The sequence below is a fragment of the Streptomyces sp. NEAU-W12 genome, from assembly GCF_026242095.1.
GTDB lineage: Bacteria > Actinomycetota > Actinomycetes > Streptomycetales > Streptomycetaceae > Streptomyces.
In genome coordinates, this window is sequence record NZ_JAPJDM010000010.1 from 1 (window position 1) to 40,680 (window position 40,680).

At 73.6% G+C, this 40,680-nt stretch carries 32 protein-coding genes; 11 read left to right on the top strand and 21 right to left on the bottom strand.

All coding sequences use genetic code 11. From position 1 onward, the window contains the following. Positions 1-393: 393 nt before the first annotated feature. The 8 genes from ORI94_RS14015 to ORI94_RS14050 form a co-directional block, all read right to left on the bottom strand. Positions 394-1,602, bottom strand: a complete 1,209-nt coding sequence (locus ORI94_RS14015; protein ID WP_266075072.1) for an MFS transporter — start codon at positions 1,600-1,602, stop codon at positions 394-396. Between the two features lie 327 nt (positions 1,603-1,929). Further along, positions 1,930-3,126, bottom strand: coding sequence for a Vms1/Ankzf1 family peptidyl-tRNA hydrolase (locus tag ORI94_RS14020; protein WP_266075074.1), 1,197 nt, complete (start codon positions 3,124-3,126; stop codon positions 1,930-1,932). Positions 3,127-3,324: 198 nt separating this feature from the next. Continuing rightward, positions 3,325-5,661, bottom strand: coding sequence for an FdhF/YdeP family oxidoreductase (locus tag ORI94_RS14025; protein WP_266075076.1), 2,337 nt, complete (start codon positions 5,659-5,661; stop codon positions 3,325-3,327). 120 nt (positions 5,662-5,781) lie between these two features. After that, on the bottom strand, positions 5,782-6,309 hold the full coding sequence (locus tag ORI94_RS14030) for an SRPBCC family protein (RefSeq protein WP_266075078.1): 528 nt from the start codon (positions 6,307-6,309) through the stop codon (positions 5,782-5,784). Positions 6,310-6,810: 501 nt separating this feature from the next. Further along, positions 6,811-7,290, bottom strand: a complete 480-nt coding sequence (locus ORI94_RS14035) for an NUDIX hydrolase (RefSeq protein WP_266075080.1) — start codon at positions 7,288-7,290, stop codon at positions 6,811-6,813. A gap of 75 nt (positions 7,291-7,365) precedes the next feature. Next, a complete protein-coding gene (gene lnt, locus ORI94_RS14040) occupies positions 7,366-8,970 on the bottom strand; it encodes an apolipoprotein N-acyltransferase (protein WP_266075082.1) in 1,605 nt (534 codons plus the stop codon). Positions 8,971-9,546: 576 nt separating this feature from the next. Further along, entirely contained in the window at positions 9,547-10,092 is a 546-nt protein-coding gene (locus ORI94_RS14045) for a hypothetical protein (RefSeq protein WP_266075084.1), read from the bottom strand. Between the two features lie 100 nt (positions 10,093-10,192). After that, the gene (locus ORI94_RS14050) at positions 10,193-10,978 is read right to left on the bottom strand and encodes a glutamate racemase (protein ID WP_266075086.1); all 786 of its coding nucleotides are present in this window, start codon (positions 10,976-10,978) and stop codon (positions 10,193-10,195) included. 57 nt (positions 10,979-11,035) lie between these two features. On the opposite strand from ORI94_RS14050, the gene ORI94_RS14055 reads away from it, so the two are divergent. After that, positions 11,036-12,211, top strand: a complete 1,176-nt coding sequence (locus tag ORI94_RS14055; protein WP_266075088.1) for a glycosyltransferase — start codon at positions 11,036-11,038, stop codon at positions 12,209-12,211. An 89-nt stretch (positions 12,212-12,300) separates the two neighbouring features. Here the strand turns inward: ORI94_RS14055 and ORI94_RS14060 are convergent, their stop codons facing one another. Further along, positions 12,301-13,593 carry a TerD family protein gene (locus ORI94_RS14060; protein WP_266075535.1) on the bottom strand — a complete coding sequence of 431 codons (1,293 nt, stop codon included), beginning with the start codon at positions 13,591-13,593 and terminating at the stop codon, positions 12,301-12,303. A gap of 291 nt (positions 13,594-13,884) precedes the next feature. Here ORI94_RS14060 and ORI94_RS14065 point away from each other — a divergent pair, with 291 nt between their 5' ends. The 3 genes from ORI94_RS14065 to ORI94_RS14075 all read left to right on the top strand — a co-directional run bounded on the left by ORI94_RS14065 (position 13,885) and on the right by ORI94_RS14075 (position 18,521). Then, complete coding sequence (locus ORI94_RS14065; RefSeq protein WP_266075090.1) at positions 13,885-14,316, top strand: DUF6643 family protein; 432 nt, start codon at positions 13,885-13,887, stop codon at positions 14,314-14,316. A 123-nt stretch (positions 14,317-14,439) separates the two neighbouring features. Further along, on the top strand, positions 14,440-15,264 hold the full coding sequence (locus tag ORI94_RS14070) for an MOSC domain-containing protein (protein ID WP_266075092.1): 825 nt from the start codon (positions 14,440-14,442) through the stop codon (positions 15,262-15,264). Positions 15,265-16,085: 821 nt separating this feature from the next. Continuing rightward, the gene (locus ORI94_RS14075; RefSeq protein ID WP_266075094.1) at positions 16,086-18,521 is read left to right on the top strand and encodes a right-handed parallel beta-helix repeat-containing protein; all 2,436 of its coding nucleotides are present in this window, start codon (positions 16,086-16,088) and stop codon (positions 18,519-18,521) included. A gap of 83 nt (positions 18,522-18,604) precedes the next feature. Here the strand turns inward: ORI94_RS14075 and ORI94_RS14080 are convergent, their stop codons facing one another. Continuing rightward, entirely contained in the window at positions 18,605-20,983 is a 2,379-nt protein-coding gene (locus ORI94_RS14080) for a hypothetical protein (RefSeq protein WP_416237822.1), read from the bottom strand. 292 nt (positions 20,984-21,275) lie between these two features. Between ORI94_RS14080 and ORI94_RS14085 the strand changes: the two genes are divergently transcribed. Continuing rightward, positions 21,276-22,115 (top strand): DeoR/GlpR family DNA-binding transcription regulator, encoded by an 840-nt coding sequence (locus ORI94_RS14085; protein WP_266075096.1) that lies wholly within the window; start codon positions 21,276-21,278, stop codon positions 22,113-22,115. Between the two features lie 79 nt (positions 22,116-22,194). On the opposite strand, the gene ORI94_RS14090 is transcribed toward ORI94_RS14085, so the two are convergent. Beyond that, positions 22,195-23,346, bottom strand: a complete 1,152-nt coding sequence (locus tag ORI94_RS14090) for a PLP-dependent cysteine synthase family protein (protein ID WP_323056054.1) — start codon at positions 23,344-23,346, stop codon at positions 22,195-22,197. A gap of 350 nt (positions 23,347-23,696) precedes the next feature. Here ORI94_RS14090 and ORI94_RS14095 point away from each other — a divergent pair, with 350 nt between their 5' ends. Together ORI94_RS14095 and ORI94_RS14100 are read left to right on the top strand one after the other, a co-directional pair. Continuing rightward, a complete protein-coding gene (locus ORI94_RS14095) occupies positions 23,697-24,020 on the top strand; it encodes a hypothetical protein (protein WP_266075098.1) in 324 nt (107 codons plus the stop codon). Positions 24,021-24,215: 195 nt separating this feature from the next. Beyond that, positions 24,216-24,761, top strand: a complete 546-nt coding sequence (locus tag ORI94_RS14100; protein ID WP_266075100.1) for an ATP-binding protein — start codon at positions 24,216-24,218, stop codon at positions 24,759-24,761. 422 nt (positions 24,762-25,183) lie between these two features. On the opposite strand, the gene ORI94_RS14110 is transcribed toward ORI94_RS14100, so the two are convergent. The 4 genes from ORI94_RS14110 to ORI94_RS14125 form a co-directional block, all read right to left on the bottom strand. Beyond that, positions 25,184-25,606 carry a PPOX class F420-dependent oxidoreductase gene (locus ORI94_RS14110; RefSeq protein WP_266075102.1) on the bottom strand — a complete coding sequence of 141 codons (423 nt, stop codon included), beginning with the start codon at positions 25,604-25,606 and terminating at the stop codon, positions 25,184-25,186. A 133-nt stretch (positions 25,607-25,739) separates the two neighbouring features. Then, complete coding sequence (locus ORI94_RS14115) at positions 25,740-26,627, bottom strand: NAD(P)-dependent oxidoreductase (protein ID WP_266075104.1); 888 nt, start codon at positions 26,625-26,627, stop codon at positions 25,740-25,742. A 177-nt stretch (positions 26,628-26,804) separates the two neighbouring features. After that, entirely contained in the window at positions 26,805-28,043 is a 1,239-nt protein-coding gene (locus ORI94_RS14120) for an ROK family protein (protein ID WP_266075106.1), read from the bottom strand. A 35-nt stretch (positions 28,044-28,078) separates the two neighbouring features. Then, positions 28,079-28,729: an alpha-ketoglutarate-dependent dioxygenase AlkB family protein gene (locus tag ORI94_RS14125; protein WP_266075108.1), complete on the bottom strand. Its 651-nt coding sequence runs from the start codon at positions 28,727-28,729 to the stop codon at positions 28,079-28,081. Between the two features lie 102 nt (positions 28,730-28,831). Between ORI94_RS14125 and ORI94_RS14130 the strand changes: the two genes are divergently transcribed. Further along, positions 28,832-29,974 carry a methyltransferase gene (locus tag ORI94_RS14130; protein WP_266075110.1) on the top strand — a complete coding sequence of 381 codons (1,143 nt, stop codon included), beginning with the start codon at positions 28,832-28,834 and terminating at the stop codon, positions 29,972-29,974. An 88-nt stretch (positions 29,975-30,062) separates the two neighbouring features. Here ORI94_RS14130 and ORI94_RS14135 read toward each other — a convergent pair whose 3' ends face one another. Together ORI94_RS14135 and ORI94_RS14140 are read right to left on the bottom strand one after the other, a co-directional pair. Further along, on the bottom strand, positions 30,063-30,917 hold the full coding sequence (locus tag ORI94_RS14135) for a class II fructose-bisphosphate aldolase (RefSeq protein ID WP_266075112.1): 855 nt from the start codon (positions 30,915-30,917) through the stop codon (positions 30,063-30,065). A gap of 23 nt (positions 30,918-30,940) precedes the next feature. Continuing rightward, positions 30,941-31,822 (bottom strand): SIS domain-containing protein, encoded by an 882-nt coding sequence (locus ORI94_RS14140; RefSeq protein WP_266075114.1) that lies wholly within the window; start codon positions 31,820-31,822, stop codon positions 30,941-30,943. A gap of 155 nt (positions 31,823-31,977) precedes the next feature. Here ORI94_RS14140 and ORI94_RS14145 point away from each other — a divergent pair, with 155 nt between their 5' ends. After that, positions 31,978-32,757 carry a DeoR/GlpR family DNA-binding transcription regulator gene (locus tag ORI94_RS14145; protein ID WP_266075116.1) on the top strand — a complete coding sequence of 260 codons (780 nt, stop codon included), beginning with the start codon at positions 31,978-31,980 and terminating at the stop codon, positions 32,755-32,757. 55 nt (positions 32,758-32,812) lie between these two features. On the opposite strand, the gene ORI94_RS14150 is transcribed toward ORI94_RS14145, so the two are convergent. Further along, a complete protein-coding gene (locus ORI94_RS14150) occupies positions 32,813-33,808 on the bottom strand; it encodes a hypothetical protein (protein WP_266075118.1) in 996 nt (331 codons plus the stop codon). Positions 33,809-34,024: 216 nt separating this feature from the next. On the opposite strand from ORI94_RS14150, the gene ORI94_RS14155 reads away from it, so the two are divergent. After that, on the top strand, positions 34,025-36,340 hold the full coding sequence (locus ORI94_RS14155) for a heavy metal translocating P-type ATPase (protein ID WP_266075120.1): 2,316 nt from the start codon (positions 34,025-34,027) through the stop codon (positions 36,338-36,340). Between the two features lie 226 nt (positions 36,341-36,566). Further along, positions 36,567-37,238, top strand: coding sequence for a phosphatase PAP2 family protein (locus tag ORI94_RS14160; RefSeq protein WP_266075122.1), 672 nt, complete (start codon positions 36,567-36,569; stop codon positions 37,236-37,238). A 60-nt stretch (positions 37,239-37,298) separates the two neighbouring features. On the opposite strand, the gene ORI94_RS14165 is transcribed toward ORI94_RS14160, so the two are convergent. From ORI94_RS14165 to ORI94_RS14175, 3 genes are read right to left on the bottom strand one after another with little or no spacing between them, the layout of a single operon-like run. Further along, on the bottom strand, positions 37,299-38,102 hold the full coding sequence (locus ORI94_RS14165) for a cupin domain-containing protein (protein WP_266075124.1): 804 nt from the start codon (positions 38,100-38,102) through the stop codon (positions 37,299-37,301). Beyond that, on the bottom strand, positions 38,096-39,094 hold the full coding sequence (locus ORI94_RS14170) for a PmoA family protein (protein ID WP_266075126.1): 999 nt from the start codon (positions 39,092-39,094) through the stop codon (positions 38,096-38,098). The genes ORI94_RS14165 and ORI94_RS14170 overlap by 7 nt, the downstream gene beginning before the upstream one ends. Beyond that, positions 39,091-40,206 (bottom strand): Gfo/Idh/MocA family protein, encoded by a 1,116-nt coding sequence (locus ORI94_RS14175; RefSeq protein ID WP_266075128.1) that lies wholly within the window; start codon positions 40,204-40,206, stop codon positions 39,091-39,093. Before ORI94_RS14175 ends, ORI94_RS14170 begins: the two co-directional genes overlap by 4 nt. Between the last annotated feature and the right edge of the window lie 474 nt (positions 40,207-40,680).

Consider the following 40,680-nt stretch of genomic DNA (forward strand, 5'->3'; position numbering starts at 1 on the left):
CGATCGGGTGCGTCCCGACGCGCCCGGTGAGGAGAACTCCGACGCCGCGACGGAACGGATGGCGCAGTAACGCAGGCGCCTCTCCGGCCACGTCCACGACCTCGTCCACCCGCGCGTCACGCTCGGGACGGCCATGCCGCAGGCGCCGGCAGACCGGCCGGCCATGACCGAACGACCGGCCGGGAGACCCTGGACGGCGCGGCGCGAAGGGCCGGCACGGATCCACCGCCCCACGCGTTCCCGCACCGGACGCCCGAGCCGCACCTGAGCCTCGCGACGCTGCGCGGGCAACTCGTCCGGAGACGTCCGGCACCCTCCAGCCGACGCCTGGACACCGCGCCGGGCCCGCCCGCACTTCTGACGGGCCCGGCGGTTCGTCCTCTTCTCAGGTCGTCACGTGGCCGTACGCGCCTCCTGGTCGGCCACGGCCGGGCCTTCCATGATCACCTCGGAGGGCCGGCTGCCCCGGTCCATCAGGCCACCCGTGACGGCCAGACCGAGACCGGCCAGGGCAAGAGCCGCACCGGCCAGGCTGGGCGCGGCCCAGCCCCAGCCTGCCGAGATGACCAGGCCGCCGATCCAGGCCCCACCCGCGTTGGCCAGGTTGAACGCGGAGTGGTTGGAGGCCGCCGCCATCGTCGGAGCGTTCTTGGCCTTGGCCATGAGCAGCATCTGGACGGGCGTGGTGATGAGAGAGCCCATCGCGCCGATGAAGGTGATCGTCACCAGGGCGGGCACGACGCTGTGCACGGTGAAGTAGAACGCCACCAGTGCCGCGGCGAGCAGTGTCAGGCCCGCGTACAGCGTCGGCCGCAGGGCGCGGTCCGTGAGCGGACCCGCGATCAGCGTGCCGAGCGTCATGCCGACGCCGTAGAGCGCAAGGACCAGAGTGGTCGAGGAGTCCGACATTCGCGTCAGATTGGTCAGCATGGGCACCAGGTAGCTGTAGACGGCGAAGAATCCGCCGAACCCGACCACGGCGACGGCCATACCGATCACGACCTGCCTGTTTCCCATGGCCCGCAGCTCGGACCGGATGCCGGACTGCCGGCCACGCGGCTGGTGGGGGACGAAGCAGGCCAGCATGACGAGGGCGACGAGTCCGATGACGGTGACCGCCCAGTAGGCGGACCGCCAGCCCAGCTGCTGCCCGAGGGCCGTGCTCGCGGGTACGCCGACGATGTTGGCGACGGTGAGACCGAGGAACACCCTCGAGACGGCACGTGCCGCGCGCCCCGGGGCGACCAGTCGTGAGGCGACGACGGCACCCACGCCGAACAGCGCTCCGTGCGGCAGGCCCGCCAGGAACCGTGCGGCGAAGAGCAGGCCGAAGTCGGGAGCGAGCGCGGACGCCGCGTTGCCGACCACGAACAGTCCCGACAGGAGAAGCAGCAGTCGCTTGTGGGGCATGCGCGCACCGATGCCCGTCAGCAGGGGCGCGCCGACGACGACACCGAGCGCGTAGGCGGAGACGAGGTTGCCGGCGTGCGGCACGGACACGCCGATCCCGTCGGCGATCTGGGGCAGCAGCCCCATCGTGGCGAACTCGGTCGTGCCGATGGCGAACGCGACGACGGCCAGGGCCAGCAGAGCCAGCGGCATGGTACAGAACAACCTTTCGAAGGCAGCGGTGCGGAAGCGGAGCGGTACAGAAGCGGGGGGAGGCGGGGACGTCGTCGGCCCCTGGAACCAGAGCTGGTAAGGCTCTCGGCCCGTGGCAGTCGTTGCGAGTTCGAGCCGTGCGCCCGAATAACGGCTCCGTGAGGACTCCCTCGGACCGGTGGTCGTCCAAATAATTGATTGGTCATATATTGACACGCGGCAACGGCGACAACGTTGTCCACGGTCACACACCGCCCCACCCACGTTGCCGCCGCCCCGACGGGCGGCGGCAACGGTACGGAGGTCAGGGCCGGGCGCTGCTCCCGGTCACCGCGCGGTGGGCTCGTAGGTCCAGCGCAGCAGGGCACCGAGACCGCCCACCGGGATGTCGGCGTCCTCCCCCGTGCCTTCGACCGCCTCCGAAACGTCGGGAGCATCGGAAACGTTCCGAGGATCCAGTGGCGGAACAACCAGCACGTCGGCGGTCGTGACGGCGGCCGACCGCAGCAGCGCGTCGTCCGCGCGGGCGGAGACGGGATCGCTCTCGCCGAGGGTCTGCGCGTCGGTCCGGCGCACCGCCACCTGGTCGGGCTCCGCGCCCACCCACGTCTCACGGCCCAGATCCGGTCCGTCGGGCCTGATCAGCAGGGTGCCGATACGGTGCTCGCGTGCCGCCTCCACCACGGCCGGGACGCCCTCGACGGCGTCCGTGGGCCGGTCGGTGCCCACCCGCCCGGCGCGGAAGCGTTCCAGCGCCTCGTCCACGCGACGGCGGGTGTGCCGGCTCCGGGCCTGCTCGATGGCCTGCTCGAGTGCGGGTGAGGACGAGCCGGCGGCACGGCCTCCGTGCTCGGTCTCCACCGTCACCTCGCGGACGGCGTCGGAGAGCCTGTCGTACACCGCCGGCCGTTCGCGCGCGTCACCGACCAGCACGATCAGATCGGCGCCGGACTCCTCGTACACTCCGGTCAGCGCCTGTGCGATCTCACCGGCGTTGTGCTCCCAGGTGTTCTCGACCTTGAGCTGGAAGTGCCGCTCGGACCAGTCCGCCGTGGCCGTGCGGTGCATCGGCCACTGCCGGCCCTCCACCTGCCCGGCGTCCCGGGTGCGCCCGGCCGCCCCGCGCACCTCGAAGTCCGCGCCGGTCCGGTCGACGTACGCCACGAGGCATACGGGGTCCTGACCGGCCAGTTCCAGCAGCGGGGTCAGGCGGGGCAGAGGGGCCCAGGCCGCGATGTCCCGCTGCGGGGGCCGGGTGAGGCGGTGCCCGAGCACCACCTCGCCACCCGTGGCGAAGACGACCCGGCCCGCCGGGTCCTCCGCGGGGCTCATGCCCATCAGGTCGTCGTGGACCGCCTGTGCGGTCTCCTCGTCGGCACCGCTCTCCTCCAGCGTCCGGCAGGCTTCCCGTACGGACAGCTCGCGCCGCTTGGCACCCGACTCGTCGTTCTCCCCGGGGCCGAGGTAGACCGTCGCCCAGGGACCGGGACGGTCGAAAAGCGGCTCAAGGAATGACAGCTGCATGGTTCCTCCCCATACGTCCCAGTGGTTTCGGGGCCGAGTGCCCGAAGGCCGGCCGAGAACACCCGCGGTTGTGCACATTCCCCCGACCACGCTCGACGGCTTCGCACGGCGGAGCACTCCCGCCGCGCCGGTCGCGCCGTCGTCGTTGCGCCCTCCCCCTGACGGGGCCCCACCCGGAGGCCCGGCCGAGGGCCGGGGTCAGGACGAGCCTCCCTCTTCTCCCGCCGCCGTCGCACGCGCCGCCTCCCGGGGTTCCAGCCGCACCACGATCCCCTTCGAGGTCGGCGTGTTGCTCAGGTACGCCACGCTGTCCAGCGGCACCAGTACGTTGGCCTCCGGGTAGTAGGCAGCCGCACAGCCCCGTGAGGTCGGGTAGCCGACCACCCGGAAGTTCTCCGCCCGGCGTTCGGCACCGTCCTTCCAGACGCCGACCAGGTCGACCGACACGCCCTCTTCCAGGCCGAGTTCGCGCATGTCGTACCAGTTGACGAAGACGACGCGGCGGGAGCCGTGGATGCCTCGGTAACGGTCGTCGTCCGTGTACGGAACGGTGTTCCACTGGTCGTGGGAGCGCAGGCTCTGCAGGATCAGATGGCCGGGCGGGGCGGTCAGGGCCTCGAAGTCGTTGCGGCTGAAGAGGGCCTTGCCGACGGGTGTGGGGAAGACGCCCTCGTTGACCGGGTTGGACAGGCCGAAGCCGCCGGGGCGGCGGACGCGTGTGTTGAAGTCCTCGAAGCCGGGGACGACGCGGGAGATGTGGTCGCGGACGCAGTCGTAGTCGGTCTCGAAGCGTTCCCAGCGGACGGAGGCCTTGTCACCGAGGGTGCGGCGGGCCAGGCGGCTGAGGACGGCGACCTCACTGAGGAGGTGTGGGGAGGCCGGTTCGAGGACACCGCGGGAGGCGTGGATCTGGCTCATGGAGTCCTCGACGGTGACGAACTGCTCGCCGGTGGCCTGCACGTCCCGCTCGGTGCGGCCGAGGGTGGGCAGGATCAGGGCGGTCTCGCCGCACACGACGTGGGAGCGGTTGAGCTTGGTGGAGATGTGCGCGGTCAACCGGCAGTTGCGCATGGCGGCCTCACTGACCTCGCTGTCCGAGATGGCGCGGACGAAGTTCCCGGCCAGGCCGAGGAAGACCGTGGCACGGCCGTCGCGCATGGCCCGGACGGAGTCGACGGAGTCCCAGCCGTGCTCGCGGGGCGGCTCGAAGCGGAACTCGCGGGCGAGGGCGTCGAGGAAGTGGTCCGGCATCCGCTCCCAGATGCCCATGGTCCGGTCGCCCTGCACGTTGCTGTGACCTCGCACGGGACAGGCACCGGCGCCGGGCCGGCCGATGTTGCCGCGCAGCAGCAGGAAGTTGACCACCTCGCGGATGGTGGGCACGCCGTGCTTGTGCTGGGTCAGGCCCATCGCCCAGCAGACGATCACGCGCTTGCTCTCGAGGACCATGTCGCGCACTTCCTCGATCCGGGCGCGGGTCAGACCGGTGGCCTTCTCGACCTCGGGCCAGGAGACGGTGGCGCGCAGGTGCCGGGCGAACTCCTCGAAGCCCTCGGTCTGGGCGTTGACGAAGTCCCGGTCGAGGACGGTGCCGGGCGCGGCCTCCTCCGCCTCCAGGAGCAGGAGGTTGAGCGCCTGGAACAGGGCCAGGTCTCCGCCGATCCTGATGTGGAGGAAGCGGTCGGCGATCCGTGTGCCGCGACCGACGACGCCGCGGGGCCGCTGGGGCTGCTTGAAGCGGGCCAGGCCCGCCTCGGGCAGCGGGTTGACGGCGACGATCCTGCCTCCACGGCGCTTGCAGTTCTCCAGCGCGGACAGCATCCGGGGGTGGTTGGTGCCCGGGTTCTGGCCGACGACCAGAATGAGGTCGGCGTGGTGGATGTCACGCAGCGACACGTCGCCCTTGCCGGTGCCGAGGGTCTCGTTGAGCGCGGTGCCACTGGATTCGTGGCACATGTTGGAGCAGTCCGGCAGGTTGTTGGTGCCGAACGCGCGGGCGAAGAGCTGCAGGACGAACGCGGCCTCGTTACTGGCGCGGCCGGAGGTGTAGAAGATCGCCTCGTTCGGGGAGTCCAGCGCCTCCAGTTCGTCGGCGAGCAGGTCGAGGGCTGCACCCCAGCTGATCGGCTCGTAGTGGTCGGAGCCGGGCCGCTTGACCACGGGCCGGGTGAGGCGGCCCTGTTGGTTGAGCCACCGGTCGGACTTCCCGGCCAGCTCGCTGATCGGGTACCGGCGGAAGAAGTCAGCCGTGATACGGCGCGAGGTGGCTTCATCGTTGGTGTGCTTGGCGCCGTTCTCGCAGTACTCGTTCATGGGGCGGTGCCCCGGCTCGGGCTCGGGCCACGCACAGCCGGGGCAGTCGAAGCCGCGGACCTGGTTGAGGTTCAGCAGCGTGAGCCCCGTACGCCGGACCGACGTCTGGCCCAGGGAGTACTTCATCGCGTGGTACACCGCTGGTACGCCCGCGGCCCAGGTGTGGGGCGGGGTGACCTCAGGACGGTCGTCGGCCGGTTCCTCGCTCGGCGGCTTCTGCAACGTGATCCCTCCTCGCTCCGTGTCCTGCATCCCCTGACGCCGGTGCGGCCCCGTGGCCGTTCTGCCGGGTACGGGCCGGCCGGCCCGTTGATCCGGCCTGCCCGCCTGCCGGTCAGCCGGTCAGCCGGTGGGCCAGGTCGGCACATGGGGGCGGCTCCGGCCCTCGGTGGGCTGGACGTGGCCCTTGCTGATCTCGCCGCGCCAGGCGCCGGTCTCGCGGCCCTGCCCCTCGGTGAACTCCTTGAAGGCCGTCAGAGCGGTGTGGACCACACGGCGGGGAAGGCCGAGAGCGGTCGCCGCCCGCTTCAGGACTCCCCGGGACCGCAGGTCGACGCGCAGGGTCATCCGGCAGTGGCCGGCGTCGAGTGCCTCGAAGACCGCCGCGCCGGTGTGCCGGGGTTCGTCGAGGACCTTCCAGCGGACCAGCCGGTCCGGGACCTGTTCCACGATCTCCGCGTCGTACTCGTACGTCCTCGGGCCGAACCGGGTCACCCAGTGGGTCATCACCGCCTGGATCTGGTCGACACGTTTGACGCCGTCCAGGAAGCGGGGGAACGTCTTGAACTGCGTCCACTGGTTGTACGCCACATGGACCGGGACGTCGATGTCGACCGACTCTTCGATGGTGCTCATGGATTTCAGGACCATGCCCGTCTCCTCGCCGTCACCGGTGGTCGCGCAGCACGACACCGGGCGCGCTCACCCACGCTCGCACCATCGAGTCTCCGGTAAGAACCGTTTTATGCCGATCGATGGTCGGGCATACGGGTGGCCGGCGTGCACGGGTGGGACGGGGCGGAGGTCGCTGCCGGGCCCTTCACGGGACCGGGACGACCTCGGCGCTCCTGGGACGCCGAGAACCCCACGCCCGGTCCGCCCTCTCGAGGAAAGCCGCCCCGGCGTCGCGACTACGGAACCTTCCGCGGCCTGGTCAGCGAGCCGGCCGGGGCCTTCCGGGCGGACAAGGACGTCCATCGCCGGCCCGCCCTTCGAGAGGCTGCGCCCGGCCATCCGGCCAGCGCGCCGACCGCGTACCGGAACAGGTCCGGTACGTTGAAGGAGCCCGCCGGCGACCAGGGCGCGGGGCGCGGTCATGTCCTGGCCCCGGGCAGCGCCCCTGCTCCGCCCCGTGCGGTGGTGCCCCGCAGTTCAGCCGGAAGCAGTGGGGTCGAACCATGCGGGCGCGTCAGCCATGGCCTGCTTGATCCGGAAGCGCCCGAACTCGTTCAGCTCCGGCAGCGCGTCCACGTCGAACCAGGCGACGTCCAGCGATTCGTCGTCGTTGACGCGGGCCTCACCGCCGACGGCACGGCAGCGGAAGGTGATGTCCATGTACTGGCAGATGTCGCCGTTGTCGTACGTCACCGGCTCCAGTGCCTGGACCATCACGACCCGCTCGACGACGCAGCGCACCGCGGTCTCCTCCTCGACCTCGCGCACCGCGCAGGCCGCGGGCTGCTCCCCCGGGTCGGGGATGCCGCCGATCACCGACCACTTACCGGTGTCGGACCGGCGGTTCAGCAGCACTCTGCCCTCGTCGTCGAAGACGAGGGCGGTGACCCCGGGAAGCCAGAGCAGCTGGTGACCGGCCAAGAGGCGCAGGGTGCTGATGAAGTCAGGAGTAGCCATGCCCCAGACCCTAACGGGCAGGGCGGGCCGCTCCACGACGCTTCAGGTGGCGTCCGCCGGACGTACGACTGCGCGTCACCGGCGCGCCCGCCCGCGCACACCGGTGGCGACGGCCCACCCCAGACCGCCCGCGGCGACCAGGACGAGGGCGGTCTCGGGGAGGACGCCGAGGCGGGTGGCGGGCGTCAGCGAGGAGCGCAGCGGCACCTCCTGTACCAGGGAGTCGGCGACGAACATGCCGGTCCTTTGGCTGACCTCCCCGTCCGGCATGATGATCGCGCTGACGCCGCTGGTCACCGGAACGGTGACGGTGCGGCTGTGCTCGACGGCGCGGACCCTGGACATGGCGAGCTGCTGGTAGGTCATCTCGCTGCGGCCGAAGGTCGCGTTGTTGCTGGGTACGGAGATCAGCTGGGCGCCGTCGGTGACCGTGTCGCGCACCGCCCAGTCGAAGGCCGCCTCGTAGCAGGTGACGAGTCCGACGCCGGTGCCGGCCATGGTGAACACGCCCGGTTCGGTGCCCCGGCTGAAGTCCTGGCGGACCATCGACGTCCATTCGTCGTTGATCGCCCCGACCAGGGAACGCAGCGGGAGGTACTCGCCGAAGGGCTGGATCTGCCGCTTGTCGTAGCTGTCCACGGGGCCCTTGTCCGGGTCCCAGAGAACCTGCTCGTTGAGCAGCCTGCCGTCCTTGCCCACCACGGCGCCGACCGAGACCGGGGCGCCGATCGCCTGCGCCGCGCGGTCGATGACGGCACGCGCGTCGGCGTTGGCGAAGGGGTCGATGTCGGAGGAGTTCTCCGGCCACAGCACGATGTCGGGCGGCTCGGCCTCGCCCGCGTCGACGGCGGCGGCCAGACGCTCCGTCTCGCGCGCGTGGTGGTCGAGGACGGCACGCCGCTGGGCGTTGAAGTCGAGCCCCAGACGCGGCACGTTGCCCTGGACGACCGCGACGGTCGCCGTGCCGTCCTCGGCCGTGTCGCTCACCAGGGGCCGGGCGGCGACCGCGGCCACGAGGGGCGCCGCCACGCTCAGCACGCCGACGGCCGCCGCGACACGGCGCACGGTTGTGGTACGGCGGGCGTCCAGGACCACGCGCACGATCTCGTACAGGCCGAAGCCGCACAGGGCGACCGCGAAGCCGAGCACAGGGGTGCCCCCCAGCGCGGCGAGCGGCAGGAACACGCCGTCCGCCTGCCCGAACGCGATCTTGCCCCAGGGAAACCCGCTGAACGGCACACGCGCGCGTGCCGCCTCCCCGGCGGTCCAGAGCGCGGCGGCCCACACCGGCGCCCCGGGCAGCTTCGAGACCGCGGCGGCACCCGCACCGACCAGTGCGACGAAGACCGCCTCGATCACGGCGAGGGCGATCCACGGACCCGGCCCGACCTCCACACCGGTCCACACCAGCAGCGGCAGCAGGAAGCCCAGGCCGAAGAGGTATCCGAGGCCGAGCCCCGCCTTCCAGCTCCGTCCGCGCAGCAGCCGGCCGAGGACCGCGAAGGCGGGCAGCGCCAGCCACCACAGGGTGCGCGGCGGGAAGCTGACGTAGAGGAGCAGCCCGGAGAGTGCTGCCGCTGCGAACGGAACGAGGCGCACGAGCCGCCGGCGCCACGCGCCGGGTGCGGTCTGCGGGGGCATCGGGTCCGACTCGCCGACGGAGGTTGCGGTGACGGTCACTCCGCGAGTCTACGGCGACCGGCCCGGGCCCCGGCCGTGCCGCCGCCAGGGGGGCCGGGCCGGCCCGGACGGTCGCCGGGAACGCCGGGCCGGCCGAAGCACTGGGGGCAGGCCGGCCCCGCGCCGGGTGGAACTGTGGCGGACCGCGCTCGGGGTGGTGCGTCACGACGCGGGCCGGGGAGGGGGTCCGGGGTGCTTCGGGGAGTCGAGCACCCCGGCCGGCCGGACCGTGCTGTCCGACGGCCGGCCGCACTGGACCCCGTTCCGGCCGGCGGCCGGACAGGGCGTCGTCGGGGCGGCGCTGCCGGCGTCGGTCTTCGGCCGGGTGCCGGGTGCGCTGTGGCGCGGTGTGCGTGCCACGCCCGTGGCGCGTCGGAGGGTGCGGCGCTGACGGCCGTCGCGGCGGTCGCCGCCATGAGCGACGCGCTGGGCTTCACCGCGGCCCGGTGGGGGCGGGAGCACTCGCGGGACTCGCGACGGCCCGCCCGTCCGCTCGCCTCCGGTGCACCGGGGCGGCCGACGGACACTTCCGTGGGCGGGGTCCGGCTCGCACCGCGGCCGCCCCGGCGCGGTGGCTCAGCCCGCCGGGTCCGGCCGGTGCGGGTGGAGACGGTCACGGATGACGCTCACCGCCGCCTCCGCGTCGTCCACGGTGATCGTGAAGGTGTGTCCGTCCCACAGGCTCAGCGCGATGCCCTCGCCACGGCGCACGACGACCGCGGTGCCCTTCTCGGGCCGCCAGCGGTAGCCCCAGCCGCCCCAGTGCCGCGGTGTGACGTGCGGGACGAACTCGGCTCCGGCGACGTGCGACAGCGGGATGCGGCGGCGCGGCACTCCGATGTGGCCGCAGCGCACTTCCACGTTCTCCTCGTCGACCCGCAGCGCGACGTGCACGAAGGCGAGGGTGCCGAACAGGACCAGCAGTCCGGCCGCGATGCACCCGACGACGGCCATGGCCAGCGGCGCGGTGCCGTTCGACCAGGCCGAGTCGACGGCGAGCACGATGCCGAGCGCCATGCAGGCGGCACCGATCAGCGCCGGCAGCCACTGCATCCGGTTGGTCGCGCGACCGGTCCAGACGTGGGGGTACGGGGTGTGGGCGCCACGGGGCTGGTCCCTCATGCCCTCGAGGTTACTCACGTTTCGCCCCCCGGGTACCGCGTCGCCCGGCGTCACTGCGCCGACCGGGCGGGGGTGGGGCCGAGGTGTCGGGTGGCCGGGGTCACACCGCGGGGGTGACCTGCTGGAGCAGCCTGCCTTCCGCGTAGGTGAGGGCGGGCCGGGGCAGCGTGCCCTCGCGTCCGCTCAGCAGCACGGTGAGGGTGCCGGTCGCCGGGGTCCCGGGGGCGGGCCGCTCGCCGAGGCGGCGCATGGCCTGGGCGGCGACCGCTCCGGCGGAGCCGTGCAGGACGAGCGGCGGCAGGCCGGGGCGCTGCACCGCGGCCCGGATGCGTTCGGCGACCAGTTCGTAATGGGTGCAGCCCAGGACGACGGTCGTCACCTCGTCCGGGGTGAGCTCGGCGGCGGCGGCGACGGCGGCGGTGATCGCGCTCTCGTCCGCGCGTTCCACGGCCTCCGCGAGCCCCCAGCACGGCACCTCGGTGACGTCGACGCCGCCGGCGAATTCCCGGATCAGGTTTCGCTGGTACGGGCTGCCGGTCGTGGCGGGGGTCGCCCAGATCGCCAGCGGCCCGCCGCCGGCCGCAGCCGGCTTGATCGCCGGGACGGTGCCGACGACGGGCAGGACCGGTTCGAGGCGGGCGCGCAGGGCGGTGAGCGCGTGCACGGTCGCGGTGTTGCAGCCGACGATCAGGGCGTCGGGCCGGCGCGCGGCGGCCGCCTCGGCGACGGCGAGGGCGCGGGCGGTGAGGTCCTGAGGGGTCCTGGGCCCCCAGGGCATGCCGTCGGGGTCGAGGGAGAGGACGAGATCGGCGTCGGGGCGGAGGCGCCGTACCGCTGCGGTGGCCGCCAGCAGGCCGATTCCGGAGTCCATGAGCGCGATCTTCACCCGGTCACGATAGACGATGGGCCGTGTCCGGCCGCTCGTCCGGGGCAGACTGCGCACGTGAGCGCCCTTGCCTGGACCGCCGTCGTGTCCCTCGCCGCCTGGTTGTGGCTGCTGCTCGGACAGGGTTTCTTCTGGCGTACGGACGTCCGGCTCCCGTCCCGGCGGGAGCCGGAGTCGTGGCCGTCGGTGTGCGTGGTCGTTCCCGCGCGGGACGAGGCGGCGGTACTGCCCTTGAGCCTGCCGTCGCTGCTCGCCCAGGACTATCCCGGGCGTGCGGAGGTCTTCCTCGTCGACGACGGCAGTACGGACGGCACCGGGCGGCTCGCGCGTGAGCTGGCGGACCGGCACGGCGGGCTGGAGCTGACCGTGGGTTCGCCCGGTGAGCCGCCGGCCGGCTGGACCGGCAAGCTCTGGGCGGTGCGGCACGGGATCGGCCTGGCACGCGCGCGTGCGCCCGAGTACCTGCTGCTCACGGACGCCGACATCGCGCACGCGCCCTACAGCCTGCGCCGGTTGGTCGCGGCGGCCGGTACCGGCGGGTTCGACGTCGTCTCGCAGATGGCGCGGCTGCGCGTGGAAAGCGCCTGGGAGCGGATGATCGTGCCGGCGTTCGTGTACTTCTTCGCGCAGCTGTATCCGTTCCGCCGGATCGGGCGGGACGGGTCGCGGACGGCCGCGGCGGCCGGGGGCTGCGTGCTGCTGCGTGCGGAGGCGGCCGGGCGGGCGCGGATCCCGGACGCCGTCCGGCAGGCCGTCATCGACGACGTGGCGCTCGCGCGGGCGGTCAAGGCCTGCGGCGGACGGGTCTGGCTGGGGCTGGCGGACGGGGTGCACAGTGTGCGCCCCTACCCGCGGCTGGACGACCTGTGGCGCATGGTGTCGCGGAGCGCGTACGCGCAGCTGCGGCACAGCGCGGTGCTGCTGGCGGGTACGGTCGCGGGTCTCGCACTGGTGTACCTGGTGCCGCCGGTGACGGTGGTCGCGGGGCTGGCGACGGGGAGCACGCCGGCCGTGGCCGCCGGCGCGGCCGCCTGGCTGGTGATGGCGGGGACGTACGTTCCGATGCTGCGCTACTACCGGCAGCCGCTGTGGCTCGCTCCCCTGCTGCCGTTCACCGCGTTCCTGTACCTGCTGATGACGGTCGACTCGGCGGTGCGGCACCACCGCGGGCGGGGTGCGGCCTGGAAGGGCCGCACCTACCCGCGTCCGGGCGCCGTGCCCGACGAGGGCTGAACCGGCGGCCCGTCAGGTGTCACGAGGCGTCAGGACGTCTCATGCCCGGCCGGGGATCCCGTGCCGCCGGAGCCGCTGCCGGCCGGGGATCACTTGCGGCCGGGGGTCCAGTTCATGCCCCAGCCGTAGACGCGGTCGACGGTGCGCTGCGGACTGACGCCCCGCTCGGGCACCAGGTAGCGGGCCTCGCGCTGGACGACGAGGTCGCCGCCGGTGTTGGTGATGAGGGCGAGGGCGCACACCGTCGAGGGAACGGTGCACTCGTCGAGCGAGAAGTCGACCGCGGCGCCGTGCTGCGGCTGGAGGGTGACCGTGGCGTGCAGGTCGGCGAAGGAGCGGGCGCCCTCGTAGATGGTGACGAAGACGAGGATGCGGCGGAAGTACTGCTTGTGGTCGAGGCTGACGGTGAGGTTCTCGCCGGAGTCCACGGCGCCGGTGCGGTCGTCGCCGTCGAGGTGGATGAAGGGGGGCCGCCGCAGTGCCCCGTACGCGTTGCCGAGGGCCTGGACGGCTCCCTTGCTGCCGTCGCTGAGTTCGAACAGGGCGCACAGGTCGAGGTCGAGGTCGGCGTGCGTGGCGACCGGACGGCCCAGCTTGCCCGCCCAGCCGGAGAACTGTTTGCGCACCTGCCAGTTGAGGTTCACCCGCAGGGCGCCCGAGGTTCCGCCCTGTTTGGTCAGCGAGACGGAGGGGGCGGCCTTGGTGAGTGTCACCTTGGTGAGCCGCGCCGGCGACGCGGCCGGGGGCGCGGCCGAGGGGGGCGGGCCGGCCGGCCGGGGCGGCGGGGCGGTGACCGGGGGCTCCGGGGCCGGGGGCGTCGGGGCGACCGCCGGGGAGGCAGGGGCGGCGGGAACGGCACGCTGCGGCTCGTCGACGGTGATGCCGTAGTCGGTGGCCAGGCCCTCGAGTCCGCTGCTGTAGCCCTGTCCGACGGCGCGGAACTTCCAGGCGCCCTGGCGGCGGTAGAACTCGCCGAGCACGAAGGCGCTCTCGCTGGTGGCACCCGTGCTGTCGAAGCGGGCGGCGACGGCGCCCTGCGCGACGTCCTTGACCTCGATGTACAGGCCCGGGATCCGGTCGAAGGTGCCGCCGTCGCAGGAGGCCGCGAGGATCACCGTCTCGATGCCGGGCTCCACCCGCGCGAGGTCGACGAGGACGGTGTCGGTGACCTGCCCTCCGGCGTTCCGCTTGCCCTCGTGCCGGACGGCTCCGGAGGAGTGGGCGGGCTGGTTGTAGAAGACGAAGTCGCCGTCGGAGCGGACCTTGCCGCCGGCCAGCAGGAGCGCGGAGGCGTCCGCGTCGGGTACTCCGGGACCGGCGCGCCACCCCAGTTCCACGCGGAGTGCCGTGGTCGGCACCGGCGTGTTCGACCCCTTCGACATTGACATGTCCGCCCCCATCACGTGTCACCTCGCCGGGCGGTGCCCGGCATGCGTCGTGTTCCGTCCGCACAACCTAGTACCCGCGCACGGGAACTCCCACGGGGCGTGCGCGCAGAGGTCGATCACCGCAGGCAACCCCGCCGGAACTCGGCTTTTACCAGACAGTCACCCGAACGTACAGCCGTTTCATCCAAGTTCGCCCGGATTAGCTATCCCAGGGCACGACGGGCACGGAAAACAACCCTCTTATCGGTCTCCCCAACCAGCACATCGTGGGCTTAACTTATGGCCATGACCTCCCCCCGCTCCACTTATGGCGGCGGCTACTACTCCGCCTCCTTCCCGGACACTCCGATCTACGACTCGCTCGTGGCCGAGCGGGGCACCCCGCAGATCGCCCCGATCCGGGTCCCCTCCGCCTACGACGCGCCGGGCAGCCACCTGCCCGCGCTTCCCTCGGCGCTGCCCGCGCTCCCGGCGGCCCCTTCCCAGCCCGCCTACGGGTACCCGCAGGCGCAGCAGCCGGCGCCGCTCCAGCAGGCGTACTCGCCGTACATCCCGCAGCAGGCCACCGCACCGCGCGGTTACCCCGGCCCCCAGCCGCAGCAGCCGCGTCCCGCCACTCCCGGCGCGGGCTACGAGGCGATGCGCCCCGCGGCCCCGCGCCCGGTGCCGGCGCCGTACCAGGACCCGTACAACAACCAGCAGTACCGCGGGTACTGAGCGGTGTCCGGTGCTCGCCGAGTACCGGACACCGAGCCGTTCCGGACGATGAGCCCCGGGCCCTGAGCCGTCCCGCGGGCCGCAGCCCCCCAAGTCGTCGTCACCGGCTGGCACGATGACCCCATGGGGAACATGCTGCTGCACTCGCTTCACATCCATCCGGTCAAGGCCTTCCGGAGCCTGTCTCTCCCGGAGGTCGTCGTGGAGCCCTGGGGACCGGCCGGAGACCGGCGCTGGATGCTGATCGACGACGGGGGAAGGGTCGTCACACAACGCAGGCACCCGCGCCTCGCGCTGGCCGCTGCCGAGCCGCTGCCCGGCGGCGGTCTGCGGCTGTCCGCGCCCGGCAGGGCCCCGGTGGCAGTGGCCGTGCCGGCAGGCCCCGCCGAGCGGGCGGAGATCTTCCGCGACAAGATCCACGTGGTGCCGGCCGAGGACGACGCCGTGCACGCCTGGTGCAGCGCCTTCCTCGGCTCCGAGGTGCGTCTGGTGCACCTGGACGACCCCGCCACGCGCCGGCCGGTGGACCCGAGGTTCGCGCTGCCGGGCGAAACGGTCAGCCTCGCCGACGGCTATCCCCTGCTGCTCACCACGACCGCGTCCCTCGACGCCCTCAACGCCCTGGTCGCCGAGGGCGATCACGCGGGCGAAGGGCCCCTGCCCATGAACCGCTTCCGGCCGAACCTGGTGGTCGAGGGCACCACCGCCTGGGCCGAGGACACCTGGTCGCGCATCACGGTCGGCGAGGTCGCCTTCCGCGTCGCCAAACCCAGTGGCCGGTGTGTGGTGACGACCACCGACCAGCGCACCGCCGGGCGCGGCCGGGAACCCCTGCATTCGCTCGGCAGACACCGCCGGTTCGGCGGCAAGCTGGTGTTCGGGCAGAACCTGGTGCCCCTCGCGCCCGGCACGGTCCGGGTCGGCGATCCGGTCACGGTCCTCGCCTGACACACGTCCGGACGCCGCGGTGCCGTGCGGGCCCTGCGCGTGCGCGGGAACCGCGTCCCGGGTCCACCCGTCGGCCTTTCCGGGAGGTCGGCGGGGGCCCGGGGTGACGCCGGGGTGACCTCTCTCCACCGGCGCAACCCCGGGTGAACGGCCCCGTCGGGGGTACCACGGGACGGCCACGGAGGGGGAAGGGGGTGCGCCGGTGCGGTCGGCGAGCTCCGGCTCCGGCTCCGGCTCCGGCGGCACGATCCGCTGTGCCGTCCGGCCGACCTGGGACCTGTCCGAGCGCCGGCCGGCGCTCGTGGCGCCGGCGCCCGTTCTCGTCGCCGCTCCGCTCGTCGGTGCCCTCACCGGGGATGCCGCCGAACACGCCCTCCCCCGTGCCGCGTGCGAACAGCACACGGCGAGCCACCAGGTGCGGGCCACGGTGCCACGGGTTCTCGAGCACGCCCGTGCGGACACCGACCCGCGGCCGGGCAGGCACTCCCCCTGCGGACCGACGCCGCGTACCGGCGACGGCCCGCCCGCCGGACACCGCGCCGGCGACGACGCGTACCGTGCTCACCGGCTTCGGCGCACCCCCGCCCGGGGCGGCCCCGGTCGAGGGCGCGGGACGGCTGCTCCTTGGCGCCCGCTTCGTCCCCTGCGCGGTCCTGGACCGGGCAGGGGACGAAGCGGGCCCCGACCGGGGCAGGAGCGGCGCCGGAAGCCGACGGTCTTCCGCCTCTGGTCAATCCGGCGGCCGTGCGCACGCTACGGTGGTCCGGCCGAAGGAATCGACGACAAACCCGCGTACAACAAGGTGGGGGCACAGCTACGCCATGGCACAGGGCACGGTCCAGGTGACGCACACCGGCACATCGCGGTGGCGGCGCCGCACGGGTGAGTACGCGTCGCTCGCCGCCGCCCTGGAGGCCGCGGCCGAAGGCGACGTCCTCACCGTCGCTCCCGGCACCTACCGGGAGAATCTCGTCGTGGAGCGGGCGGTGACCCTTCGCGGTCCCGAGGGCTCGTCCGGATCGGTGCGCATCGCGCCCCTGGACGGGGTTCCGCTGACCGTACGCGCTTCGGCGGTGGTCCAGGACCTGCACGTGGAGGGGCAGGACGCGGCGGCGCCCGCCCTGCTGGTCGAGGACGGCACCCCGGAGCTGCGGGACATACGGGTGGTCACCCGGTCCGCGGCCGGCATCGAGGTGCGCGGCAGCGCCCGGCCGACGGTCCGCCGCTGCACGGTCGACAATCCGGCGGGGATCGGCATAGCCGTGCTCGACGGCGGGGGCGGAGTGTTCGAGGAGTGCGAGGTGGTCGCGGCGGGGCAGGCGGGCATCGCGGTGCGCGGGGGCGCCCGGCCCCGCCTTGAACGCTGCCGTGTGCACCATGCCGCGGGCTCGGGCCTGACCGCGACCGGGGACGAATCGGCGCTCGAGGCGGTGGGCTGCGAGGTCTACGAGGTGCGGGGCAGCGGGGTCCAGGTCACCGGCCGGGCGACCGCGCACCTCACCGACTGCGATGTGCACCGCACCACCGGCGACGGGGTCACCCTCGACACCGACGCGGTGCTGACGCTGGCCGACTGCCGCATTCACGACATCCCGGAGAACGCGGTCGACCTGCGGTCCCGCTCCGTGCTCACCATGACCCGCACCACCGTGCGGCAGTTCGGCCGCAACGGCCTGTCGGTGTGGGACCCGGGCACCCGCGCGGACGCCAACCAGTGCGAGATCTTCGACAGCACCGGCGACTATCCGGCGGTGTGGGTGAGCGACGGCGCCACCGTCGTCCTGGACTCGTGCCGGGTGCACGACGTGCCGGACGCCCTGTTCGTCCTCGACCGCGGTTCGCGCGCGGACGTGGTCGACAGCGACCTGTCGCAGGTGCGCAACACCGCCGTGTCGGTGAGCGACGGCGCCACCGCCCAGCTCGACGACTGCCGGATCCGGGAGGCGGCCACGGGAGCCTGGTTCCGGGACCACGGCAGCGGCGGCACCCTCAGCAGCTGCACCCTGGACGGGATGCAGACCGGCGTGATCGTCACCAAGGGCGCCGACCCGACCGTCGAGCGCTGCACCATCGCCTCCCCGGCGGAGGCCGGTGTCTACGTCTCGGCCGGCGGCCGGGGCAGCTTCCTCGACTGCCGGGTCACGGGCAGCGGCGGCTACGGCTTCCACGTGATAGACGGCAGCCGGACGACGCTGCGCAAGTGCCGCACGGAACGCTGCGCGCGCGGCGGGTACGAGTTCGCCGAGAGCGGCGCGGCCGCCGGCGCGGGAGGTCCGCTGGTGGAGGACTGCACCAGCGACGAGAGCGGCAGCCTCACGTCGCCGGCGGCACCGGAGCCGGTCGTGCAGACCACCGGCCACTCCCCCGGCCTGCTCGGCGCCCTGCCCGGGCAGCCGGCCGAGCGGACGCCGCCCGAGCCGGCCACCGGGCCGGAGGAGAAGGAGACGCGTCCGTCGAGGACCGTGCTCGGCGAACTCGACGCGCTGGTGGGCCTGGAGAGCGTCAAGCGGGAGGTGCGGGCCCTCACCGACATGATCGAAGTGGGCCGGCGTCGGCAGCAGGCGGGGCTGAAGGCCGCGTCCGTCAAGCGTCACCTGGTCTTCACGGGCTCCCCGGGCACCGGCAAGACCACGGTCGCGCGGCTGTACGGCGAGATCCTCGCCTCCCTCGACGTGCTGGAGAAGGGGCACCTGGTCGAGGTCTCGCGCGTGGATCTGGTCGGCGAGCACATCGGATCCACGGCGATCCGTACCCAGGAGGCGTTCGAGAAGGCGCGCGGCGGCGTGCTGTTCATCGACGAGGCCTACGCGCTCTCCCCCGAGGACTCCGGGCGTGACTTCGGCAAGGAGGCCATCGACACGCTCGTGAAGCTGATGGAGGATCACCGGGACGCGGTCGTGGTGATCGTCGCGGGGTACACCGCCGAGATGGAGCGGTTCCTGTCCGTCAACCCGGGTGTGGCGTCCCGTTTCTCACGGACCATCACCTTCGGCGACTACGGGGCCGGGGAGCTGTTGCGGATCGTGGAGCAGCAGGCCGAGGAGCACGAGTACCGGCTGGCCCCGGGTGCCTCGGAGGGCCTGCTGAAGTACTTCACGGAGATTCCCAAGGGCCCCGCCTTCGGCAACGGCCGCACCGCGCGGCAGACGTTCGAGGCGATGGTGGAGCGGCACGCGAGCCGGGTCGCCCAGCTGCCGGAGCCGAGCACGGACGACCTGACCCTGCTCTACGCCGACGATCTGCCCGAGCTGTCCTGACCCAGGGCCCGTCGCGCCCGGCATGCGGGTCTTTCGCACCAGGCCCTGGCCGGGGCGCGGGCGCGTCACTGCTCCCTGGCCCCTCACCCGGCGGGGGCCCCTGAGCCGGTGCGGGCGCCGTCGCCGGGCTCCTGGGGGTGCCGCGGTGCGGGGACGTCCGGCCGCAGCCGGGCGAGCAGCTGTCGGCGTTCCTCCGCGAAGGCCGGGTCCGCCTGGTAGTCGGAGTGGCCGAGGATCGGCGTGGGCAGCGGGTGGCTCTCGGTGCGGCCGTACGCCAGCGGGTCCTTGAGCGGGGGACGGTCCACCTCGGGGCCACGGCCGCCGGGCAGCCGCACCGGGCCGCCGATGGGATCGGTGCGGCGGTGGAGGTTGCGCCAGCAGTCGACCTCCTGGTGCAGTGCGCCGAGCGCGTCCGTTCCGAAGTGGGCGGGGAACCAGCGGCCGTACAACCGCTCCAGCGGGGACCCGTAGGTGAGCAGGGCGACGCGCCCCCGGGTGGACGGGGTGAGCTGCCAGGCCGCGGCGGCGGCGAGGACGCTGCCCTGGGAGTGGCCGGAGAGCACCAGACGTCCGCCGGTGGCCCGCGTCCAGGTCTCGATCCGCCAGGTCAGGTCGGGCACCGCGCGTTCGGCATAGCAGGGCGGGGCGAAGGGATGGGCGGCGCGCGGCCAGAAGGTGCCGACGTCCCACAGGATGCCGATCGTGCGCCGCGCGGAGGAGTCCTTGTAGGCGCGCCGGCCCCAGGTGACGAACAGTACGAAGCCGAGTCCGATCAGCCAGGAGCCCAGCGCCTGCGCCGTCTCGGCGGCACCGTGGACGACGGCGTAGGTTCCCTGTGCGGCCTCGCCGGGCGTGCGGCCGGTGGTCAGGGAGCCGGCGAGGGCGCCCGCGCCCAGCAGCAGGGTCGCGGCGGAGGTGACGGCTACGATGCGGGGCCCCCGGTCGGTGAGGGAGGCCATGGCCCGGGCGTTGGCGATCCGCCGGGTGCGGGCGGGGTCGCCGGTCTCGTCCGGGAACTCGCGTGCCACGGCGGCGCGCTCGTCGCGGGCGATGTGCCAGGCCCGCCGGGCCAGCCAGCAGCAGAGCCCGAGGATCAGGACGAGCAGCGGCGGGATCACGGACGCCTGCCAGGTCAGGACCACCGGCGGCCCCGGGATCGACGTCCCGGTGCCGTCCAGCCAGTCGGCGACGCGCTGGGCCACGCCGCCGGACATCACGCCGCCCAGCGCACAGGCCAGCATCGCGACGGCCGGCCCGGCCAGGCCCCGCATGGCGGCGCGCCGGTCGGGGGCGCCGCGGTGCAGGGCGTGGGCGACGCCGGCGAGGACGGTCACGAGCAGGCCCTGGGCGAGGGTGATCACGCCGAAGGTCGTGTCGCCGGGCAGCCGGCCGGCCGATTCCCAGCCGGGGCGGCGCCATCCGGCGTACAGGAGGGTGAGGGCGAGCAGGAGGAGCGCGGCGAGGGGCAGCAGACGCAGCAGGCGTGCGTCGAGGGCGTCGTCCAGGCGGCGGTCGGTACGGCCGCGGCGGCAGACCACCCACACCACGACGGCCGCGGCGGCGAGCAGGGACGCCTGCAGGAGCGGGCCGAGGACGGCCAGGGTCTCGGATCCGCCCGGTGCGCGGTCGTGCCGGGCGGCCGCGGGGGCGAGTGCGAAGGCGACGGTGAGCAGTCCGGCGGCGGTGTGCGCGGCGCGCAGTCGGGCGACCAGGCGCCGGCCGTACCAGAAACCGGGCCGGCCCAGCGCGACGGGGCCGTCGTCCTCGGGCGCGGTCTCGTGGGTCATCGGCTGCTGGGACTCGTACGCGCTCCAGGTGCGCAGGGACAGGTACCACAGCAGCCCGGTCAGGGCGGCGGGTACCAGGGCGGCGAGGGCGAGCCGGCGTCCCGGCTCGCTCCACCAGCCGCCGTCGGAGGCCTCGGGCGAGAGGAAGCCGAGCCAGGAGTGCCGGTCGGCGCACGCCCGTGTACCCGCGCACTGCCAGGCCGCCAGGTCGAGGGCGACCTCGCACGCCGCCGCGACGAGGAGCACCGTCAGGCTCAGTCCGGCGAGCCGCACCAGCAGTCCGTACAGCCGGGTGAGGCGTCTGCGGCCGCGGGCCGTCGGGCGCATCCAGTGGGCGAGGTTGACCACCATGAAGGGCAGCAGTAACAGCCACAGGGCGCGGGTGCCGTTCCCGGAGGTGAGGTTGCACCAGACGTAGGCCTCGGGGACCGGTTCCTCCCGGTGGCCGGCGGGTCCGTGCTCCGCCCGGACGTCGTCGGCGCGCCGGAACACGGCGGCGACGTCGTCGCCGGTGATCCGCACGGTGCGCGGGTCGTTCAGCATGTCCTTCGGAGTGGCACCGCCCACCCCGTGGACCAGGAGTTCCAGGGCGGTTCCCGAGTCCTTCGGCCCCTCGGCGGGGCCGCCCACGGTCTCGCCCCGCTCGGCGGGTCTGCCTTCCTGCGCACGCTCCACTGCTTCGCACTTCCCCCCGGTGACACCTCGTCGGATCCGTCCGTGCGGGCAACAGGATCCCCTCATCCTGAGCGGCTGGCACCCCTCCTCACGGAACTTCCCCGAGCCGGGTGACGAACGGGCGGCCCGCGGGAGCGTAATGGCATGCGCGCGACGAATCACCGGGTGCGCCGCGCTTGCCCCGGCATGCGAGGATGGGACGCCGACGCACCGGCGGCGGGCGGAACGTGCCCGTCGGACCGGGTGCGCGGGGCGTGTCGGACGGCTTGGCGGCGAAAGGACCGGAGCGTACGTGAGCGAGAATCAGAACCTCCTCGCGGAGCAGCGGCGCGCCCTGATCCTCGACGAGGTCCGGCGCCGCGGCGGAGTCCGGGTGAACGAACTGACCCGCAAGCTCGGCGTGTCGGACATGACGGTCCGCCGCGATCTCGACGCCCTCGCCCGTCAGGGCGTGCTGGAGAAGGTGCACGGCGGCGCGGTCCCGCTGGTCGAGGCCAGCACCCATGAGCCCGGCTTCGAGGCCAAGTCCGGTCTGGAGCTGAGCGCGAAGGACGACATCGCGCGGGCGGCGGCCGAACTGGTCTCCCCGGGCGCGGCGATCGCCCTCTCGGGCGGTACGACGACGTACGCACTGGCGAATCAGCTGCTGGACGTGCCCGACCTCACCGTGGTCACCAACTCGGTGCGGGTGGCGGACGTCTTCCACGCGGCGCAGCGCACCTCGGGGCCCCGGCAGGGCGCGGCCACGGTCGTTCTGACCGGCGGTGTGCGTACGCCGTCCGACTCACTGGTGGGGCCGGTGGCCGACCAGGCGATCGCGATGCTCCACTTCGATCTGCTGTTCCTCGGCGTGCACGGGATATCGGTCGAGGCCGGGCTGTCGACTCCGAATCTCGCCGAGGCCGAGACGAACCGGCGTCTGGTGCAGTCGGCGCGGCGGGTGGTCGTGGTCGCCGACCACACCAAGTGGGGCACGGTGGGCTTGAGTTCGTTCGCCTCCCTGGACCAGGTGGACACGCTGGTCACGGACTTCGGACTGCCGGCCGGGGCCCGCGGTGAGATCTCCGAGCACCTGCCGCGGCTGGTCGTGGCGGGCGAGCCCGAGGAGCCGGCGGAGCCCTCGGACGACTGACCCGCCTCCGGCACTCGCTCGAGGTCACGCGACCGTGGGCGGAGGGGCGGCGGCCGTCGGTCCGGACGGGCTCCCGCGGTCAGTCGGGCCAGGCTCCCGTCCGCAGCAGCGTCCCGATCGTCGCCGCGTACGGGGCGATGTCCAGGCCCTGATCGGCCAGCCAGGTGTCCGAGTAGTACTTGTCGAGGTAGCGGTCCCCCGGGTCGCACAGCAGCGTCACCACACTCCCCTGCCGCCCCTCTGCCACCATCTCCGCGACGATCTTCAGCGCGCTCCACAGCCCCGTACCGGTGGAGCCGCCCGCCTTGCGGCCGATCGCCTGCTCGAGAGCCCGTACGGCGGCGACGGCGGCCGCGTCGGGGACCTTCATCATCCGGTCGATAGCGCCGGGCACGAAGCTCGGTTCCATCCGGGGCCGGCCGATGCCCTCGATGCGGGAGCCGCGGTCGCAGGTGACGTCCGGATCGCCGGTGGTCCAGCCTTCGAAGAAGCAGGAGTTCTCGGGGTCTGCGACGCAGATGCGGGTGTCGTACTGCATGTAGTGGACGTAGCGGGCGAGGGTCGCCGAGGTGCCGCCGGTGCCGGCCGTGGCGACGATCCAGGCGGGTTCCGGATGGGGTTCCAGCTTCAGCTGGCGGAAGGTGGATTCGGCGATGTTGTTGTTTCCCCGCCAGTCCGTGGCGCGTTCGGCGTAGGTGAACTGGTCCATGTAGTGGCCGCCGGTCTCCGCCGCGAGCACGGCCGACGCCTCGTACATGGTGCGCGGGTCGTCCACGAAGTGGCACCGGCCGCCGTGGAACTCGATCAGGCGGCACTTCTCGGCACTCGTCGTGCGCGGCATGACCGCGATGAAGGGCACCCCGATCAGCTTCGCGAAGTACGCCTCGGACACGGCGGTCGAACCGCTGGACGCCTCGATCACCGGGCGGCCCGGGCGGATCCAGCCATTGCACAGTCCGTAGAGGAAGAGCGAGCGGGCGAGCCGGTGCTTGAGGCTGCCGGTCGGGTGCGTCGACTCGTCCTTGAGGTAGAGGTGCACGCCCCACCGCTCGGGCAGCGGGAAGCGCAGCAGGTGGGTGTCGGCCGACCGGTTGGCGTCGGCCTGGACCCTGCGCACGGCTTCTTTCAGCCAGTCGCGGTAGCCGGAGTCGCTGCGGTCGGCGTCGAGCGTGAGACCGCCCGGGGGCCGCGGGGACGGCGGGGACGGCGGGGACGACTGGAAAGTGCTCACGACAAGGCTCCTTACGCTGGGCGCCGACGGCGTCCAGCGCGGCCGGCACACCGATCATAGGACCCTGTGAACCACCTCTCACCTGCATAAACACCCCTTTGGGCAGCTCAAAGGAAGCCCTGGGGCCTGCCCGGGCGCCCCTCCCCGGCACCTGGCAGGGGGCCGGGGGCGCATTCGCGCGAGTGCTTCGGACGCCCCCGGGAAGAGGGGTGCGCGTACTGGTGCTCGACGGCGGGGGCGGGCAGACTGCCCGCGGAGCAAGGTCCCGGACGGGGGGACACACTGGACCAGCACACGATCCGGCCCGCGGAGCACGGTCCGGTACACCGACGCGCACGAGGGGGCAGGGCATGGCCGAGCCGGAGTTCACGGCCAGGGGCGTGCGGATCGGCAGACGGCTGCGGTCACTCACCCGGGCCGGGCAGGTCCGGATCAGCGACGGCAGGCTCGAGCTGCTCACCAGCTACGGAAGCGAGATCGACAGCGCACCGGTGCAGGCCGTGCGTGCCTCCCGCCCCTGGTTCGCCCCGGGAGACCGCGCCCTGGCCGACCTCAACGGCCATCGGTACCTGCTGACCCTGGGCGACCACGACCCGGCGCCGGGCGAGCCGGGGCCGCCCGCGGCGCGCCGCTTCGTCGAAGCCGTACGCCGGGCATCGGGGCGCGGCGCCTGAGATGCCCGCGAGTTGCGCCGCCCCAGCCCCTGCGTCACGCTGTTCTCACGTCACTCTGGGTTTACCGGCGATAACGCTGCGAACCAGCCCGCCGGCCACGACAGCAGGCGGCCACGCCACGCAGGCACCCTGCTGGATCCGTACTCCGTGTTCTTCCGGACGCCCGTCCGGGCCTGACACCGGGGAGTCGCAGCTGTGATCACTCACCCAAGCAGACACTGCACGGTGGAGCTCCAGGCTCTGCCGCCAAGGATCGGCCAGGTCCGCAGAATCGTATCTGCGCAATTGCGTTACTGGCATATGGACACCTTGATAGACCGGGCCTCGCTCGGTGTGACGGAGCTGTTGTCCAACGTCCACCGGCACGCCCGGCCCGACAAGACCTGCACGGTCGAGCTGGAGGTGCTGCTCGACCGGCTCAAGGTCTCGGTGCACGACCACGACCCGCGGTTGCCGGTCCTCGGGGACGCCGCTCCGCTCGCCACCTGTGGGCGCGGGCTCGCGATGGTGGCCGCGATGAGCGAGAGCTGGGGCGCCCTGCCGGACGGCGAGTCCGGCAAGGTCGTGTGGTTCACGCTGCCGGTCCCCTCCGCGGCTCCCGTCGTGGACTGGGACCGGTATCCGAGGATCACCGCCCCCGAGCACGCCGCGCACCGGTTCGCGGACGTCACGCTCGTCGAGCACGCCGTCGAGAGCCACCGGCCCGAACCTGCTCCCGCCCGGTCCGCCGTCGCCGGCTGACCGGGCGGTGGCCTCCTCCCGTACGGAAGGCCTCGCTCGGAGGGCGTGCCGCGCCGCCCTTGCCGTGCCGGCCGGACTCCTCGTCCGGTACGCACAGCCGACGCCCGTACCCGTCCTCGTCGATCGCCTCGGAGGCGGGGCGGTGGGCGAACACCGCGAGGGGCGGGGCGTCCGTCACCGCGGGCCCGCCGCCACCGGAGTGCGCCACGGTTGCGTGCTCGTTCAGCTCCCCGGCTGGGGAAGCCGACTTCCTGCCCTCGTACGGCCGGCGGCGCCGTGCGCACCCCCGCAGGAGTGCGCGGCGCTGCGACGACTGCTCCCGGCCTGCACTGCCGTGGCCGGCGCCGGGGCGGAACCGGCTTTTCCCCAGGGAGTGTTGGCGACCCCGGGAGGTGAGCCCGTTCCGCTCCGGGGACCGGGACTCAGGTGGACGGCTGGTCGCTGTCCTTCATCGCGCCCCAGCCGTGCCAGCGTTCGACCTCGATCCAGGCGCTGACCCGCGGCCGCACCCGGTCCGGGTACGGATTGCCGGTGTAGTGCCGTGAGAGGCGGTCGATGTCGGCCAGGCCCTCGTCGTCCTTCAGTTCGACGACGCGGCCGATGAGGGTGACGTGGGTGTACCAGTCGTCATCGGCGAGCACGGTGAGGGAGACCCGCGGGTCGCGGCGCAGGTGCTTCAGGCGGACCCGGCCTTCGTCGAGGCTGATCAGCGCACGGCCGTCCTCCCACACGTACCAGGTGGGGGTGGAGACGGGTGTTCCGTCAGAACGGAGCGTGGCCATGACACAGGGGTTGGGACGGCCCAGCAGGGCGTCGGCCCGGGGCGGCAGCGGAGGCTTGGACATGACGGACTCCTCGAGGGGTCTGGTCTGCGGTCGGAGGTGCTGCGGACGGCTTCCCGGACGGTGCGCACGGGCACCCGGGGTGGGGAGTGAGGGTCTGCGGAGTCGGGAGCGCGGGCCGGCCCCGGTGGGGCGCTCAGGCCGGCGGCCGGTCGAAACTGGCGTAGTAGGCGGCGGCCATGTCCTCGTCGCCGTGGCCCCCGGCGGCAGCGCGTTCCATGCGCTCGGCGCCGGCGGCGGCCACGTCCAGGCGTACGCCGTTGCGTTCGCCGGCCCGGACGATCAGCCGGGCGTCCTTGGCGGCGGTGCTCACGGCGAACTGGGCCGGGGACAGCGGCCCGTCGAGGATCAGCCCCGCCTTGGCCCGCAGGTAGCCCATGTCGAGCGGCCCGCCGTCGATGAGGCCGAAGAAGCCGCCGGGCTCGACGTCCAGTGCCTTGGCCAGGGCCAGGGTCTCCCCCACGGCCGAGGTGACCGCGAGGACCCAGCTGTTGGCCACCAGCTTGAGCCGGGTCGCGCTGCCGTCCGCACCGTCCTCCCCGGTCCACACGGTGCGGGCGCCGACGGCGTCGAACACCGGCGTCACCGTGTCCCGGCCCTCGGCCGGTCCGGCGGCGAGCACGGTCAGCTGTCCGGCCTCGGCGGGCTGACGGGTGCCCAGCACCGGGGCGTCGTAGAAGATCAGGCCGTGCTCGCGCGCGAAGCCGGCCAGCTCGGCGACGCCTTCGAGGCCGGCGGTGGTGGACTGCGCCCAGACGGTGCCGCGCCGCAGCGCGGGTGCGGCCTGCCGCATGGTCTCCAGGGTGGCGGGGCCGTCGTACAGCATGGTCAGGACGACGTCGGTGGACTCGACCGCCTCCGCGGGGCTGTCGGCGACGTGCACGCCGTCGGCCGCGAGCGGGGCGGCCTTGGCACGGGTGCGGTTCCAGGCGCGGACGGTGTGGCCGGCGCGGGCGAGGCTGCGTGCCATCGCCGCCCCCATGATGCCGGTTCCCAGGACGCTCACGGTGAGCTTGTCGGTCATGACCTCGGCCTTCTGTCGGTCGGTCCGGTCCGTACGACACGGGTCCGCTCACGGGACCCGTTTCTGCGGCCCGTCGGCACGGACCGTTCGTACCTCGTGGGTCATTGTGCGACGGTCCGCGCAGGGTGCGCCTGTCGGCCGGGCGTCCGCCGTACCGCCTGCCCTCACGCCGGCCGGTTACGCCAGGATCACCAGGGGGTCGTCCAGGACCGGCTGCCAGGCCAGCTCGGCTGCGCCGACCAGGCTGTTGTGGTCCAGGGCGCAGGCCAGGATCGGGACGCCGCCGCTGCGGCCCCACAGACTGCGGTCGGCGACGACGGCGCGCAACCGGTCCGGGGCGGCGTCCAGAAGGGTGCCGTGCAGGCCACCGAGGATGATCCTGTCCGGATTGAGGATGTTCACCAGGCCGGCCAGGCCCAGCCCCAGGCGGTCGACGAGGGTGGCGACGGCGGAGCGGACGGCAGGGTCGTCGTCGTGCTCGCGGATCAGCGTGCCGGCCTGTTTCAGGAGGGACATCTCGGGGCCGGGTTCGCGGCCGGCCGCGGTGAGGAAGGCCAGCGGGTCCGCCTCGACGTCCAGGCAGCCCCGGCTGCCGCAGTGGCAGGGGCGGCCCCCGGGATTGACGGCGACGTGACCGACCTCGAGGGCGAGGCCGGAACTGCCGGTGTGCAAACGGCCGTCGAGCACCAGTGCGCCGCCGACGCCCCGGTGGCCGGTGGCCACGCACAGCAGGTCGCGCGCGCCGCGCCCGGCGCCGTGCCGGTGCTCGGCGAGGGCGGCGAGGTTGACGTCGTTCCCCGCGAAGGCGGGGCCGTCGAGGCCGGCGGCGCGCACCTGCTCGGCGAAGATCTCCCGCACCGGGGCGCCCTCGGACCAGGCCAGGTGCATCGGGTTGAGGGCCAGTCCCTCGGGTTCGGCCATCGCGGACGGCACGGCGAGCCCTGCTCCGACGCACCGGCGCCCGGTCTCCCGGAGCAGGCCGGCGCCGGCCGCGACGACGGAACCGAGCACCTTCGCCGGGTCGGCGTCGATGACCTCGCAGCCGGGGGCAGTGGCCACGATCCGGCCGCCGAGGCCCACCAGGGCGGCCCGGAAGCCGTCGGCGTGCACCTGCGCGGCCAGCGTCACCGGGCCGTCCTCGGCGACCGAGAGCCGGTGCGAGGGACGGCCCTGGGAGCCGGCCGCCGCGCCGGGCCGGGCGTCGACCCGGATCAGGCCGAGTGCCTCCAGTTCGGCGGCGACCGCACCTGCCGTCGCCCGCGTCACGCCCAGCTCCGCGGTGAGTACCGCGCGGGTCGGCGCACGTCCGGTGTGCACGAGCTCCAACGCGGGCCCGAGTGCACCGCGCCCCCGGTCCAGCCGCGTCCTCGAGGTGGTCCCTTCCCCCGCCGGCCGGGGGTCCGCCTTCCCGCTCATGAGGGCGAGTCTCCCATGATCGCGACCGCGTCCGGTTACCGGCCGCTGACCCGGAGTGTGATGTTCAGCCTCCCGGTGAGCCCCAACTCCGGTGGTGCCGTGCCCGCGTGCACGCGGGGGACCCCGTGGTACGCGAGCCGCGACTGCCCGCCGAAGACGAACAGGTCACCGCTGCGCAGCTCGACGTCCGTGTAGGGGCGGGCCCGGGTGCCGGGGTTGCCGAAGCGGAAGACGCAGGTGTCGCCGAGGCTCAGCGACACCACGGGCGCGTCGCTCTCCTCGTCGCCGTCGCGGTGCATGCCCATGCGGGCGTCACCGTCGTAGAAGTTGATGAGCGCGACGTCGTACGCGGCCCCCGGCGCCGCCCGGGCCCCCAGTGCGTCGGCCGCCGCACGGCGTCCGAGTTCGCCGAGGCCAGCGGGGAACGGCTTGACCGGGGCGCCGTCACCGTCGACGGCGGTGCGCGCGTAGCCGTACGGGTACCAGTGCCAGCCCAGGCACACCTGCCGGGCGGTCATCGTGCCGCCGCCGGGGGTGCGGACCGTACGCAGCCCGGCGGGCGGCCGGGCCCACGCGCGGCACGCGTCGAGCAGGGTGCGCTGTGTCCGGGCGTCCAGCCAGTGCGGCACGTGCACCGCTCCGGGCGCGACCTCGGCCCGGGTCCGGGGGAACAGTTCACCGTCCATGGTTCCCATCGTGCCCGACGGCTCGTCTCCCGCGGCTCGTCTCCCGCCCGGCGCCCTCCGAGCTGCGGCTCGGCTAGCCTGGTCCACACGATGAACGACCGCATGACGACTGCGTGGGGCGCGCCGGTACTGGCCCGCTTCCCCGAGGATCCCCGCGACAGGCTGCGCGCCTGGGACGCCTCCGACGAGTACCTGCTCGGGCATCTCGACCGGGAAGAGGTGCCCCTGGACGGCACGGTCGTGGTCGTCGGGGACCGGTGGGGGGCGCTCGTCACGGCGCTCGCCGCCCACCGGCCGACGCAGATCACCGACTCCTGGCTGGGACAGGAGGCGACCCGCGCGAACCTGGCACGCGCCGGGGTCGGGCCCGGTACGGTGCCGCTGCTCACCACGCAGGACCCGCCGCCGGGCCGGATCGACGTGCTGCTGGTGCGGGTGCCCAAGAGCCTGGCGCTGCTGGAGGACCAGCTGCTGCGTCTGGCGCCCGCGGTGCACGAGGGCACGGTCGTCGTCGGCACCGGCATGGTGAAGGAGATCCACACCTCGACGCTGAACCTCTTCGAACGGATCATCGGCCCCACCCGGACCTCCCTCGCCGAGAAGAAGGCGCGGCTGATCTTCTGCACCCCGGACCCGGCGCTGGTCCGTCCCGCCGGTCCCTGGCCGTACAGCTACCGGCTGCCCGACGGTATCGGCGCGGTGTCCGGCCGGACCGTCGTCAACCACGCGGGGGTCTTCTGCGCGGACCGGCTCGACATCGGTACCCGGTTCTTCCTCCGGCACCTGCCGCAGCCGTCGTCGGAGCGGCCGGGGCTCCGGGTGGTGGACCTCGGGTGCGGCAACGGCGTCGTCGGTACGGCGGTGGCCCTGGCCGACCCGCGGGCCGAGCTGCTGTTCGTGGACGAGTCGTTCCAGGCGGTGGCGTCCGCGCAGGCGACCTACCGGGCCAACGGTGTACCCGGGCATGCCGAGTTCCGGGTCGGCGACGGTCTGACGGGTGTGCCGGACTCCAGTGTCGACCTGGTGCTCAACAACCCGCCGTTCCACTCCCACCAGGCGACAAGCGACGCCACCGCCCGGCGCATGTTCACCGGTGCCCGACGCGCCCTGCGGCAGGGTGGTGAGCTGTGGGTGGTCGGCAACCGGCATCTGGGCTACCACGTGAAGCTGCGACGGTTGTTCGGGAACAGCGAGGTGGTCGCGAGCGACCGGAAGTTCGTCGTACTGAAGGCCGTGAAGCGGTAGGCCGCCCCCTCCCCCCCCCCGTCCTCGGCCGTCGGCCCGGCGCCCGGGCCGGCCGGGAAGTTCCCGGTCGGCCCGGGCCCAGGGCGGTTCAGTGGGCGGTGAGCCTCCCGATGACGGCCGCCACCGCGCGGGTCATCGCCTCGCGGCCCGCGGTCAGGTAGCCGCGGGAGTCGACCGCTTCGGGGCGGGCGGCGAGGAAGTCGCGGACGGCGCCGGTCATGGCGATGTTCAGCGCCGTGCCGATGTTCACCTTGGCGATGCCCGAGCCGACGGCGGCGGTGAGTTCGGCGTCCGGGAGGCCCGAGGAGCCGTGCAGGACGAGGGGAACGTCCAGGGCGGCGGACAGGCGTCCGAGGAGGGTGTGGTCGAGGGCTGCGGTGCGGGTGGTCATCGCGTGCGTGGTGCCGACGGCGACGGCGAGCGCGTCCACGCCCGAGCCGGCGACGAAGGCGCGGGCCTGCTCGGGGTCGGTGCGGGCTCCGGGCGCGTGGGCGTCCAGCGGGCGCCTGCCGTCCTTGCCGCCGATCTCGCCCAGTTCGGCCTCGATCCACAGCCCCCGGGCGTGTGCCCAGTCGACGGCCGCCCTGGTCGCGGCGAGGTTCTCGGCGTACGGCAGCCGGGCCGCGTCGTACATGACGGAGCCGAAGCCGGCGTCCGGGGCCTGGCGCAACAGGGCGTCGCTCTGGACGTGGTCGAGGTGCAGCGCGACGGGCACGGCGGCGCGTTCGGCGGCGGCGACGGCGGCGCGGGCGAGCGGTAGCAGGCGGCCGCAGCGGAACTTCACCGCGTTCTCACTGACCTGGAGGACGACGGGGGCGCCTGCCGATTCGGCGCCGGCGATCACGGCTTCGACGTGTTCCAGCGTGATGACGTTGAACGAGGCGACGGCCGATCCGGCCGCGGCGGCGCGGCCGACGAGTTCGCCGGTGGTGGTGAGGGACACGGCCTGTCCTTTGGGCGGTGGTGTCAGGAGTCGAGGACGACGGAGCGGGTGAGGTGGCGGGGGCGGTCGGGGTCGAGACCGCGGGCCGCCGCCACGGCGACCGCAAGGCGCTGGACGCGGACGAGTTCGGCCAGCGGGTCGAGGGTGCCCTGGATCCACAACCCGCCGGTGTCCCGGACCTGCTGGGCGAGGCCCTCCGGTGCGTCGCCCAGCATCCAGGTCACGGTGGAGCGGGTGGTGACGCTGATGGGGCCGTGCCGGTACTCCATCGCCGGGTAGGCCTCGGTCCACGACAGTGCGGCCTCCCGCATCTTCAGCGCGGCCTCGCCGGCAAGACCCACGCTCCAGCCGCGCCCGAGGAAGGTGAACTGGGTGCGGTCCGCGAGCCCTTCGGGCAGCGGTTGGGCGAGGGCGGTGCGCGCGTCCTCGACGGCCGTGGCTCCGTGCAGGCCGAGATGTGCGCGGAGCAGGGTGAGGGCCGTGGTGGCGAAACGGGTCTGTACGACGGAGCGTTCGTCCGCGTAGTCGAGCACGACGGCCTCGTCCGCCGACGTCGTCACGGGAGTGTCCGGATCGGCGGTGAGCGCGGTGGTGCGGATGTCGCCCTTCAACCGGTCGAGCAGCCCGAGGACTTCGGTGGTGGTGCCGGACCGGGTGAGGGCGACGACATGGTCGTAGGCCCGGCCGTGGGGGAACTCCGAGGCCGCGAAGGCGTCCGTCTCACCCTGGCCCGAGCCCTCGCGCAGGGCCGCCACCGCCTGCGCCATGAAGTACGAGGTGCCGCAGCCGACGACCGCGACCCGCTCCCCCGGGGCGGGGAGCGCCCGGGTGTGCGCGGCCGCCTGGGCCGCGGCACGTGTCCAGCACTCGGGCTGACTCGTCAGCTCGTCCTCGACATACGTCATGACCGCCCCACCCCTGGCTCTCAGCGATTGACTTCATGCTTGTTCTTGCAAGATAGAGCTTGTTTTCAAGCAGAATCAAGCATTCGAGCAGAAGCGGGGTGCGCTAGGGTCGCCGTAGGCCCGAAGAGGACGGGAACCGCACGACGGGAGGGCGGATGTCGCGGGACGCCCGCTGGCAGGCTTTGCTGGAACTGCTCGCCGAACGGGGCCGGCTGGACGTCGACGAGACCGCCGCCGAGCTGCGGGTGTCGGCCGCGACGATCCGCCGGGACTTCGACCAGCTCGCCGGGCAGCAGATGCTGGTGCGCACCCGGGGCGGGGCGGTGGCGCACGGGGTCTCGTACGAGCTGCCGTTGCGCTACAAGACAGCGCGCCGCGCCTCCGAGAAGCAGCGCATCGCCCGGGCCGTGGCCGATCTGCTCGCGCCGGGCGAGGCGGTCGGGCTGACCGGCGGGACGACCACCACGGAGGTGGCGCGTGCGCTGGCGGTGCGCGGTGATCTCGCGTCCGGGTCGCCCGCCCTGACCGTGGTGACGAACGCGCTCAACATCGCGGGTGAACTCGCCGTGCGTCCGCAGTTCAAGATCGTGGTGACGGGCGGTGTGGCACGGGCCCAGTCGTACGAGCTGGTCGGGCCGCTCGCGGACGGCGTGCTGGAGCAGATCACGCTCGACGTGGCGGTGCTCGGTGTCGTCGCCTTCGACGTCGCGCACGGAGCGGCGGCACACGACGAGGCGGAGGCGGCGGTCAACCGGCTGCTGTGCGAGCGGGCCGAGCGCGTGGTCGTGGCAGCCGACTCCGGCAAGCTGGGCCGGCGGGCGTTCGCCCGGATCTGCCCGGCCAAGTCGGTGGACACCCTGGTGACGGACTCGGCGGTGGCTCCGGAGACGGTGCGCCGGTTCGAGGAGGCGGGGCTGCGCGTCGTCGTGGCGTGAAGCGTGTGCCACGGACCGGCCGCGGCGGCCCTGCCCGGCGGACGGCGGGCCCGGCTCAGTGGCCGTGACCGTCCCCGTCCTGACCCCCGGTACCGGAGTCCGGCGCGTCCGGTGCGGGGGTGTCCGCCCCCACACCTGACTGCGCGCCCGCCCGGACCGTGAACGCCGCGGTACGGACGACCCCGTCGTGCTTGAAGTCCAGGAACAGCCGGTAGCTGCCGGCACTGGGCGCCGTGGCAGTGAACGAGACCGCCGGGCCGGGCTCGGTGCTGCCGTCACCGGGTTCACCGTTCGGATGGACGTGCAGGTAGGCGAGGTCTCCGGAGCGCAGGGCGACCAGGTGGCCGTAGGCACCGAGGTAGGGCTGGAGGTCGGTGACCGGCTTGCCGTCACGGGAGACGGTCAGGTTCAGCCCGGTCCTGCGGCCCGGCCTCAGCGCTCCGTCCAGCCGGACCTCGTAGCCGCCGACCCGGGCCGTGTCACGGGGCTCGGGCAGGCGCTGCGGCCGGGAGGGACCGGAAGCGGCGAGGTCCGCGCCGAGGGTGAGGCTCTCGGCACCCTTCGCCGCCGGGGTGAAGTCGGCGAGGACCCGGTACCCGCCGGCCCTCGGCAGGTCGACCGGGGTGCTCCAGGTCCCGTCGGCGGCGCGCGTGGGGTGCAGGTGGCGGTAGGTGAGCAGGTCGCGCGAGGCCACGATGAGGTGGAGTTCCTTGTCGTGCTCGCGTCGGTACTCGGTGACCGCCCGCCCGCTGTCGTCCCGGACGGTGAACCGCAGGTCGGCGCGTTGACCGGCCTCGACCGTCGGGGTCCCCAGGTCGAGGGTGTAGCCGCCGTCGGAGATCTGCAGGCCCCCCGCGGGAGCGGTCTCGTGCCCGCCGCCACCGTCGCCCCCGTGCGGGGCGGGCGAGGCGGGGGCGTGCTGCTCGTCGTGCGCGGAGACGGGTGCCCCGTCCTCGGCGACCGGATCCAGCCCCTGTCCGACGCCGTACGCCGCACCGAAGGTCGCGGCCAGGGCTGCGGCGAATGCGGTGATCTTCAGTCCGGTCTGCATGGCCGTCTCTCCTCGAAAACAGTGCGCCCGGCCCGGCTCCGGGTCGGTGTCCATACATCTCACCATACCCCCACGGGGTATACAGTCAAGGTCGGCACCCCTTGAATCACATACCCATGGGGGGTATACCTGAACCTGCGGGACAGATACCCCCGACCCGTATACTGCGGTCGGCCGTCGGGCTTGTCCGGCCGGCCCTCGTCACCAGGAGCACTCATGACCGTCCGTACAGCCGGCGCCGGGAACGAACCCGGTGCCACGCCCGCCGGGGGACCGGCCGAGAACCGGGCCGAGGCACAGGTGGAGCTGACCATCGGCGGGATGACCTGTGCCTCGTGCGCCGCGCGGGTCGAGAAGAAGCTCAACCGGATGGACGGGGTCACCGCCACCGTCAACTACGCCACCGAGAAGGCCCGGGTGTCGCACCGCGAGGACGTCACCGTGCGGGACCTGATCGCCACCGTCGAGGCCACCGGGTACACGGCACAGGAGCCCGCGCCGCCCGCGCCGCCCGCGGCGGGCCAGGACACTCCGGCTCCGGCCTCGCCCGACGAGCTGCGTCCGCTGCGGGAGCGGCTGATCACGGCCGTGGTGCTGTCGGTGCCCGTCGTGGCGATGGCGATGGTCCCCGCCCTGCAGTTCGAGTACTGGCAGTGGCTGTCGCTGACGCTCGCCGCCCCGGTCGTGACGTACGCGGGGTGGCCCTTCCACCGGGCCGCGTTCACCAACGCGCGGCACGGTGCGGCCACCATGGACACGCTGATCTCGGTCGGCACCTCGGCGGCGTTCCTGTGGTCACTGTGGGCTCTCTTCTTCGGCACCGCGGGCACACCGGGCATGACCCACCCCTTCGAGCTGACCATCACCCGTTCGGACGGCGCCGGGAACATCTACCTGGAGGCCGCCGCGGGTGTGACCGCGTTCCTGCTGGCCGGGCGGTACTTCGAGGCGCGCGCCAAGCGGAAGGCGGGTACGGCGCTGCGGGCACTGCTGGAACTGGGCGCGAAGGAGGTCACCGTGCTGCGCCCGGACGGGCGTGAAGAGACGGTTCCCGTCGGGGAACTGGCGGTCGAAGACCGTTTCCTGGTACGTCCCGGCGAGAAGATCGCGACCGACGGCACCGTCGTCGAGGGCACGTCGGCGGTGGACGCCTCCATGCTCACCGGCGAGTCCGTCCCGGTGGAGGTGGGCGCCGGGGACGCCGTCACCGGCGCCACGCTGAACGCGGGCGGGCGTCTCGTCGTGGAGGCCACCCGGGTCGGAGCCGACACCCAACTGGCCAGGATGGCGCAGCTGGTGGAGGACGCGCAGAACGGGAAGGCCTCGGCGCAGCGCCTCGCGGACCGGATCTCCGCGGTCTTCGTGCCGGTGGTGATCGCGCTGGCGCTGGGCACCCTGGGCTTCTGGCTGGGCAACGGCGCCGGACTCACCGCCGCCTTCACCGCCGCCGTCGCGGTACTGATCATCGCCTGCCCCTGCGCCCTCGGCCTCGCCACCCCGACCGCGCTCATGGTCGGCACCGGACGCGGCGCGCAGCTCGGCATCCTCATCAAGGGCCCCGAGGTCCTGGAGTCCACCCGCCGCGTCGACACCGTCGTGCTCGACAAGACCGGCACGATCACCACCGGCCGGATGACCCTGCTGGCCGTGCACCCGGCCGCGGGCACCGACAAGGCCGAAGTGCTCCGGCTGGCGGGCGCGTTGGAGCACTCCTCCGAACACCCCGTCGCACGCGCCGTCGCCGGCGGGGCACTGGAGAAGCTGGGCGCCCTGCCCGCTCCGGAGGACTTCACCAACGTGCCCGGACTCGGCGTCCAGGGGGTCGTGGACGGCCACGCGGTGCTCGTCGGCCGGGAACGGTTGCTGGCCCAGTGGGAGATGGAGCCGCCGGCGGACCTGGCGCGGGCCCGGGAGGCCGCCGAGGCGGCCGGGCGCACCGCCGTCCTGGTGGCCTGGGACGGTGAGGCGCGCGCGGTACTGGAGATCGCCGACGCCGTGAAGGAGACCAGCCCCGAGGCGATACGCCGGCTGCGTGCGCTCGGCCTGCGGCCCGTCCTGCTGACCGGCGACAACGAGGCGGTGGCCCGGTCCGTCGCCCACGAGGTCGGGATCACGCCCGAGGACGTCTTCGCCGAGGTGCTGCCGCAGGACAAGGTGGACGTGGTCAAGCGCCTTCAGGAGCAGGGCCGTTCGGTCGCGATGGTCGGTGACGGGGTCAACGACGCCGCCGCGCTGGCCCAGGCCGACCTCGGGCTGGCCATGGGAACCGGCACGGACGCGGCGATCGAGGCCGGTGACCTGACCCTCGTACGGGGCGACCTGCGGGCCGCCGCGGACGCGATCCGGCTCGCCCGCCGCACCCTCGGCACCATCCGGACCAATCTCTTCTGGGCCTTCGCCTACAACGTGGCCGCGTTGCCACTGGCCGCGGCCGGCCTGCTCAACCCGATGATCGCGGGGGCCGCCATGGCCTTCTCGTCGGTCTTCGTGGTCGGCAACTCCCTCCGCCTGCGCACCTTCCGGGCGGGCTGACGAGGAGCGCCCGGTGAGTGCGGGCAGCCGTCGGGCCTCCTCGGTTCAGGCCGGTGCGGCGCCACCGCCGGGCGTGGCGGCGGGAGGGGCGACGGGGGTGCGCGAACGCACCGGGCGGACCACGCGTACCGTGGGCACCTGGTGATTCCCGGTCCGCGGTGCGGGTGTGCCCGGCGGGCCCCGGACGCGCGGACCCTGCTCCACAACACCACCGCGGGAGAGACGAATGAGCGAGCCGACCACCACCGACCAGGGCGGGACCCGCCCGCTGACGACGCCGGTACCTCCTGCCGACGGACTCCGCCGGGTGGTGTCCGCCGTCTTCAGTGATCTCCGGTCCGTCGACGGCGCCCTGTACGCGGCGGTGGCCGCCACTCCCACGCCCGCCCTCGACCGGGCGCTGCGCCGCCTCTCGCACGCCGCCGACCACTCGAAGATCTCGTTCGCCCTCGCCGGTGCCCTCGCCCTGGGCGGGTCGCGGTCGCGGCGGGCCGCGCTGGTCGGGGTCGGGGCGATCGCCGTGGCATCGGCATCGGCCAACATCCTCGGCAAGCGTCTCGTCCGCAGGGACCGGCCGGACCGGGAGGCCGCCCGGGTGACCGTGGACCGGCACGTCCCGATGCCCACGTCGGCCTCCTTCCCGTCCGGGCACACCGCGTCGGCGGTCGCGTTCGCCACCGCCGTCGGTACGGTCCTGCCCGCCGCCTCCGTCCCGCTCGGCGCGCTGGCCGGCGCGGTCGGCTACTCACGCATCCACACGGGCGTGCACTATCCGGGGGATGTCGCCGCCGGCGCGGTCCTCGGCATCGCGAGCGCGGCCACCGCCCTCGCCGTGGCCTCGGCCCGCCTCCCCCACTCGTACGGGGGCTCGAGGCAGCAGCCGGTGCGGGAACGGTGACCGGCGTCCGTCCCGGGGCAGCAGCCGCACCCGGTCCGGCTGCTGCCCCGTCCCGGTGGTTCACCCGTCGCCGTACGGCACCGTGACACCCACCGGCGTGTACTCGTCCCGCCGTCCGCACATGCCGAACCCGCCGCGCCGGGTGGGCTCGGCCGCGTAGGCCGTGGCCCCGGCGAGGTAGGCGGGGTCACCGTCGGCGAGCGCGTCGAGCTGGGCGCCGGTGCGCTCGGCGGCGGCCAGGGCGCCGGACCGCCACAGCTGTCGCCAGACCGGCACGCGGTCGCGCACCAGCCGGGCGGCGGCGCGCTGGAAGTCCCGGTAGGGGCCGGGGTCGCCGGCCACGGACGCCTCGCGCAGGGCGAGGAAACCCTCGACCGCGAGGTCCCGGCGGCGCCGGGCCGCGGCCTTCGCATCCGGACCCGTGCCGGGCGGCAGAGCCGCGGCGGCGGCGTACCGGTCCGGGTCGGCGAGGACGTCGGGCGGGAAGGTGAGGACCGCGTCACCGGCCTCGGGCAGGCCGCTGTTCTGCATCAGCACGGTGATCCGCAGAGCGTGGTCCCCACCGCCGGTGCGGTCCCCGTCCTTGCCCCGGGCCCCGTCCCGGACCATCCGGTGCACGGTGCCCGGGGTGAACCAGGCGACCGAACCGGGCCGCAGCGGGATGTCCCGGTAGCCGTCGGGGCTGAGCGTCTGCACCGCGCCCCGGCCTGCGGTGACGACGTACGCCTCCGTGCACACCAGGTGCAGGTGCGGGCTGCCACCGCACACGCCGTCGGCGGCCTCCCAGTCGTACGCGTCCAGGTGGGACAGCCCCACCGCACCGGGCAGCGGATGCGGAGACGCCGGTCCGGGCCCGCTCACCACGGCAGGCTCCCCAGGTACGCGGCCACCCGCTCACGGTCCCAGGCGCCGTCCGCCACGACGATCCGGTAGCGGTAGGCGAAGGACTCGCCGGGCGGCAGCGCGAACTCCTCGAAGAACGCCCAGGAGAACGCCACCGACGGAATCGGCTCGGAACGGACGAACCAGTGCGAGACGTGGATCGCGGCGCGCGTGTCGAGATTCTCCGGGGCGTGGGCGAAGACGAGCGTGGAATGACCGTCGGTCTCGTCGTGCTCACCGGTGAAGGCGAGCCACGGACCCTGCGTGCCCATGAACCTGCCCGTACCCGCCTGCGCACCCGCACCCGGATCACCACCGCCGGCACCGGGCGCGAGGACCGTGCCACCGGTGAAATCGCGCGGGCCGCGCCACTGGAGGCCGGTGTAGCCGGCCATCTCACGTCCGGCGGTGGTCGGAGAGCCGAACACCAGTGGTTCGTCACAGACGTTGGTGAGCCGGATCGACCAGTCCAGGACCCAGGCACCGGCCTCCTCGTCCACCGAGTGGACGCTCAGCCCGCGTTCCTCGCGCGCCCACTCCGCTCCCCCGTTCTCCACCCAGGTGAGGTCCTCGGTGCAGTCGAAGCGGTCGGCCCCGGCCGTGAACGCGGAGAAGCCGTCGTGGCGCATGGAGCCGATGCGCTCGGGCAGTGGGAGGTAACCGCGCCCGTGGACGTAGGAGTTGCCGCCCCAGAAGTTCTGCCCGGACAGGTGGCTTGCCGTCATCTGCAGGCCCTTGTGCCAGCGGTGGTCGTTCGGCCGGTACCCGGTCACCGTGCGGCCGGCGAGTGTGCGCAACGGGTGTGCGTACGGCTTGCGGGACTCGAAGGCGTCGGGGTCGGGACGGTAGACGTAGCGCAGGATCTCCGTGCCGTCCGCGGTGGTGACGGTGACGGCCTCACCGTGGGTGTGGCCGACGCGGAGGCCGTGGGCGGCACGGGCGGTGTGCGCGACCTGCTCGGCGCGGGTGCTCATGCGTGCTCCTTCGGGGACCAGTCGGGGTGGTCGCCGTGCATGGCCGTGTGGAAGGGGTCGCCGGCCACGATCTCACCGGCCCGCACCGGGTTGCCGGTGAACGCGGACTTGTACAGGGCGGCGGCGAACTCGAGCGTTCCCCGGGCCTCCTGACCGCTGCCCGGCGGCCGGACACCGGCGTCGTAGGCGTCGAGGAGGGCGCCGAGCTGGGCCGTGTGCGAACTGGGCACGTCGTGCGGCGGGGTGCGCCAGGCGGCGGCACGTTCGGCGGGGACGTGCCGCGCCGGGGTGTACGACCAGTCGTCGTTGCGGTGCCCGTACAGGTGGGTCAGCTCGACCGTGGCGTCGGCGCAGTCCACGCGGACGCGGCTCACCTCGTCCGGCGAGAGCACGCTGTTGACGACGGTGGCGAGGGCGCCGCCCCGGAAGCGGACCAGGGCGGTGGAGACGTCCTCGCTCTCGGTGTCGTGGACGAGCCGGCCCGCCATCGCCCGTATCTCCTCCCACGGGCCGAGGAGATGGAGCAGCAGGTCGTACTGGTGGATGCCGTGCCCCATCGTCGGGCCGCCTCCCTCGGTGGCCCACCGTCCGCGCCAGGGGACGGCGTAGTACGCGGCGTCCCGGTGCCAGGTGGTCTGGCAGTGCGCGACCAGGGGGGTGCCCAGGGCACCGCTCGCGATCAGTTCCCGGGCGTGGACGGAGCCCGACCCGTAGCGGTGCTGGAAGACCACGGAGGCGTACGCGCCCGACGCGTCCTCCGCGGCCGCGATCTCGTCGTACTCGGCGAGCGACAGGCACAAGGGCTTCTCGCACAGCACCCAGGCGCCGGCCCGGAGCGAGGCCACCGTCTGCTCCCGGTGCAGCGACGGCGGCGTTCCGATCAGCACGAGGTCCGGGCGTACGGCGTCCAGCATCGCGTCCACCGAGGCGTATCCGGCGACCTGCCCCCCGGCCAGTTCACGGAAGCTGCCGAGCCTGCCCGGGTCCACGTCGACGGCGGCCACGAGTTCGGTGCGGTCGGCGTGGGCCCGCAGCGCCGGCAGGTGGCCGCCGGCGACGATGGCGCCGGTGCCGACGACGGCGACGCGGCGGCGGACAGGGGGCAGGGACATCGGCACTCCTTTGGACGGTCTGCGGGCACAGGCTGCCGGCGGACTCCCGTTCCCCGGGAGTCCCCCGTCGGTCGCGCAGGAGACAGAAAGCGCTTGCACCCGCTGGTCGACCATAGATCCGGGCGTGAACGGGGACAACCCCGCGCCATGAGCGAGTTCGCCCGCACGAGGTCCGCCGGGGGCGCCGACCCGTACCTCTACGCCCGCGCGCCGCCACCCGACCGGAGCGCACCGGTCCGCCCGACGGCCCGTCCGACGATTTGCGGTTCGGGCCGGCTCCGGGGCACCCGGTCGGGCCGGCCCCCCGGCAGCCCCAGGAGCCGGTAGTGGCGTTCCGCCGGGACACCGAGAGCTGATCCCGGTCGCAAGGCCCTCCCCTCGCTCCAGCCCCTTGACGAGCCACCGACAAAGATGACTTGATGTCCTCATGGGAGCGCTCCCACCTCGTCCAGGGAAGGGAACACCATGCGCGTC

What these genes read in the sequence shown, in the direction of transcription:
- ORI94_RS14020 (WP_266075074.1), bottom strand. Translation starts at nt 3,126, where the DNA reads ATGCAGCTGTCATTCCTTGAGCCGCTTTTCGACCGTCCCGGTCCCTGG.
- ORI94_RS14130 (WP_266075110.1), top strand. Translation starts at nt 28,832, where the DNA reads ATGACGACTGCGTGGGGCGCGCCGGTACTGGCCCGCTTCCCCGAGGAT.
- ORI94_RS14170 (WP_266075126.1), bottom strand. Translation starts at nt 39,094, where the DNA reads ATGAGCACCCGCGCCGAGCAGGTCGCGCACACCGCCCGTGCCGCCCAC.
- ORI94_RS14175 (WP_266075128.1), bottom strand. Translation starts at nt 40,206, where the DNA reads ATGTCCCTGCCCCCTGTCCGCCGCCGCGTCGCCGTCGTCGGCACCGGC.
- ORI94_RS14155 (WP_266075120.1), top strand. Translation starts at nt 34,025, where the DNA reads ATGACCGTCCGTACAGCCGGCGCCGGGAACGAACCCGGTGCCACGCCC.
- ORI94_RS14140 (WP_266075114.1), bottom strand. Translation starts at nt 31,822, where the DNA reads ATGACGTATGTCGAGGACGAGCTGACGAGTCAGCCCGAGTGCTGGACA.
- ORI94_RS14120 (WP_266075106.1), bottom strand. Translation starts at nt 28,043, where the DNA reads ATGAGCGGGAAGGCGGACCCCCGGCCGGCGGGGGAAGGGACCACCTCG.
- ORI94_RS14095 (WP_266075098.1), top strand. Translation starts at nt 23,697, where the DNA reads ATGGCCGAGCCGGAGTTCACGGCCAGGGGCGTGCGGATCGGCAGACGG.
- ORI94_RS14060 (WP_266075535.1), bottom strand. Translation starts at nt 13,593, where the DNA reads ATGTCGAAGGGGTCGAACACGCCGGTGCCGACCACGGCACTCCGCGTG.
- ORI94_RS14115 (WP_266075104.1), bottom strand. Translation starts at nt 26,627, where the DNA reads ATGACCGACAAGCTCACCGTGAGCGTCCTGGGAACCGGCATCATGGGG.
- ORI94_RS14065 (WP_266075090.1), top strand. Translation starts at nt 13,885, where the DNA reads ATGACCTCCCCCCGCTCCACTTATGGCGGCGGCTACTACTCCGCCTCC.
- ORI94_RS14150 (WP_266075118.1), bottom strand. Translation starts at nt 33,808, where the DNA reads ATGCAGACCGGACTGAAGATCACCGCATTCGCCGCAGCCCTGGCCGCG.
- ORI94_RS14015 (WP_266075072.1), bottom strand. Translation starts at nt 1,602, where the DNA reads ATGCCGCTGGCTCTGCTGGCCCTGGCCGTCGTCGCGTTCGCCATCGGC.
- ORI94_RS14160 (WP_266075122.1), top strand. Translation starts at nt 36,567, where the DNA reads ATGAGCGAGCCGACCACCACCGACCAGGGCGGGACCCGCCCGCTGACG.
- ORI94_RS14030 (WP_266075078.1), bottom strand. Translation starts at nt 6,309, where the DNA reads ATGGTCCTGAAATCCATGAGCACCATCGAAGAGTCGGTCGACATCGAC.
- ORI94_RS14045 (WP_266075084.1), bottom strand. Translation starts at nt 10,092, where the DNA reads ATGAGGGACCAGCCCCGTGGCGCCCACACCCCGTACCCCCACGTCTGG.
- ORI94_RS14075 (WP_266075094.1), top strand. Translation starts at nt 16,086, where the DNA reads ATGGCACAGGGCACGGTCCAGGTGACGCACACCGGCACATCGCGGTGG.
- ORI94_RS14110 (WP_266075102.1), bottom strand. Translation starts at nt 25,606, where the DNA reads ATGTCCAAGCCTCCGCTGCCGCCCCGGGCCGACGCCCTGCTGGGCCGT.
- ORI94_RS14070 (WP_266075092.1), top strand. Translation starts at nt 14,440, where the DNA reads ATGGGGAACATGCTGCTGCACTCGCTTCACATCCATCCGGTCAAGGCC.
- ORI94_RS14035 (WP_266075080.1), bottom strand. Translation starts at nt 7,290, where the DNA reads ATGGCTACTCCTGACTTCATCAGCACCCTGCGCCTCTTGGCCGGTCAC.
- ORI94_RS14125 (WP_266075108.1), bottom strand. Translation starts at nt 28,729, where the DNA reads ATGGACGGTGAACTGTTCCCCCGGACCCGGGCCGAGGTCGCGCCCGGA.
- ORI94_RS14145 (WP_266075116.1), top strand. Translation starts at nt 31,978, where the DNA reads ATGTCGCGGGACGCCCGCTGGCAGGCTTTGCTGGAACTGCTCGCCGAA.